Below are 57,330 nucleotides of genomic sequence, written 5' to 3' on the forward strand. Positions count from 1 at the left end.
GTCACTCCCGACAGCTTTTTGAGACAAAGCCACACATCGGTCGGTGAAGCGGGCGAGTTTCGAAGGCACATCGAACTCTGCTCGCTTCACTTCCTCGAAATCCCGCCGTTCAGGCAATATTCTTAGCGTCTAAACACGGCCCGCGCCCTGTATTCAGCATCATCTCAACGACCCACCATCGACTGAATATTTCGACGGAGCCGAACCGACCGCTCCCTATTCCACGATCTCGTCGATCAGTTCGCGCGCGCTCCGCCGGACCGCCTCGTCGCTCTCGATCGACGGCTCCCAGCCGAGGTCGACGAGCCGTTCGATGGAGAGGCGCATCTTCGGCACGTCGCCGGTCCAGCCGCGGTCGCCGCCGGTGTACGCGTACTCGGGGTCGACGCCGAGCTCGTCGGCGACGATGTCGGCGATGTCGGTGACCGACGTGGTCGTTCGCGTCCCGAGGTTGTAGACGTTTAGGTCCTCGTCGGCGCGCTCGACGACGTACTGGATGGCGTCGACGCACTCCGAGACGTGCATGTACGACTTCTCCTGCCGGCCGTCGCCGAGGATCTCCAGACTGGTAGGGTCGTCGTCGAGCTTCTGGATGAAGTCGGGGATCACGTTGCCGCGCTGGTGCGGGCCGACGATGTTCGCGAAGCGGAACACCCACGACTGCACCCCGTACGAGTGGGCGTGCGTGGAGATCAGCGCCTCGTCGGCGAGCTTCGAGGAGCCGTAGATGGAGATCGGTTCGAGGGGACCGTGATCTTCGGGCGTCGGGCGGGGCGCCTCGCCGTACACCGTCGAGGAGGAGGTGAACGCGAGCCGGTCGACGTCGACCTCGTGCATGCGTTCGAGGACGTTGTACGTCATCGCCGTGTTGTCCTCGAACAGCTCCCGGTCGTCGTCGTAGTTCGTGTCGGTGTACGCGGCGAAGTGGAAGACGATATCGAGGTCGCCGGTGACCGCCTCGGCGACGTCACCCGGCTCGGTCAGGTCGGCCTCGACGAAGTCGGCGCCGTCGGGGACCCGGTCACGGTCGCCCTTCGAGAGGTCGTCGGCGACCCGGACGGTCGCGCCGCGGTCGAGGAGCCGGGCCGCGAGGTGGCTCCCGACGAGCCCCGCGCCGCCCGTGACGAGCACGGTCGAGTCATCGAGCATACACGCGAGTCGACGCGGGCCGGTAAGTACGCGTCGGTCGATCCGCGTCGCTCCCGCGAGCCCGCTCTCCGTCCGTGCTCAGAGCCCCTCTCTGCCGCCCTCCTGCGCGAGGATGACGACCATCGAGAGCCCGGAGATGACGAGCAGAATGAGCGTTGGGACGACCGCGTACTGGTACAGGGCGTCCTCCTGCGCGCGCCAGATCTGCGTGACGATCGTCTCGAACCCGGAGGGACGGAGAATGAGCGTCACGGGCAGCTCCTTCATCGTCGTGAGGAAGACGAGGGCGGCGCCGGCGACGATCCCGGACCGCGTGAGCGGGAACGTCACGCGGCGGAACGCCCCCATCGAGGACTCGCCGAGGGTTCGGCCGGCCTCGACGAGCGTGGGGTCGACCCCGAGGATCGCGGTCCGCGTCGAGCCGACCACCTGCGGCAGGAAGCGGACGACGTACGCGAACACGAGCAGCGGGAGGGTCTGGTAGATCCACGGGACGTACCCGGAGCCGAAGTAGACCAGCGCGAGCGCTAACACGATCCCGGGAACGGCGAACCCCACGTACGTGGCCCGCTCGAACAGCGTCGCGAGCGGCGAGTCGTGGTTCGCGGCGAAGTACGCGACGGGGATCGCCGCCAGCGCGGCGGCGACCGCGGCGGCGGCGGCGACCGAGACGCTGTTGACGACCTGGATCGGCTCGAACGCCATCGAGGGGCGCCGGCCGGCCTCCGAGCGCACGAGCCACAACAGGAGGATCCAGAGCGGGACGAGGAGCGCGACCCCGGCCACCGACGCGGGCAACAGCGTCGCCGGCCACCGCCACCGGCCGAGGCTCACCGGTCGGTCGGTGGTGCCCGCGTCGTCGCCGTGGGCGTCCCGGTCCGACCGGACCAGCCACTCCAACGCGAGCACGACGAGCACGACCCCGAGCAGTTGGAGGGAGAGCAGCGCGGCGTAGTCCCGGCCGAACGCGTTGTACTCGACGTATATCTGCCGGGTGAACACCGGCAGCCGCATGATGGAGGGCGTGCCGAAGTCGGAGACCGCGTACAGCGCCGCCAGCAGCGACCCGGCGGCGATCGCCGGCCGGATCACGGGGAGCGTCACCCGGCGGAACGCCCCGATCCGACCGTGGTTCAGCGTGCGGGCCGCCTCGATCAGCGTCGTGTCGAACGAGAGGAGAGCCGCTCGCGTCGTCAGGTAGACGTACGGGTACGTGTACAGGGTGATGACGAGGATCGTCCCCGAGAGCCCGTATATCTCCGGGACGCGCTCGACCCCCAGCGGCGCGAGCACGTCGTGGAACTCGCCTCGGGGGCCGAACGCGGAGACGAACGCGAACGCGCCGACGTAGCTCGGCACGACGAGCGGGAGCGCGGCGGCGACCGACCAGAACCGACGGAAGGGGAGGTCGGTGCGAGCGGTGAGATACGCCAGCGGGACCCCCAACAGGATCGAGAACGCCGTGACGCCGCCCATTAGCAGCAGGCTGTTGAGCAGCACCTCGGCGGTCCCGGCGCTGAACAGGAGGTCCATCGCCCGCGCTCGCTCGACGGTGACGGCCTCGATCACCAGCCACGCGAGCGGGAACATCATCGTCGCGGCGATCGCCGCGGACAGGAGGGTCAGTCCCGGCGGGAGGCGGCCGTCGCCGTCGGTCAGGAAATCGCGGATCCGGCGTGTCAGGCTCATGGTCCGGGAGACGGGGTGCGTTATCGGAGGGACGTGGCACCGACCGTTAGCAGTTCCGGTTCGGTCGTCGATCGGGTCCGACGGATATAATAGTTTAGGGAGGCCTAAACCGAATATGGAACTGACGCGTCGCGACGCGGTGGCCGCGCTGGCCGCCGTCGGCGCGACCGGGGGGGTCGCCCTCGCGGCCCGGCGGACGAGCGACGGTCCCGGAGCCGGGGGGGACGCGGCCGACGGCGGCGAGGGGGGCGACAGCCTCCCCGACGAGGCCGTCGTCCGGGCGTCGATGACCGCGGTCGCGACGGTCCTCTATCCGAGCGAGATCGACGGCGTCGAGGCGTTCGTCGGTGGCTTCCTCGACGGGCGCCTCGACGGGTCGACCCACGCGGAGGGGGTTCGAGCCGCGGTCGGCGAACTCGACGCGGCCGCCCGCTCGTGGCACGGCGCGCCGGTCGCGGATCTCACCGAGCGCGACCGCGACAGGCTCCTCCGAGAGGTCGGCGCCGACACGGCGGCGGAGGACCCGGACGGGACGCTCGCGGAGCGGGTGCGCTACTACGTCGTCAACGAACTGCTCTTGGGGCTGTACGCCTCGCCGACGGGCGGGGAGTTGGTCGGACTGGAGAACCCGCAGGGACACCCCGGCGGGACCGAGAGCTACCGGCGGGGACCGCGATGAGCGCGGGCGACGCCCGAGGGGGAGGGACCGATCGCGAGGCGGTCCGCGACATCGACCGATCCCCCGTCGCGAACGCGGACGTCTGCGTCGTCGGCGCCGGTCCCGCGGGCGCGCTCGTCGCCGACCGGCTGGCCGCGGACCGCGAGATCGTGGTCCTCGACGCGGGGCCCCGATTCGACCCCGCGGACCGACTCGCGCGGCAGGAGCGGGCGATCCGCCCGAGCTACGACCGGCCCGACGTGTGGGGCGGCGGCGGCGAGCGCGACGCCTACAGCAACGCCGGCGAGCGGTTCTACCCGTTGAACCACGCCCGCGTCAAGGGGGTCGGCGGGTCGACGCTCCACTGGCAGGGGATGGTGATGCGGCTCCACGAGGACGACTTCGCCTCCGAGACGGCGCGCGGCGTCGGCGCGGACTGGCCGATCGACTACGCCGACCTCCGGCCGTACTACGCCGAGGCCGAGCGCGAGCTGGGCGTCGCCGGCGCCTCGGACAACCCCTACGCGCCGCCGCGCGAGGAGCCGCACCCGATGCCGGCGTTCGAGCCCTCCTACAGCGACTCGCTGTTCGCGGAGGCGTGCGAGGAGCTGGGGATCGACATGCACTCGGTGCCGAACGCGCGCAACTCGGAGCCGTACGACGACCGCTCCGCCTGCGTCGGCTACGGCACCTGCCAGCCCGTCTGCCCGGCGGGCGCGAAGTACGACGCGACCGTCCACGCCGAGCGCGCGGAGGAGCGGGGCGCGACCGTGATCGACCGCGCGCCCGTCCAGCGGCTGGAGCACGACGCCGACCGCGTCACGGCCGCGGTGTACGCGACGCCAGACGGCGAGGAGCACAGGCAGGCGGCCGACGCGTTCGTCGTCGCCTGCGGCGGCGTGGAGACGCCGCGGCTCCTCCTCCTCTCGGAGTCCGACGACTACCCCGACGGCCTGGCGAACTCCAGCGGGACGGTCGGGAAGTTCTTCATGGACCACCTGTTCGCGGGCGTCGGCGGCACCCTCGACGAGCCGACGCGCCAGAACCACGTCGGGTTCTACACCAGCGCCTGCGACCAGTTCTACGACGAGGCCGACGCGCAGACCGCCCCGTTCAAGCTGGAGTTCTTCAACTACGCCGGGCCCTCGCCCGTCGAGATGGCGCTGACCGGCGACGACTGGGGGGACGCCCTCTTAGAGCGGCTCCGCGACGGCTACGGCACTCACGTGGCGATGGGCGGACTCGTCGAGCAGCTCCCCCGGTCGGACAGCTACGTGACGCTCGATTCCGACCGCACCGACGGTCACGGCAACCCGGTCCCGGAGATCCACTGGCGCGTCGGCGACCGGGCGCTCCGGACCGTCGAGCGCGCCAACGAGATCCAGCGGTCGGTCCTCGAGGAGCTGGGCGCGGAGATCGAGTGGGTCGCCGGCCCCGACGCGACCGGCCCCGCCTACCATCACATGGGCACGACCCGCATGAGCGACGACCCCGAGGCGGGCGTCGTCGACGCCGACTGCCGAACCCACGACCTGGACAACTGCTGGATCGCGTCCAGCTCGGTGTTCCCCACGGGCGGCGCGATGAACCCCACGCTCACGATCGCCGCGCTGGCGCTGCGCGTCGCCGACGACGTCGAGCGCCGGTTCTGACTCTGTTTTAGGCAAACCTAAAAGCTCAAGTGGGTGGGGCGACCCGTACGAGGTAATGAGCGGATCACTCAGCGCGAACGGGTCGGCCGCCGAGGTCGACGAGACGGGGGACGATGCGGCGACAGACGGCGATGCGACCCCCGACGGCGACGCGGCGACCGCCGACGGCGACGCGACCTCCAACGGCGACACGGCGACCGCCGCCGACGACGCCGAGCACTACACCTTCGACGACGTCAGCGTCGTGATGGGGACGTACAACGAAGAGGAGGCGATCGCGACGGTCCTCGACGACATCGACGAGGTCACCGGCGGACGCGCCGAGGTTGTCTGCGTCGACGGCTCCTCGGATCGGACCCCGGAGATCGCCCGCGAGCACGGCGCGACGGTGATCGAGCAGGAGCCGCAGGGGTACGGCGTCGCCGTCCGCGAGGCGATCCTCGCGCCCGACCGTCCGGTCGTCGTCACGACCGACTGCGACGACACCTACCCGATGGAGGCGCTCCCGGAGTTCCTCGAGGCGATCAACGACGGCGCCGACGTCGTCAGCGGCGACCGGCTCTACCACGGCGCGAAGGCGATGCCGGCGTTCAATCGCCTCGGCAACCACGCGTTCGCGCTCCTCGCGTCGGTCCTGATGGGCGAGCGCGTCCGCGACACCACCACCGGGATGCGCGCGTACCGCCGCGACGTCGTCGAGGGCATCGAGTGGACCGAGAACACCGGCCTCTCCGCCGAGCTCCTCATCCGCCCGCTGATGCGCGGCCGCGACGTGCGCGAGCGCCCGATCGACTACGCCGAGCGCCTCGGCGAGACGAAGCTCGACCCGATCGAGGGCGGCGCCGCCATCGCCAAGTCGATCGTGACGGTGTGCGTCGAAGAGCGGCTGCGGCGGCTCTGAGGCCGCGCAGAGCGTCGCGGACGCCGGACTGCGGTCCGGACGGACGCTGTGGGCACAGCGGACCGCCGCCGGCGGCGTTTTCGAAACCGCGAGCGACGGCCACGAATTATAAGCGGTCAGCTCACGTTGCCTCGCTCGCCTCGGCGTCCGTCTCGAAGGCAACCCACTCGGCGTGGGCGTCCGGGTCGTCGGGCAGATACGTCTCCTCCGATCCGCACGCGACCGCGAGCCGGCAGACGGAGCGCTCCGGGGGCCAGATCGCCTCGACCGTCCCCTCGTCCGTCGCCCGGACCGTCGCCTCCTGCCGGTAGGTGAACGTCGAGCCCGCGGGGTCGACGAGCGTCACCGTCACGATCACCTCGTCGCCCGCGGGGTCGATCGGGGCGGTCGCGTTCGGCGCGCCGGCCAACCGCGCGCCGGCGGGCGTCAGCGACCAGTCGACCGTCAGCGAGCCGTCGGGATCGCGCACGCCGTACTCGGCGTCCCCGTCGCCGCGCGCGGTCTCCAGTCGAACGACCGCGCGCTGGACGCGGTCGGGCACGCCGACGGTCGTCTCCGCGCCGACCCGCGATCCCTCCCGGACGTCGAGCGGTTCGAGCTTCGGGGTGACGTGCCGGGTCGGGTCCGGCGTCCACTCGCCCCGGTACGCGTAGCGGTGGAACTCGCGGTCGGGGTACGCGTCGATCACCGCGAAGTCCTCGACCGGGTCGCGGTCGAGCGCGTACACGACCGGCCCGTCCAGCCCGGGCTCGTTCCGGAGCGCCTGAAACGGGTGGCCGAGCCACTCGCCGTACGGCGTGGGGACGAACACGAGGTCGTCGTCGAACTCGGCCGTCTCGATCGGCGCGTAGGCCGTCTCGTACTTCTCGGCGTGCGACGCGTGCCGGTCGAGCGGCGCCTCGGCCGCGGCCGCCGCGCCGAGCGCCCCGCCGAGGACCGCGATGACGGCGAGCGCGGCGACGACCGCCCGCGCGGTTCCCGGCGTGACGCGGGACGCGAGCCGCGCGCGGAGCCGGGAGAGCCCCCGCCCGCCGGCGACGACGGCGACGCCGGCGAAGAGCGACAGCGGGACGAGGAGGTCGAAGTGGTAGAACGGCCCGAAGCCGGCGACCAGCCCGTCCGTCGGATCCGAGAGCGTCGCGAGGAGGTTGTTCGTCCCCCAGAAGAAGAGGTTGCCGACGACGACGGAGCCGGCGACGCCGGCGACCAAGACTCCGGCGGTGCGCTCGAATCGAGCGTCGCCACCGGACCCGAGCGCGCCCCGCCCCGACAGCCACCCGCGCGCCGCCAGTCCGCCGCCGGCGAGCGCGAGCAGCGTCCCGAGCGGCCCGGCGACGACCCACCGCGTGGCGAGGTACCACAGCGCATATCCGTTCGATCGAAGCGCCAGTTCGGGCGTGTACTCCTCGCTGTGGCCGAGGATCCGGCGCTCGCCGAATCCGGGGCCGTCCATCGGCGCGAACGCCTCGTAGGGGAAGGTCAGCGGGGAGCCGGTCATCCGGAGGTTGTACGCGAGGGTGACCCCGACGAACAGCGTCCCGAACAGGGCGGTGAGGCCGTGGCGACGGACCGTGCCGGGGAGCCGGAGCGACGGACTCCCGACGTCCCGGACCGCGACGACCTCTCGGGTCGCGACGACCGCCCTGACCGCGGCGACGGTCCGGACGAGCGCGTGCAGGATGAACGGCGCCGCGAACAGCACCGCCGTGTACGGCCGGGCGAAGAAGGCGAGCCCGATCGCGACGCCCGCGAGCCCCGCGAGCGGGAGCGACCGGTCGCGGACGCTCCGGAGGTACGCGACCGCGAACAGTAGGTTCAGGAACGTCGTCGGCGCGTACGGGAGGAACACCGAGGAGGTGACGAGCGCCAGCGGCGAGGCGACGAAGCAGACGGCGGCGGCGAGACCCACCCGCCGCTCGAATATCGTCGACCCGAGCAGGTACACGAGCGCCGCGTTACCGGCGGCGACCGCCGCGAGCGTCACCCGCGGCTCGCCGAACAGCGCCATCGAGACGGCGTACATCGCGGCGGGGACGGGGTTGTACTTCGGGTAGAGCCGCCCGCCGTCCTCGATGAAGAACCACGGCTGGACGGCGTCGGCCAGCGCGCCGGCGTGGATCTCGAGCTGGCCGGAGAGCAGCAGCGCGGCCTGCGTGAGGTACACTGCCTCGTCGTGGTTGACGGAGTGGTAGCGGAACAGCGTCGCGGCGACGAGGAAGGTGACCGCCCCCGTCGCGGCGGTGAGGAGGGCGGCCGCCAGCGTCAGGCGGTCCGCCTCGGCCAGCCGGACGCGGGCGCCGCTCGCGAGGCGGCGGGCGAGCCGGCGGGGACGGCGGAGGGCCGGAGGAGAGGCCACGGGCGGCGGCGCGGACCTACACCTCGACGCCGGCCTCGCGCATGAGGTCGATCGTCGGTTCGAGGTCGGACAGCTGCGTCAGGTCGATGTCGGGGACGTCGAGCTCGTCGATCGAGGGGAGGTCCCCGATCGGCTCCACGTCGGGGATGAGGGGGTACTCGAACGTCGTCCGGGCGAAGTAGTCCTGCGCCTCGGCCGACAGCAGGTGGCGGACGAAGTTCTGGGCGAGGGTCGCGTCGCTCGCCGTGTCGATGACCGCGGCGCCGGCGACGTTGAACACCGCGCCGGCGTCGCCGCTCGTGAACGCGGTGCCGATCGACGCGTCGGGGTTGCCGTCGAGGACGCGCTGAATGTAGTAGTGGTTCGTGAACGCCGCGTCGATCTCGCCGTCGGCGATCGCCTGACAGGCGGCGAACTCGTCGGGGTAGCTGCTGATGCCTGACTCGACGACAGACTCCAGCCAGTCGAGCGTCGCCTCCTCGCCCTCGATGAGCCGCATCGCGGTGACGAAGGCCTGACAGGAGCCGTACGAGGGCGCCCAGCCGAGGGTGCCGGCGAACTCCTCCGGGTAGGCCATGACGTCGTCGGGGAGGTCCCCCTCGGAGAACTCCTCGGTGTTGTACGGAACGGTGCGGGCGCGACCGGACGTGCCGATCCACTGCTCGGTGCGGAACTCCGATCGGATCATATCGGTGATCTCCGAGGGAAGCGCCTGCGTGCGTCCCTCGTCGGCCAGCGCGCCGAGCGACCCGGCGTTCACCGAGTAGAACACGTCGGCCGGCGACCCGTCGCCCTCGTTGGCGATCTGGTTGACGAGGTCGGTGGAGCCGCCGTACCTGACGGTCAGGTCGAAGCCGTCGTACTGGTCGTCGATGTACTCGACGAGCTCGCCGACGAGGAACTCCCCGCGGCCGGAGTAGACCGTGAGCTCGCCCTCCAGGTCGGGCATCTCGGCGATGGGGGTGCCGCCGGGGGCCCCGCGCCCCGCGCGGCCGGAGCCGATCTGTCCGATCGACCCCTCGGCGTCGCCGTCGCCGTCACCGTCGCCGTCGTCGCCGCCCATGCAACCCGCGATCCCGGCCGCGCCGAGGGCGCCCGTCGCCGCGAGGAACCGCCGGCGGTCCACGTCGTCTGAGAAGTGCTGAGTCATGTGTTTTAGGCTAACCTAAATCGACTTAGTGGTGTCGGTTCAGTCGTCCGCGACCGCCGGCGCCCGGCGGATCGCGTCGAGGCAGTCGAGCCAGTCGCGCATGTGTTCGCCGACGTGGGTGAAGAACGCACCGTTCCGGTACTCCTCGAACTCGCCGTCGGCCAGTCGGTCGGCCATCGCGGCGTACACGGCGGCGTAGTCGCCGGCGTCCGCCCCCGCGTCGTCGATGAGCTCCCAGAGGTGCTCGTTCAGCTCCAGCCCGGCGACCTCGTTGTGGAGGTCGTCGAACGTCGAGCGGGCGGCCTTGTTGTGCTCGCAGAGGGGCCGGCCGTTGTAGATCCGCTTGCCGAGCACGTCGCAGGCGCGCTTGAGGAACACGCCGCTCCAGATGTCGTCGAAGCGGCCCACGTCCCACTCGTTGTCGTCCATCGGGAGCTGGTAGAACGCGGGGATCACCTCGCGGCGGAACGCGAGGTTCATCGAGCAGACGGTGAGGTAGTTGCCGCGCGCGGCGACGAAGTCCCCGCCGAAGTCGTCGGCGGTCGTCCGGGTCTGCGCCTGGCCCTCCAAGTCGCCGTCCATCAGGATCCGGACCGCGTCGAGGTCGGGGACGTTCGTCCACAGTCCCTGCGAGGCGACGACCTCGCCCGCCTCGATCTCGGCCGTGCCCGTTTCGACCGTCTCGTCCATCGCCGAGTACGGGTAGCCGCGGGGGTAGAGCCCGTGCTCGTCGGCGTTCTGATAGAGGACGTTCACCCAGCTCTCGTCGGAGCCGACGGACTCGATCGAACCCTCGAACGCGAGGTTCTCCATGTGGCGCCCGAAGTAGTCCTCGTCGTCGTGCGGGAGCGTGTCGTCGTCGATGAACAGGCCGTACTCGAAGGCGTCGTCGGCCCACATGTAGAGCAGTCCGAAGCTCGTCTCGGCGTGGCTGGCGGCCGGGACGACGTAGCCGTACTCCGCGACGCCGTTGGCCTCGTACCACTCCTCGCGGCGGCTGCCGTCGAACACTTCGCCGGAGACGTCGAGGTCGTCCAGCATCGCGCGCATCTCGTCGACGTCGCAGAAGTCCTCTGTGACGAGCACGAAGTGGAGCCGGGAGACGTCGAACCCGTGCTCTCGGGCGTTCGCGACGTACTCGCGGAGGCACTCGTACTCTCGGATCGTAGGGACGATCACGCAGATGTCCCCGCTCGCGGCGGCTGAGCGGCGTTTTTCCATACACCGAGGTTTTTAGGCTAACCTAAAAATCTGGCGGTCCGGCGCTCGGCGACTCTCCCTCGTCGGCCGCTTCCGGTCCGTCAGCGGGGATTCCCCCGTCGGCCTTCGCCGGGGGAGCCGGCTCGTCGCCCGTCGTCGGCCCGGCCGTCGGCGAGAGGCCGAGCGCGAGCACCGCGACTCCGCCGCCGGCGAGCGTGACGGCGTTCTTCAGCGCGTGGTCGAGGATCGCCGCCGCGAGCGCCGTCTCGACGGGCAGCCCGGTCGCGCTCACGACGAGGCCGGTGAACGCCGCCTCGTACAGCCCGATCCCGCCCTGCGAGAGCGGGAGCACCTTCGCGAGGTTGCCGACGCTGACCGCGAGCGTCCCGACGACGAGCAGCGTCGGCGCCGGGACGATCCCACCGAGCCCGCCCACGAGCGCGGCGAGCACGAGCACCGCCGTGAGAACGTCGAGCGCCCAGATCCCGAGGCTCCAGAGGAACACCGCACCGAGGCGCCGGGGATCGGCGGCGACGACGCGGACGGACGCGCCGAACCGGACGGCGGCGTCGACGGCCCCCGCGAGTCGCGATCCGGATACGCGGTCGCGGAGCGCGCGGCCGAACCGCCGGTCGCTCCGGGCGACCGCGACGGTCGCGACCGAGAGCACCGCGGCGACGACCGCGATACCGGCCGCGGCCGCGAGCGCGGTCGACGGCGCGACGGCGCCGACGGACGCTCCCGACCCGGGCGACCGACCGGTCAGAAACAGGAGCGCGAGCGCGACGCCGCCCAGGGCGCCGATCGCCACGAGGTCGAACGCGCGCTCGACGGCCAGCGAGGCGACGCCGGTCGGGTACGGCACGTCCCGGCGCTCCTTGAGCAGGTACGCGCGGACGCCGTCCCCGGCCCGCGCCGGAACGGCGAGGTTCGCGGTCTGGCTGGCGAACACGGTCGCCGTGAGGAAGCCGGTCCGGCAGCGCCGGCCCATCACCGCGAGCACGTCGCCGTACCGCCGCCCCCTGAGCGGCCACGAGAGCAGGTAGACGCCGAGCGCGGCGGCGAGGAGCGTCGTGTCCGCCGCCGTCACCGCGTCGACCACCGCGTCCGCGTCGAGGCTCCGAGCGATGATCGCCGCGCTGAGCCCGACGACGAAGAGCGTCCCGACGAGGGTGAGTCGCTTCCGCGAGAGCTCGGCGCGGAGCCGCGCCCGGAGGCCGGCCTCGGTCACGGGCGCGACCCCCGGCGTCGGGCCGTTCGGAACCGACCGGCTCTCTCACCGGTCCGCGGGCGTTCGAGGCGCCGTTCGACGGTCATGCGTTGATTTAGGTTGCCCTAAAACATATAACGCTGACGGTTCGGCGACCGTGTGCGACCGCCGCCACGGGACGGACCGGACCGCGTTCCCGCGAACTGCCGACTGCCGAAAAGCGCTTTTGTGCGTCTATCAAAATATCACACATGTCCGACTCCGTCCGAATGTGGCTCGTCGAGCGGACGTACTCCGACGACGAGCAGAACATGGTGATCCTCACTTACGCCACGCCCGACGGCAAACGCTACTTCCGGAAGGAGCGCGCCCTCACCTCCTTCACCGACGTCCGGGACACCACCGCCGCGGTCGACGCCGACCCGGAGAACGTCGGGAGCGTCGACGACCCCGCCGAACGCGAGCGGTACGCGGCCGAGGCCGACCGCATGGCGGCGGCTCACGCTCCGGACGACGTGATCTGACCGACGCGATCCGACCGACGCGGCCGCGCTTAAGTCGGTCCGGCGCGAAGTCCCGTCGATGCGGGCCACCTTGGAAACCCTCGCGGCCGCCGCGCTCGTCGGAGTCGTGCAGGGCGCACTGCGCCTCGTCGGCCTCGCCGGGCTCCTCGCGCTGTCGACCCCGCTCTCGCTGGCGCCCTGGACGGTCGTCACCAGCGTATACGCGCACGGGTCGGTCGGCCACCTGCTGGCGAACGGCCTCGCGCTGCTCCTCGTCGGCCCCCTCGTCGAGCGCCGGACGACGCGACTGCGGTTCCACGCGTTCGTGGTGACGACCGGAGCGGTCGCCGGGATCGCGCAGGTGATGCTCGGCGGGCTGATCGGTCCGCCGACCGCCGTGTTGGGGCTGAGCGGCGCCGTCTTCGCGCTCGGCGGCTACCTTCTCGCCGGCAACGTCGTGACCGCGACGCTGTTCGACCGACTGCGGCTCCCGCCGCGCGCGCAGTTCGCGCTGTTCGGGCTCGCCGCCGTCGCGCTCACCGCGACGACCGCGGCGCCCGGCGTCGCGCTGATCGCTCACGCCGTCGGCGCGTTCTGCGGCCTCCTCTCGGGACGAGCCGGACTGCTGGACGTTCGGTGACGCGAGTGGAGAGGAGACCGCGGCGCCGTCGCTGGCGGCGGTAGAAAATGCGGAGAGAGCGAAATACGCCCTAGCGCTTAGTCTTCGAGAACGATCTCGATGCTGACGTCGTTCGGCACTTGGACGCGCATGAGCTGGCGGAGCGCGCGTTCGTCGGCGTCGATGTCGATCAGACGCTTGTGGACGCGCATCTCCCAGTGCTCCCACGTCGCCGTCCCCTCACCGTCCGGGGACTTTCGCGACGGGATCTCGAGCGTCTTCGTCGGCAGCGGGATCGGGCCCGACAGGGCGACCCCCGTCGAGTCCGCGATCTCGCGGACGTCGTCGCAGATGTCGTCGAGGTCCTCGGGGCTCGTGCCGGCGAGGCGGACGCGTGCCTGCTGCATCGATTATCGCTCGTTGACTTCGAGCACCTTGCCGGCCGCGATGGTCTGACCCATGTCGCGGATGGCGAAGCTGCCGAGTTCCGGGATCTCGCCGGACGGCTCGATGCTGAGCGGCTTTTGCGGGCGCACGGTGACGACCGCGGCGTCGCCGGACTTGATGAAGTCCGGGTTCTCCTCGGCGACCTCACCGGACGACGGGTCGATCTTCTGGTCGATCGACTCGATCGTACAGGCGACCTGCGCCGTGTGGGCGTGGAAGACGGGCGTGTACCCGGCCGTGATGACCGACGGGTGCTGCATGACGACGACCTGCGCCTTGAACGTCTCGGCGACGCTCGGCGGGTCGTCGGCGGGGCCACAGACGTCGCCGCGACGGATGTCGTCCTTGCCGATGCCGCGGACGTTGAACCCGACGTTGTCGCCGGGCTCGGCCTTGGGCACCTCTTCGTGGTGCATCTCGACCGTCTTCACCTCGCCGCCCACGTCGGACGGCTGGAAGGAGACGTTGTCGCCGGTGTTGAGGATCCCGGTCTCGACGCGTCCCACGGGGACGGTCCCGATACCAGAGATGGTGTACACGTCCTGGATGGGGAGTCGGAGCGGCGCGTCCGTCGGCGGCTCGGACTCCGGCAGGTCGTTGAGCGACTCCAGCAGGGTGGGGCCGTCGTACCAGGGAGTGTTCTCGGAGTCCTCGGAGACGTTGTCGCCCTCGAACGCGGAGATCGGCACGAATGTCGTGTCGTCGGTCGCGAAGCGGACCTGGTTGAGCAGGTTCTTGACCTCCTCGATGACCTCGTTGTAGGTGGACTCCTGGTAGTCGACCAGGTCCATCTTGTTGACGCCGATGATGAGCTCGTTGATGCCCAGCGTGCGGGCCAGGAACACGTGCTCTCGGGTCTGGGGCGCGACGCCGTCGTCGGCCGCGACGACGAGCACCGCGTTGTCGGCCTGCGAGGCGCCCGTGATCATGTTCTTCACGAAGTCACGGTGGCCCGGGCAGTCGACGATGGTGAAGTAGTAGTTGTCCGTGTCGAACTCCTGGTGGGCGATGTCGATCGTGACGCCGCGCTCGCGCTCCTCGGCGAGGTTGTCCATCACGTAGGCGAACTCGAAGCCGCCCTTGCCCTTCTCTTCGGCTTCCTCGCGGTGCTGCTCGATTACGTGCTCGGGGACGCTCCCCGTCTCGAAGAGGAGGCGACCCACGAGCGTGCTCTTGCCGTGGTCGACGTGGCCGATAATGGCCAGGTTCTGGTGCGGTTTGTCACTCATGGGGTAATCACGCGCTAAGGCGCTCTGTGAGTAAGTTTCGGTTGATTCCACTAAAACGGTTTCGATACGGTTCACAGACCATCGCGACGCAGTCAGGCGATTCTCGACAACGCGGGGCACGTCAGCGGGACACACGGTAGGGGTCCCGGTCACGCGGTTCGACTGCGAGAGGGTCGGCCGTCCCCCGAAACGGGGTGAAAATCGCTACTCCAGTCGCCCGACGTCCCCGAGCACCGCGCTGGCGGTCTCCGGGCCGCCGGCGCCGCGTCCCGAGATGTTGAGCCGACCCGCGTGCGAGGTCTCGATCTGGACGATGTTCTGGGTGCCCGAGACCGCGAGCGTCCCGTTCTCGGGGACGAGCCGCGGGGCGACCCGGACCGTCTCGCCGGTCGCCTCGCCGATGAGCCGGACCGTCCGGCCGTCCTCGGCAGCGAGCCGGAGCGCCGAGCCGGGGACGTCGCGGATCCCGGAGACGTCGGCGTCCTCGAGCGTGAACTCGCGAGCGTCGGCCGGGTCGTCGGCCGCGCCGAACGAGAGCACGTTCGCGAGGATGACGCACTTCAGCGCCGCGTCGGTCCCGTCGACGTCGAAGGAGGGGTCCGCCTCGGCGACGCCGAGGTCCTGCGCCTCCGCGAGCACGTGCTCGTAGTCGAGCCCCTCGGCGGCCATCCGCGTGAGGATGAAGTTCGCGGTCCCGTTGAGCACGCCGCGCACCGCCGTGACGTGGCCGGGCTCGATGTCCTCGACGGTCGAGACCGCCGGAATCGCGCCGCCGACTGTGGCCTCGAACCGGATCTCGCCCGCGCTGTCGGCGACGGCCGCCCGCAGGTCGCCGAAGCGCTCCGCGACCGGGCCCTTGTTCGCGAGCACGGCGTGGCGGTCGCGCTCCAAGGCGCGAGTCACGTGCGAGAAGCCGGGCTCGGCGTCGCCCAGCGTCGTCGGCGTCGCCTCGACGAGGACGTCGTAGTCGGCCGCCAGCGCGTCCGCGGGGTCGGCGTCGCCGACGATCCCCCGCTCCGCCTTCCGGGCCACCACGGCGTCGGGGTCGACGCCGGCGTCCCGGCCGCCCGTCCCGTCCGCGACGACCGCCGTCGAGGAGTCCGCGACGGCGACGACCTCGTGGCCGTACTCGCTCGCGAGGTCGACGACGGAGCGCCCGACCGCGCCCGCGCCGATGACGGCGAGTCTCACGCCTCCACCCCCGTGAGCGGCTCGACCAGGCGCAGCTCCTTCTCCTCGGCCAGCTCCCGGACCGCCGCGAGCGCGGCCTCCGTCTCGCCGGCGCGGGCCTCCAAGCGGAGCCGAGCGCTCGACGCCTCCTCGGTCCCCTGCGGCGCCGCGAGCGACACGTCGGCGACCGACGCCGACGCGCAGGCCTCGATCCGGGAGAGCGTGTCGGAGAGGTCGGTGTCGATGAGGTGGCCGAACAGGAGCAGCGTCACCTCCTCGGCGTACCGCTCCGTCCCCGCCTGCATCACGTTCACGCCCTCGCTCCGGAGCGCCTCGACGATCCCCTCGAAGCGCTCTTGCGTCGCCTCGAAGTCAACCTCGACCGGGATTCGGCCCCGGGGCGTCTTGTTCCCCCGCTCGTGGTAGATCGAGAGGAGGTTCCCGCCGTTGTCGGCGATCGGCCGGAGGGCGGCGAGCAGCTGTCCGGGCTCGTCGACGAGTTCGAGCCGCACCGTGTGCGTCGACGGCGTCGCCGAGGCGTGCCCCCCGTCGGGGCTGGCGTCGTCGTCCGCCGCCTCCTCGGGAGCGCCGTCGCGGTCGTCGCTCACGCCGCCACCTCCGTGCGGCGCGCCGAGGCGGGTGGAGCAATTACTCCTGCGATCGCGATCCGGCACGGTCCTGTCGGCGACGCGGAGCGGTCGCTTGGTGGCTCCGTCGCGATGCGCCGAGCGGGAGTCGTGCCCGTCTGCATACCCGAAAGGAGTCGGGGGATCGGGTATAAGCCTTCGGCGATGGCAGGCGTTGCCTCGCCCGCCTCCGTGTGAACGAACCGCACGGGGGCGGCGGGGACGGTTCGACGGGGAGAGACGTGTTCGGTCGAGATCCGCGGGTACGGTGGGCGTTTCAGTCTCGAAACAGGCAAAAGACATTTTCGGACAGCAGCGGTACCGTCCGCGCTGATGCCCTCCACCGACGGAGAATCGGGTCCGACCGCCACCGACAGGCGACCGGTTCTGAAGTACGTCGCGCTCGCGATGGCGGGATTGATCGGGGCGGATCTGGCGATGGAAACGACCGGATCGCCGGACGAATCGCCCTCGTGGGGCCCTCCCGTCGAGGGCGGGCACGGAGACTGGGCGATCATCGACGAGGACACCGATCGATTCGCCGGCGAGGGCGTCGACGCGACCCTCGTACTGACGGTGCAGGGGCCGAACGACGGCTCCGACCAGTTCCACGACGACGACGGGCTCCGCATCGTCAGCTACGAGGCGACCGTGGACGACGACAGTCGGGACTGGAACTACGCCCTCGGACGACCGCGCCTCTCGCTCCGTCTCAGACTGAACGGGGACGGTTCGGGAACGGCCTTCTTCTCGAACGCCAACGCCTACGGGGACACGACGGACGGGGACGTGTCCGGACGCACCGAGATCCGCCACGCGTTCGAGCCGGGGAGCGGCCGAGGAGCCGTGAATCCGATCCTGAACTACTCGGGGCCCGCCGACGGCGACGGGACCGGAGCGACCGCGACGATGGAGTCGAACGTTACCGTTCCGGTACGGAAAACGTGGCTACGGGGGATCGGCGGTCGGATCGAGGTCGGGACCCTCCGGTGCGAGATAACCGAGACGGTCACCTTCGTCGGGTGACTGCGGCCGCGAGAATCCGATCCGGATTCGGCGAGACGGCTCTCTCGGTCGCGAGGAGACGCCGCAAAATCGAAGAAGACCGCCAAACCGAAGAAGACCCCTTAACCGAAGAAAACCGCGACCGCGGGCCGACCGACGCTTAGAAGTAGTCGATCGACTGCGGCAGTTCCAGCTTCATCCCCTTGCGCTCGCGGATCTCCATTATCTTCTCGCGCTGGAGGTTGTCGACGAGGACGCGGAAGCCCGCGTTCTCGGTGTTCCACGAGGCGCGGCCCTCGGTGGCCGAGCGGATGTCGGAGGAGAAGCCGATCATCTCCTCGACGGGCGCGATGCCCTCGACGACCATCAGGTCGCCCTCCTGGTACATGTCGTCGACGCGGCCGCGGCGGCCCTGGATCTCGCCGGACGCCGCGCCCATGTGCTCCGAGGGGACGTCGATCCGGACGTCCTGAATCGGCTCGAGCAGGCGGACCTCGCCGTCGATCAGCGCGCGGTGGACCGCGTCACGGACGGCGGGGATGACCTGCGCGGGCCCGCGGTGGATGGTGTCCTCGTGGAGCTTCGCGTCGTGCAGGCGGAACAGCGACCCCTGGACCGGCTCGGCGGCGAGCGGGCCGTCGTCGAGCGCCTCCTGGAGACCCTCTAAGACGAGCTCCATCGTCTCGTTGAGGTGCTGAATCCCCTTCGTGTCGTCGATGAGGATGTTCGTCCGGTGGATGTCCTCGACGTTCTGGGAGGTGTCCTTGTCCATGCCGGCCTCCTGCAGCGCCTCGCGGCGCTCCAGTTCGGGCATGTCCATCGAGACCTCGCCGAGCTGGATGGCGTCGACGATGTCTTGATCCATCGGCTGGACGGTGATGTAGAACTTGTTGTGGCGGTTCGGCGAGACCCCCTCGACCTCGCGGGACGCCTCTTGGGGCTGCTCGCGGAAGACGACGATCGGCTCGCCGGTGATGACCGGGATCCCCTGGTTGTCGCGGATCCGCTGGGTGATCACTTCGAGGTGGAGCTCGCCCTGCCCGCTGATGAGGTGCTCGCCCGTGTCCTCGTTGATCTCGATCTGGATCGTCGGGTCCTCCTTCGCGACCTGCTGGAGCGTCTCGATGAGCTTCGGCAGGTCGTCCATGTTCTGCGCCTCGACGGACTTCGTGATGACCGGCTCGGAGATGTGCTCGATCGACTCGAACGGCGTCATCTCGACGGAGGAGACCGTGGAGCCGGCGATGGCGTCTCGCAGCCCGGTGACGGACGCGATGTTACCGGCCGGGACGTGCTCCACCTCCTCGCGCTCCGACCCCATGAAGAGGCCGACGCTCTGGATGCGGTTCTTGCCCGCGGTGCCGGAGACGTACAGCTCCTGGCCCTTCTCCAGCGTGCCGGAGAAGACGCGGCCCGTCGCGATCTCGCCCGCGTGCGGGTCCATCGAGATGTCGGTGACCATGAAGACGACCTCGCCGTCCTCGTCGACCATCCGCATCGTGTCGGCCAGCTCAGAGTCGGCGTCACCGCGCCAGATGCGCGGGACACGACGGGGCTGTGCGTCGACCGGGTTCGGGAAGTGCTCACAGACCATGTCGAGCACGACGTTCGACAGCGGCGTGCGCTCGTGGAGCTCGTCGCGTTTGTCGGCCTTCTCAAGGTCCATGATGTCGCCGAAGTCCATACCGGTCCGCTGCATCGACGGCATCGAGACGCCCCACTTGTACAGCGCGGAGCCGAAGCCGACGGTGCCGCCCTCGACGGAGACGGTCCAGTCCTCGGGGATGTCGTCCATGTTCTCGGCCATCCCGCGAATGAGCTCGTTGACGTCGGCGATGACGGACATCAGCCGCTCCTGCATCTCCTGGGGCCCCTCTTGGAGCTCGGAGATGAGGCGGTCGACCTTGTTGATGAACAGCGCCGGCTTCACGCCCTCGCGAAGCGCCTGCCGGAGCACCGTCTCGGTCTGGGGCATCGCGCCCTCGACGGCGTCGACGACGACCAGTGCGCCGTCGACCGCGCGCATCGCGCGGGTGACGTCGCCCCCGAAGTCGACGTGGCCGGGCGTGTCGATGAGGTTGACGAGGTGGTTCGTGTCCTCGTACTCGTGCGTCATCGAGACGTTCGCCGCGTCGATGGTGATACCGCGCTCCTGCTCGTCCTCCTTCGTGTCCATCGCGAGCTGTTCGCCCGCGGTGTCCTGGGAGATCATGCCGGCGCCGGCCAGCAGATTGTCGGAGAGGGTCGTCTTGCCGTGGTCGACGTGGGCGGCGATGGCGATGTTCCGGATGTTCTCCGGGCTGTCCATCAGCCGCTCGCACTCTTGAACGATCTTCTTGCGTCGGCCCATTATACCGTTCGTTACCGACAGCAGGGTCAAAAGGGTAGTGTTTCTCCGCGGCCGTTTCGGCGGTAGTCACCCCCGATCGCACCCGATCGCCGGCGATTTCGTGTCGATCGCTCGCATGGTTCGGGCGTGACGGAAGCCGACGACCGCCGTGCGGCCGCGACCGCCTCCACGCGGATTTAAGTGCCCGGTGAGGAACCGGGGCGTATGAACGAGACGCTCTCGCGGCTCGCCGACACCGGCGTCGTCGCGGTGCTGCGCGGAGTCGAGGCCGACCAGCTCATCGGGATCACGGAGGCGCTCCGCGAGGGCGGGGTCACCGCCGTCGAGATCACCGCGGACACGCCCGGCGTCGCCGAGAAGCTCCGCGAAGTGACGGGGTCGTTCGGCGACGAGGTGGTCGTCGGTACCGGTACCGTCCTGGACAGCGAGACCGCCCGGACCACGCTGATGGCCGGCGCGGAGTTCGTCGTCTCGCCGAGCCTCCACGAGGACGTGATCGAGACCTGCAACCGCTACGGCGCCGTGACGGCGCCCGGCGTGATGACCCCGACGGAGGCGATCCGCGGCTACGAGGCCGGCGCCGACTTCGTGAAGGTGTTCCCCGCGAAGACCGTCGGCCCGTCCCACCTCGGAGCGATGAAGGGCCCGCTCGGCCAGATCCCGATGATGCCGACCGGCGGCGTCAGCCCGGACAACGCCGGCGACTACGTCGAGGCCGGCGCGTTCGCGGTCGGCGCCGGCGGCGCCCTCGTCGACTACGACGCGGCCGAGCGCGGCGACTACGACGAGATCACCGAGACCGCCCGAGAGTTCACGCAAGTCGTCGAGGAGGCGCGGAGCGACGGCTGAGGAGCGGACCGGTTCCTCGGTCCAGTTCAGTGACATGCCATACCATGCCTGCCGAACAAGTGTGCGGAGACGCAAATACAGATGACTTCCACCCCGCCCGCTCGGCGAGAGGCACACTCACTTGGAAGTCACCCGAGAACCCTGCCGATGTCATCCCCCGGTCCGCCGCCGGGAGCCCCCCTTCCCGGCGGGACCGGACGCGTGCCGTTGCGTCCCGCGCTGCGGCGGCACGCGTGCCGCGGCCGCGACCGTCACATGAAGTCCGCGATACCGGACTGCTTGTTCGTGTCGTCTTCGAAGATCGATTCGAGCGACTCCTCTAACACCTTCAGTCGCTGTTTCGTGTAGGGCCGGCAGCCGAACCGGTCGGCGACCTCGATGGCGGTGTCGACGTACTTGTTCACCGACCCCTGGTGGACGGTGAGGTTCACGCGCCCGCCGCACTCGCGGCAGTCGCCCGAGAGGGGCATCCGACGGTACTTCTCGCCGCAGTCGAGACACCGCGTCTCCTGCCGCGAGAACGCGCGGAGGTTCCCGATGATGTCCGGCAGGAAGTGGTACTCGATGACCCGCTCGGCCACGTCGGTCTCGTCGACCGCGCGGATCTTCCGAGCGAGCGCCAGCTGCGCGTCCATCTTCTCCATCATGTCGCCGAGCGTCTTGTACGCCGACAGGTCCGGCCCCATCGCGATGTCCGTCGTGTCGTGAGTGTGGTCGAACCCGTGGTACTCCTCGTCGGTCCCGAGCGTGTCCTCGCCGAGCTGGATCCGATCCTCCAGCTCCTCCGGGTCCGTCAGCTCGAGCGTCGCCTCGTAGAACTCGCGCGGGTACTCGCGCACGATGTCCATGTTGTGCGCCTCGTCGTCGATCTCGGAGGGGTCGATCCGCGAGGACATCACGAGCGGCGCGTCCATGCGCCCGCCGCGCTGGTCGGGGAGAAACTCTTTCGAGAAGTTGAGAAGTCCGTCCATGAGCAGCATCACGCAATCCTCGTCGCCGTCACATTGATCGACCGACAGATCGTTCGCGACTAACGAGTGCGTGTCCTCGACGGTGAGACAGTAGACGTGGTCGGTGTCGCTCTCGACGGTGTCTATCTCGGCGATGGCTTCGGTACCGTAATCGCCGGCACCGCCATCCGACACCGTCGAAGCGTACGGTTCGACGGATGAGACGTTCTCAGCCAATCGGTCCGCTTTCCGGGAGAGGTGGAACCCGGCGACTTCGGCAAAACGGACGGCGTCACGCGAAGAGACGCTGAGCACGTACGTCTGTGCGTTCAGTCGGGGGTCGTCCTCGTCATAGAACTCCGGGAACTTGTCGTGGAGGCGCACTCGATCCGGTCGATCGACGGTCGCGTGGATACCGAGTCGTCTGAGCAGGCCGAGCAGGTCCTCGCGAAGTTCTTCGCTCACGGTCGTCGCCGTGATCCGAAGCGAGCCCTCGTCGACGCCGCCGTCGCCGCTGAAGTAGCCGCGGAGATACGCGCCGACGATCGACTCGGAAGCGTCGAAAATCGGATCCGGGACGCGTTTGGTGCGCGCGTACACCCCCCCGTCGAGGACGGAGTCGAAGAACGCGCGAAGGAGGCGACCAGAGACCGTCACTTTCGCGTGGTTCTCTTCGTACGGGTCGGTGCCGAACTCCTCGCGCAGGACGTCGAGGAAGAACGCTCTCGCCTCGGTCTCGGTCCCACAGATCGTCGTCTGGTGAATCGTTCCCTTCGGCGTCTCCTGTTCGCGAGCAAATCCCTCGGCGGCGTAGTAGCCGAGCAGCGTCGCCACGCGGTCGTTGAGTTCGACGAACCGATCGATCTCGGTTCGGTCGCGTTTCATGCCGAGCGTCGCGTCCTCTGGGACGAACTCGAGGAGTTCTTCTGTCGAAGCGAAACAGCGCCGGAGATACGACACTGGGAAGCTCTCGCGGTACAGGTAGTTGCTCAGGGTTTTCTTGTTCGTGTCGAACACCTCGGTCATGCTCTGGAGGGGGTAGAACCGTCCGTCCCAGTCGTCCGCGAACGCGTCCTCGAAGAGTTCGTACAACCGGTCTTTATCCAGTCCCTTCACCATGAGCCGGTCCGTCGGAACCGCGTCGGACTCAAGGAACTCGCCGAGCAGATCGAAGCGCCGAGAGCCTCGCTCGCCGCCGTCGCTCCCGACGGAGTCCGGAACGACCACCCTGTCAGACGGAGAGAGGTCCCGCGCCTCCGTGCCGACGATTTCGTCCCGATCGGCGTCGTACACGTGAACCCCGTGATCCGGCGTGACGGTTATGCTTCGGCCGGTCTCTGTTCGAATTCGCACGAGGTGATCCGGGGCCGGGTGTTTGCTGACCGCCTCGATCGGGCGGGAGACCCTGTCACCGTCAGAGGTTAGGGCAGGCGCGTGCAGGTCGCCGTCGACGCCTTCTAGCTTCCCGATCGCCGTCCCGAAGTCGTCGAACTCCACGTCCGACTGCCCGAGATACGCCTCGACGAACTCCGCGACGGTGTCGTAGCGGAGGTGTCCCTTCTCGTCCTCGTACCAGAGCTTCGTCTCCGGATGGAAGCAGTTCCGCCGTTTCGCGGCGTGAAAGTACGGATGAGCGTATCCGACCGCGGCCGAGGTAAATCCGACCACTCTCCCGACAGTAGCCGCACTCGTGTGGGGCGCCATCCCGAAGACGAGCTCGCCGACGAGGTCGTCGCGCTCGTTCACCTCGTAGAAGCGGGGGAGGCCGTAGAACTGCTCGAGGAGGTCGTCGACGAAGTCGGCGGTCCGCAGCATGTGCTCGGCGGCGCCGTCGGAGAGGACGATGTCCTGCACCCGGAGCTCCACGAGCTGGTCGTCGTGGCGCAGCGGCTCGCCGTCGATGTCGGTCTCGTAGCCGATCTCCCGGAGGTGGTCGGCGGTGACGTCCAGCTCCTCGGGCCGGACCGACGTGACCGGGAGGTCGGTCATGTCGTACCGGACGGTGCCGTCCTTGAACGACGTGACGCCGTTCTTCGCGCGGAGGATTCCCTTCTCGATCGGCTCGGGGGTCTTGTTCCGCGAGGTGAGCCCCTGGACCCCCTTCAGGATCTCGAAGGAGGCCTCGCGCTCGCCGACGGTCTCCAGCGCGGAGCGGTACGCGTCGTTTACGTCGACCTCTTGATACGTCGCCGCCCGCACCTCCCACTCGCAGCGCGGGCACTCGACGCGGCCGGCCTCGTCGGGCTCGCAGACGGTCCCGCAGTCGTTGCACTCGTAGTGGGGCTCGGTGTGGACCTCGCAGTCCGGACACCGGGCCTTGTAGGTGTGCTCGCCGCAGTCGGGGCAGACCCGGTCCGACACCTGGAGCTCCAGCCGGCCGCGGTGGCCCGAGTCGTCCATCACGCTCGCGGCCTCGGCGACGTCGCGCTGGGGGCCGCCGGCCTCGTTGATCGGGAACAGCGTGTGGACCGCCGGGGAGAGGTCGCGGCTCTCCGACTTCTCGGGGCGACCCATCCGGTTGCCGATCCGAGTGGGCGCGCGCTCCCGTATCTCGAACGGCGCGACCTCGTTGACGGCTTTCACCGCGTTCTCGCCGCCGTCCCACTCGCGGGCCGCCGCCGAGAGGTCCCCGTCGTCCCACGTCTTCCGGAGGCCGTCGTCGACCCCGAGCGACCGCGCGAGCGGGCGCCACGTCGGGATTCGGAGGGCGTCGGGCGTCGCGGCGTGCTCGACCAGCAGCGCCTCCAACGCTGTCCGCGTCGCCTCCGTGCACTCGATCGCGAGGACGCCCTCGACCACGTCGCCGTCGGCGACCGCCTCGGCGAGGGCCTCGAACGCCGCGACCGACACGTCGTGCCAGAGGTAGGTGTACTCCGGGTGGAGCGGGCAGTCGTACTCGCGCGCCCACTCGAGCGCCTCGTCGGCGTCGGGGCGTTCGAGGTCGACGTGGGGGTCGTCCGCCATCGCCTGTACGTCGGCGCCGGCGTCGGCGAACTCCTTCACCCACCACTCGTACACGTAGGAAGCGGGCGCGAGCGGGTGGTTGTTCTCGACAAACTCCCCGTAGTTGACGAGGTACTCGCCGAGGTCGAGCACCTTCTCGACGCCGTTGCGGACCTCCTTCGCCTCCTCCGGGTCGTCGATGCGTCGGACCTCGCCGTTGGCGAGCCGGACCGTCGGCCCCTCGATGGAGTCGACGGGGACGACCCCGTGGGCCTTGCCCGGGCGCTCCGTCTTGATCTGCGTCCCGGCCGCGAGGAAGTCGTCGACGAGGTGCATCGTCGCCGGGTGGACCCCGCCGGTCGCGAACCCGTGGTTTCTCGCGCGACCGTACCGGAGCCGGAACCCGCCCGCCTCGCTCGGGTGGGTGAACACCGGGCGGCCCGCGATCAGGTCCCGGAGGAACTTCTGGGAGGGTTTCGCCCGGGGCGGACCGTCGGGTTCGTCTCCCGCCGTTTCGACGCCTCCCTCGTCGCTCTCGGCGTCGCTGTCGTCGCCCTCCCCTCCCGATTCGCCGTCCGGGGCCTCCGAACCGTCGTCCGCCGATGCGTCGGCGTCGCTCTCGCCGGAGCCGTCTTTCCCGATCGTCCCGTCGATCAGGTCCTGGAGCCACGGCCAGTCAACCTCGTCGAGGTCGCGGGTGTACCGCTGTATCTTCGGGGCCTTCAGGGCGATCCCCTCGGCGGCGACGAGGCACATCCCGCCGCGCGCCGAGTTCGTGTCGACCCGTTCGAGGTCGCGGAAGCCGGAGACCTCCTCGTCGCTCGTCGCCTCCCCGTCGAGCATGATGGGGATGTGCTCCGCGATGAACTTCGACTCCTTGTCCTTCGGCGTGTACTGGAGCCCGGTCTCCTTGTCGTAGAGGGCGATCTCCTCGGCGTAGCGCTCGACCTCCACGTCGCGCGGCTTGTACTCGTCGATGCCCAGCAGCGACCGGGCGTAGTCGGCGACGAGGACGGAAAGCGCCTGCGCGGTCCCGCCCGCCGACCGGATCGGCCCGGCGTAGTAGACGTTGACGAACTCGGTGCCGTCGTCGTTCTCCAGCAGTTCGACGCGGTCGATCCCCTCGATCGGCGCGGCGACGACGCCCTCGGTGAGGAGAGCGACCGCGGTCCGGACCGCGCCCTCGACTTTCCCGGCGCGGGAGTCGTAGTCGCCGACCGTCCCCTCGACGAAGTCGGTGACGAGTTCCAGCGCCGCCTCCTCGCGGGACATCTCACCTTCCAGCTCGCGGACGCGCTCCGCGACGCCGTCGATGCCGAGGATGTTCTCGACCCGGTCGGCCATGTCGCGAGCGACGGGGATCTCTACCTCGGGCTCCGGGTCGTACCCCTGTCCCTTCGCCGTCTCCGCGAGCGCCAGCGCCTCGTCGAGCCTGTCTTCGATCCGGGCGAAGTACCGCTCGTCGTCGGGCCTCATCGCCGCGAGATCCGCCTCACAGCCATAAGTCGAGGTCGGTGACCGCGTCGTGGGACCGCTCCAGCGGCTCGTCGAACGCCCGCAGGTGACACTCGCCCGCCCAGACCGTCCCGGAGTCGAGGTGCCCGGCGAGCGCCTGTCCGCTCGGCCGCGACAGCACGGCGTGGGTGTGCGCGAACACCTCGCCGTCGAGCAGCGAGACGTTCCCGACGCAGGCGGCGACCTCCAGCGGCTCGTCGAAGGTCACGGACTGGTACTCGGTGTCCTCCTGGTCGTAGAACCAGACGTCCGCGTCCTGCACGGCGCCGAGCGCCGTGAACCAGCCCGCCTCGACGTCTTCCGCGCGGGCGAGGTCCTCGATCTCCTCGCGCCAGTCGGCGCCGGTCTCGAATCGAGCCACGTACTCCGCCGTCGTCTCGACTTCCCGGTGGTGCATAGGAACCGTCCACGATGGCCGGGGGCAAAAAGGCTTCAGTCGCGGTGCGCCTGACCGGTCCTGAGAAAGTTGATATAGCGATATCCGATTTATTCATAAGCGATGGCGCTACGGCGAGCAATGGAGAGGCGAGCCGCTCCGGCGTCGAAATCGCGAGAAGAGGGAGAGTCGAGAGGTACCGGGACCGGCTTCAGAACGGGGCCTGCGGGCCTTCGTCGTCGCCGCCGTCGTCGGTCGTCTCACCGGGGAACGACGGGGACATGCCGTCGCTGCTGGTGCCGCCGAGGTCGCCGTCGGCGCCGGAGTCCATGCCGGTGTCGGCGTGGACCGTCTCGATCTCCGGGATCTCCTTGACCATCCGGGACTTGATCGCCTGGATCGTCATCGGCGAGATACCGCAGCCGGAGCAGGCGCCCCCGAGCTGGATCGTGACCTCGCCGTTCTCGCGGTCGAGGTGGCTGATCGCGGCGCTCCCGCCGTGCATCTGAATCTGCGGGAAGTTGCGCCGCAGGAAGTTCGTGATCCGCTCGCGAAGCTCGTTTTCCGCGTCGGCTGTGTCCGTGCTCATGCCAGCGATTTGGCGGTCGGCGGGCTTATGCCTTTGGTTCGACCGGACTCGAACCGCGAGAACCGACGTCTCGAACGACGAGCCGGCCGCGATCGCTACTCCGGCCGGTCGACCTGAAACGTCCGGTGGAGCTCCGTTTCGATCCGCTCGACGTACTCGTCTAGCGTCTCCTCGAACGTCTCGTCGTCGACGAGGACGCCCTCCATCCGATCGCGCGGGTTCTCGGGGAGTTCGACGTAGAACTCGCCGTCCTCGTAGAACGGCTCGGACTCGTTGAGGATCGTCTGGTCGATCCCGTGGATCAGCTGGGAGTCGCGGCGCTCGTTCATGTGGTTGAACGCGTTCTTGTACGCGCGCTGGAGCTCCTGGAAGTAGTGGGCGTACTTGTCCTCGAACTTCTCGGGATCGAACTCGTCGGCCATACCTGATCGAACGGTACGGCGAGGAAAAAGCCGGTCGATCGCGGTCGGGAACCGACGAACGCCAAGGAGAGACGGCTCAGGTGCCGGAAACGGGTCGGTTCCTGAGAGCGGCGAATCGAGGGTCGATCACGTGGTAAATCTCATGATGCTATATCAAAATAGCACAGAGAGGGATGCCGTTCAATCGGGGTCGGACGTGCCGCGCTGGAAACGGCGTTCGGCCGAGGACGACGGTGCCGCGCTGAAAACGGCGTCCGCGACGGCGACTACCGCAGCCGGCCGAGCAGCCGGTAGTCGCGGTCGGGCTCGTACCGCCGGAACAGCAGGCTGTTCGTCAGCACGCTCACGCTGGAGAGCGCCATCGCCCCCGCGGCCAGCGCGGGCTGAAGCAGGCCGAGCGAGGCCAGCGGAATCATCAGCGTGTTGTAGCCGAGCGCCCACACGAGGTTTTGTTTGATCTTCTGGAGGGTCGCGTCCGAGACGCGGATCGCTTTCACCACGTCGAGCGGGTCGTCGCGCATCAGCGTCACGTCCGCGGCCTCGATCGCCACGTCGGTACCGCTCCCGATGGCGGTGCCGACGTGCGCGACCGCGAGCGCCGGCGCGTCGTTGACGCCGTCGCCGACCATCATCGCCTGCCGGCCCTCGTCTTGGATCGCCTCGACGGCGTCGGACTTGTCCTCGGGCAGGACGCCCGCCCGGACGTTCTCGGGGTCGATACCCACCCGTTCGGCGACGGCGCGGGCGGTGCGCTCGTTGTCGCCGGTGATCATCATCACGTCGATGCCGCGGTCGCGGAGGGCCGCCACGGCGTCGGCGGCGCTCGGCTTGACCGTGTCGGCGTCGGCGACGACGCCGATCAGGTCGCCGCCGCTCGTGCCAGCGGGCACGCGAGCGACGAGCATCGCCGTCTTCCCCTCGCCTTCGAGGCGCTCCATCGTCTCGGCGGCGGACGAGGCGTCGACCCCCTCGTCGGCCAGTAGCTTGCGGTTTCCGACGAGGACCGCCTCGCCCTCGACGGTCGCGCGCACCCCGTGACCGGGGACGTTCTCGAAGTCGTCCGGCTCGGGGACCTCCAGGCCGCGCTCGCGGGCGCCCTCGACGATGGCGCGGGCGAGCGGGTGCTCGCTGCCGCGCTCGGCGATCGCGGCGGTCCGGAGCACCTCGCGTTCCGCGTCGCGGTCGCCGTCGGAGTCCCCGAGGTCGTCGTCGGGGTCGACGTGCCGCGCCGCGCCGCCGTCGGGGACGGGCTCCCCGTCGCGGTCGAACGCGACCACGTCGGTCAGCTCCATCGCGCCCTCGGTGAGCGTCCCGGTCTTGTCGAAGACGACGGTGTCGACGTCCTTGGCGCGTTCGAGCACGTCGCCGCCCTTGAACAGGACGCCGTGGCCGGCGCCGATGGTGGTGCCGACCATCGTCGCGGCGGGCGTCGCCAGCCCGAGCGCGCAGGGACAGGCGATGAGCACCGCGGAGGCGAACACGACGATCGCGAACTCGGAGATCGAGACGGCGCCGCCCGCGACCGCCGGGCCGCCCGCGACGAGCCCCCACAGCGGGAGCGCGTTCACGAACCCGGCAAGCGTCTCGGGGAAGAGGTACCAGACGCCCCCCCACAGCAGGGCGTTGACGATGACCGCCGGGACGAAGTACGCGGAGATCCGGTCGGCGAGGTTCTGGATCTCGGGCTGGCGCGACTGCGCCTCCTTCACCGTTCGGACGATCCCCTGCAGCGCGGTGTCGGCGCCGACCTTGGTCGCCTCGACCACGAGCACGCCGTTCTCGTTGATCGTCGAGCCGATCACCTCGTCGCCCTCGCCCTTCTCGACCGGGACGGACTCGCCGGTCACCATCGACTCGTCGACCGCGCTCTGCCCGTCGACGACGACGCCGTCGGTCGGGACCTTCTCGCCCGGGCGGACCTTCATCCGGTCGCCGACCGCGACCTCGTCGACGGGGACCTCCCGCTCGGTCCCGTCCTCGTCGACGGCTTCGCCGTCTGCATGCGGCGTCTCCGACGCCGCTCTGTCGACGAGGGTGGCCCGATCGGCCTCCATCTCCAGGAGCTTCCGGAGCGCCTCGCCGGCCTGCCCCTTCGAGCGGGCCTCGAGGTAGTTACCGAGCGTGATGAACACGAGGATGAGCGCCGCCGTGTCGAAGTAGAGGCTCCCGGCGACGAGCCCGGCGAGGACCGCGACCGAGTAGGCGTACGCGGTCGTGGAGCCGAGCGCGATCAGCACGTCCATGTTGGCGCGCCCGTTCGTCACCAGCGCCTTGTAGGAGTTCTCGTAGAACGGGCGCCCCAAGACGGCCTGCACCGGCGTCGCGAGCAGGAACTGCACCCAGCCGATCCGGACGCCGAAGACGGTCTCCGGGAACAGCGCCCCGTCGAGCAGGAGGTGGTCCGCCATGAACAGCAGCAGCGGCGCCGCGAGCGCCGCCCCGAAGAGGGTCAGGCGGAGCTGTCTGCTGATCTCCTCCTCGCGGGCCGCGTCGCGGGCGTCCTGCCCGGCGTCGCCGCTCTCGCTCGCTTCCCCTCCGGACGCTCCCGCGTCGCCGTCGGCGCCGCCCTCGCGAACCGGCGAGTACCCCGCCGACTCGATCGCGTCGTAGAGGTCGGAGCGCGAGGCGTCCGCGGGGTTGTACCTGATCTGCGCCTCGTCGGTCGCGTAGTTCACCGTCGCCTCGATCACGCCGGGCGTCGATTCGAGGGCCTCCGCGTTGGCCTCCGCGCAGTTCGCACAGGACATGTCCGCGATCGCCACGGTGACGGTCTCGCTGACCGCGCCGTAGCCGGCCGACTCGATCGCCGCGTAGATCTCGCCGAGCGACGCCTCCTCGGGGTCGTACTCGACGGACCCCTCGTCGGTGGCGTAGTTGGCGTTCGCCGAGACCACCCCGTCGAGGTCCGCGAGGGCGTCCTCGATCGTCGCCGAGCAGTTGGCGCAGGACATGCCCGTGACGTTCAGGTAGGCTGTTCTCGTTGGCATGTCTACTACTACGTGTCCCTCCCTTAGGCGGTTTTCTGCTTCGATATCGGGGGTTTAGCCGGGTCGAAAGATTCGAATCCAAAGCGACCGTTGTGTCCGAGAAATCGGAGAGACGAGAAACCGAAGCGATCGACGATGTTTATTTAAATGGAGTACGATGGCGCGCGCCTCCGAGCGCCCGCAGGGCGCGAGTAGCGAGGGACCGAAGGTCCCTCTGACAGCCGGCGGCTACGCCGCCGGCGAGAGCGCGTGCGAGGGAGTCAGTCGCCGGAGCGAAGCGACGGCGACTGACGAGGCTGGGGAGGCGTGAGGCGCGGTTGCGGTGCGGGTTGGGAATCAAAGGGGCAGCCGTGAGGGAGACGCAGGCGAGGTAAGGACCGCAAGAGCGAGTGAAACGAGTGACTGAGGACCGCAGCGAGCGTGCGTCTCCCTCACGGCTGGGGCTTTGGAGGCGTTCACCGCCGCTCCACCATCAGCAATCACTTATAAACGAGCGACTGGGACGTCGCAGGCGTTCACCGACGATCCGCGGTCACCCGCTCATGCACCCTATCACGCCCCTTCCTCCAGCCGCTGGTATCGCTCTCGGAACCGCGACAGGCAGGACGGGCAACAGAAGTGATAGACGTCGCCGTCGATTCGGGCCGTCTCGCCCTCGCTATCGACGGTGTTGGAACACTCCGCGCAGGTCAGCGCGAACTCCACGCCCTCGATCGACGGCGTCCACTCGAACTCGTCGACCAGCGTGACCGCGTACTCCTCGACGGCGACCCCCTCGAGCAGCCCCTGCACCCACTCCCGGACGTTCCGCCCCTCGACCCGACCGTACACGCGCAGATCGCCCTCGGCCGTGACGAACACGTGCTCGACGGCGTCGGCCTCGCGGACGCGGTCCCGCGCCGCGCCGAGCGCCTCGGGGCGGTTCGGCGGCAGCTCCACGTCGATCAGCACGGGGACGCCGGCCCGCAGTTTCGTGCGGTCGACGTCGACCGTGAACCCCTCGATGACGCCGGTCTCCTGCAGCCGCGTGACGCGGTCCGAGACCGCCGGCCCCGAGAGCCCCACGCGGTCGCCGATCTCGCTGTACGGGCGCCGGGCGTCCTCGGCCAGCAGCGAGAGGATCTCCAAGTCCGTCTCGTCGAGGTCTCTCATGTCGCGAGAGACAGCCTCGCGATACAAGACAGTTACCCGGATTCGCTTCGGATTCCGAAGTCAGAATGAACAGATATCCCCGGTCGCGAAGCGACAAGCGAAAAACGTCTCCCACACGTACGAGCGGGTACCATGAGCCGAACGCTCACCGTCGAAGGGATGTCGTGTGACCACTGCGAGCAGAGCGTCGAGGAAGCGCTGGAGGGCGTCGCCGGCGTCGAAGGAGCGACCGCCGACCGCGAGAGCGCGTCCGCGACGGTCGAGGGCGACGCGGATCCGGACGCGCTCGTGGCCGCGGTGAGCGAGGCGGGCTACGACGCGTCTCCCTGAAACGAACCGCGCGATCGGCGTCCGCTCGGACGCCTCGCTCCTACCGGTTCAGCGTGTGGATCGCCTGTCCGCGGGCGTTCTCCGCGGCCTCCATCACCGCCTCCGCGAGCGTGGGGTGCGTGTGGACCGTCGCCGCCACGTCCTCCAGCGTCGCGCCCATCTCGATGGCGAGCGCGACCTCGGCGACCAGCTCGGAGGCCTCCGGCCCGACGATCTGCCCGCCGAGCACGAAGCCGGTCTCCCCGTCGGCGACGAGCCGGACGAACCCCTCGGTGTGACCCGTCGTCATCGCGCGGCCGGAGGCGTTGAACGGCATCTCGCCGACGACCGGGTCGAACCCCTCCGCCTCGGCCTCGCTCTCGGTCAGTCCCACCGTCCCGATCTCGGGGTCGGTGAAGACGGCCGCGGGGATCGCCTGCTGGTCGAGCGCGGCCGGCTCGCCGGCGATCACCTCGGCGGCGACGATCCCCTCCTTCGAGGCCGCGTGCGCGAGCATCGGCTCGCCCGCCACGTCGCCGACGGCGTGGACGTGGTCGACCGCGCTCCGCGTCCGGTCGTCCGTCTCGATGAACCCGCGGTCGTCCGTCTCGATCCCGGCGTTCTCCGGGTCGAGCCCGTCGGTGACGGGTTGGCGGCCGACCGCGACGAGGATCTTGTCGACGCCGTACCTCGACTCCTCGCCCTCGTCCGTCTCCGTGTGGAGGAGGTAGCCGCCGTCGGCGGCCTCCGACCACTCGCTCGCGCCCTCGCCGAAGCCGAACTCGACGCCGAGCTCCTCGGCGCGCTTGCGGACGATCCGCTTCACGTCGTCCTCGTACGGGTCGAGGATGTCGTCCAGCATCTCGACGACCGTCACGTCGGCGCCGAGCTTCGCGTACGCGGTCGCCAGCTCCATCCCGATGTAGCCGCCGCCGACGATCCCGAGCCGGTCCGGGACCGTGTCGGCGTCGAGCGCGTCGGCGGAGGTCCAGACGTGGTCCTCGGCGAAGTCGAAGCCGGGGATCTGGATCGGGCGGGAGCCCGTGGCGACGACCGCGTGCTCGAACTCGATCGACTCGGAGCCCTGCCCCTCGCCGCCGTGCGCGACGCGGGCCGTGTGCTCGTCGACGAAGGAGGCGGTCCCGGGCACGAGGTTGACGCCGTTCGCCTTACAGAGCTTCTCGACGCCGCTCGTCAGCTGATCGACCACGCCGTCCTTCCACTCGACCATCTTCCCCATGTCGACGGCGGGGTCCGCGTGGACGCCCATGAACTCCGCGTTGCCCGCCTCATGAGCGAGCCCGCTCCCCGTGATCAGCGCCTTCGAGGGGATACAGCCGCGGTTCAGACAGGCGCCGCCGTACGCGTCGCGCTCGACGAGCGTCGTGTCGAGCCCCTCCTGTGCGGCGCGGATGGCGGCGACGTAGCCGCCCGGTCCGCCGCCGATCACCAGTACCTCCGTTCCGGTTGCGATGTCTCCGACGACCATTATTGAGTCAACAGCAGCAGCGGGTGTTCAAGGTGTTCCATTACGGTGTTCGCGAACTCGGCCGCCACCGCGCCGTCGACGACGCGGTGGTCGATCGACAGCGACAGCGGTAACGTCGGCGCCGGGACGACCTCGCCGTCGCGGACGACGGGGCGCTCCTCGATGGCGCCGAGCCCGAGGATCGCGGTCTCTGGGTAGTTGATGATCGGCGTGGCGAACTCGCCGCCGATGGCGCCGAAGTTGGTGACGCTGAACGTGCTCCCCTTCATCTCGGCGGGCTTGAGCTTGCGATCGCGGGCGCGGGAGGCGAGGTCTCGAACCTCCGCGGCCAGTTCGAAGATCCCCTTCTCGTCGACGTCGTCGACGACGGGGACCATCAGCCCGGCGTCGGTCGCGACCGCGATTCCGAGGTTGTACTCCTTTTTCAAAACGATCTCTCCGTCGTCCTCGCGCAGTTCGCTGTTGAGATAGGGGTGCTCTTTCAGCCCCGCGACGATCGCCTTCATCACGAACGGCATGTAGGTGAGCTTCACCTCCTCGGCGTCCGCCTTCGGCTTCAGCTCCTCGCGCGCCGCCACGAGGGCGTCGACCTCGGCGGTGTCGTGGTGGGTGACGTGCGGCGCGGTGAACTTCGACCGCTCCATCTGCTCCCCGATGGTGCGGCGCACGCCCCGGTAGGGAACGGTCTCGTCGCCGGCGGACGCGCCCGTCTCGGTCGCGGCGGCGGCCCGGTCGGCGGCGGTATCGCTCGCGGCGGGCTCCGCGCCCGCGTCGACGTCGACCGGTTCGGGCGTGGGTTCCGGTTCGGCCGTCTCCGACTCCGGGGCGTCCGCGTACGCCTGCACGTCCTCGCCCGTGACGAACGCCTCGCCGTCGCGGGTCTCGTCGGTCGGCACATCGTCGATGTCGACGTCGAGGTCGCGGGCGAGCTTCCGGGTCGCCGGCGTCGCGAGCGTCGTGTCGCGACCGGCCGGCTCGGGCGCCGACCCGGCATCGGCGGTCACCGAGGGCTCGGCGGTGCCCCCCTCGCCGCGCTTGCGCACGGCGGACTTCCGGTCGCCGGAGTCGACATCTGTCGGGGTCGGCGCGGGCCGCGGTTCGGGCGCGTCGCCGCCGCCGCTCGCGGCGTCTTCGTCGGCTGCCTCGGCGTGCGCTCTCACGTCGGCCTCGGTGACGCGGCCGCCGGGACCGCTCCCGTCGACGGCCGCGACGTCGACGCCCAGCTCGCGGGCGAGCCGACGGGCCGACGGCGGCGCGAACGTCCGGCCGGACGAGGTCGCCGGCGCCGACTCGTCTGCCGCCTCCGACTCGTCTGCCGCTTCCGGTTCGCTCGCGTCGGGGCTCGTCTCGTCGACGGCCCCCTCGTCGGCGGAGCCGGAGTCGTCCGCGTCCGCCTCCGCGCCGTCAACGCGGAACGAGATGATCACGTCGCCGACCGGGACCATCTCCCCCTCCTCGACGAACAGCTCCTCGACGGTCCCGTCGTAGCTCGACGGGACCTCGACGAGCGCCTTGTCGGTCTCGACCTCCGCGACCGGCTGGTCCTCCTCGACGCGGTCGCCGGGGGCGACGAGCCACGACACCAACTCGCCCTCCGCGACGCCCTCGCCGACGTCCGGCAGTCTGAACTCCTCGACCGTCATGCGTCGACCTCCGGGACTGTCATGTGGTGGATCTCCGCGGGAGCCATCTTAAAACTCGACCGCCTCCAGAATGCCGTCCTCGATCCGCGCCGCGGTCGGGAGGTAGTAGTCCTCCAGCGCGTACAGCGGGTAGGGCACGTCGAATCCGGTGACGCGCTTCACGGGCGCCTCCTGGTACAACAGCGCCTCCTCCTGGATGATCGCCGTGATCTCGCCGGCGAGCCCGCCCGTCTTCGGCGCCTCGTGGACGACGGCCGCGCGACCGGTGCGCTCGAACGCGTCGACGATCGCCTCGCGGTCCAGCGGAGAGACGGTGCGGAGGTCGACGACCTCGCACTCGATCCCCTCCTCGGCGAGGCTCTCGGCGGCCTCCAGCGTCGGGCGCGTCATGGCGCCGTAGGTGAACACCGCCACGTCGTCGCCCTCGCGGCGGGTCGCGGCCTCGCCGAGGGGCACCGTGTACGGCTCCTCGGGCACCTCGTCGCGGAAGGCGCGGTAGATGAGCTTCGGTTCGAGGAAGACGACCGGGTCGGGATCGCGGATCGACGCCGCGAGCAGCCCCTTCGCGTCGTACGGCGTCGAGGGGATGGCGACCTTGAGGCCGGCCTCGTGGGCGTAGAACGCCTCCTTCGACTCCGAGTGGTGCTCCGGCGCGCGGATCCCCCCGCCGTAGGGGGCGCGCAGGGTCATCGGGAGGGTGAACCGGCCCCGGCTCCGGGCGCGGAACCGCGCCATGTGGGAGACGATCTGGTCGAAGCCGGGGTACATGAACCCCGAGAACTGGATCTCCGGGACCGGGCGGAGCCCCATCGCGGCCATGCCGACCGCGCAGCCGACGATGCCCGACTCCGCCAGCGGAGTGTCGACGACGCGGTCGCCGCCGAACTCGTCGTAGAGGCCCTCGGTCGCCCGGAAGACGCCGCCGTTCTTCCCGACGTCCTGCCCGAGCACGAGGACGTCGTCGTCCTCGCGCATCTCGCTGTACAACCCGTCACGTACCGCCTGTACGACGGTGAGGTTCTGTGTGTCGCTCATTTACTCCTCCAGGAACGCTTCGTCGCCGCGCGTCTCCCGCAACGCCGCGAACTCCTCGTACTGCCGCTCCAGCTCGGGCGGGAGCTCCGCGTACGCGTGCTCGAACAGCTCGCTCGGGTCCGGCCGCGCGGCCGCCTCCGCCGCGTCGATCGCGTCGGCGACGCGCTCCTCGATCGCGGCCTCGATCTCCGCGACCCGCTCGTCGTCGAGGATCCCCTCCGAGCGGAGGTACGCCTCCAGCCGCGGGATCGGGTCCTTCGCCTTCCAGCGCTCGACCTCGTCGTCGTCGCGGTAGACGGTGGGGTCGTCGGCGGTCGTGTGCGCGCCGAACCGGTACTGCACCGCCTCGATCAGCGTCGGGCGCGGCCGGTCCGTCTCCGGGTCGCGCGCCTTCTCCAGTGCGGCCGTCGTGACGCTGTACACCGCCAGCGGGTCCATCCCGTCGACCTGCACGCCGTCGATCCCGTACGCCTCCGCCTTCTGCGCCAGCGTCGCGCTCCGGGTCTGCCGCTCGCGGGGTACCGAGATCGCCCACTGGTTGTTGTTACAGAAGAAGACGGTCGGCGTGTCGAACACGCCGGCGAAGTTGACGCCCTCGTGGAAGTCGCCCTCGCTGGTCGCGCCGTCGCCGAAGTAACAGAGGAAGGCCTCGTCGCTCCCGCGGAGCTTCGCGGCCCACGCCGCGCCCGTGGCGTGGGGCACCTGCGACGCGATGGGGACGGCGACCGGGAAGACGTTGACGTCCGCCGGCGCCTTGTTGCCGGACTCGTGGCCCATCCAGTAGAGGAGGGTCTGTTTCAGCGGGAGCCCGTGGACCAGGGCCGCGCCGTGCTCGCGGTACGAGGGAACGATCCAGTCGTCTTCGGCGAGCGCCGTCGCGGAACCGATCTGAGCCCCCTCTTGTCCCGACAGCGGCGGGTACGTCCCCATCCGCCCCTGTCGCTGGAGGCTCACCGCCCGGCCGTCGAAGTGACGCGCGAGCCGCATGTGCCGGTACATCTCGACGAGTTCCCCGTCGTCGAGATCGGGGACGTCGCCGACGACCTCGCCGTCCTCGTCGATCACGCGGACCGGGTCGTCGTACGCCCTGTCGAATACGCTCACCGTGGAACCCACCTGTTCATGTCAGAACGGTTCGCCGCCCGGGTAATATCGTTTTCGTACATAGTTTATTATAATCAGAAATCGGTGGGCGCGCTGAGAAACTGTCCATCAGATTCCCAGAGAACCGGACGTTTTTGAACAAATCTCGTCAGGGCCGGCAATATTTTCGTCGACTCGGCGGTTTCCACGAACAGTAACGGACAAACGGGAAGGTTTTCCGAGAGATCGACGCCGCGGCTCGGCGGGATCGGTCGGGGCGAAGACGGCGGCCGGAGGCGACGCCGCGGCTCGGCGGGATCGATCGGAGCGGAACCGGCGGCCGTCGGGGCGGCAGATCACCCGAGCCGGAAGGAGGGTTCGTCGCGCTCGCCGCGGTCGTCGCGCTCGCCGTCGAGGTCCTCTAGGTGGATCACGTCCTCCCCGTCGTCGTCGAGCTGCTCGCGGAGGTGATTGACGTACCGCTTGTACTCGTCCAGCTGTTCGCGGAGGTGGTCGGCCTCCAGCTCCAGCCGCTCGTGCTCGCGGATGAAGCTCTTCGGGACCTCGACGCGCGGGGGGAACGACTCGCCGGGCTCGCCCGCGCTCTTGAGCTCCGCCTCCGGGACGGCGCGGACCTGTCCGTCGTGGGCAACGAGCGTGTCCACGTAGTCCCGGAACACCGCCGACAGCGAGATGTCCCGCTCCTCGGCGATGTCTCGGAGCGCCTCGAACGCGTCCTCGTTGACGCGGAACGAGATCGTCTTGTTCTTGTTGCCCATTGCCGGAACGGTGGTCGCGCTATCTACTTAAGCGTTTGTCAGACGGTGCCACGAAAAGGGGAAATAGCGGGCGTTACGGACCTAAAGCGCCCGATCGGTCCGTCTGGGCGGTCGGCCGCCGCCGGTCAGGGCTCCGGCGTTCCGGCCGGATCCGTCGCGTCGCCGGCGGTGTCGCCGTCGGCGCGGTCCTCGTCCGCGGCGTCGCCGGCGAGTTCGTCGCCCTCGTCGAGGTCCTCCAGCGCCGACAGCGCGGCGGCCTTGTACGTCTGGGGGTCGAGGTCGTACTCCTCGCGGGCCATCCGCGCGTACTCGTTCCCGTCGTCGTCGAACGCGGCGACGCGCTCGATCGTCCGCGTGGCCGTCTCGGCGACCCAGCGGTCGCGGGTGGCGGCGTCGACCTCGGTGATCGACTCGGGGCGGACGGAGACCCGGACGGTGCCGTCGTCGGTCTCGTACGTCCGGGGTTTCCCCACGACTGCGACGTAGGCGGGCGGCTCCAGGTCGCGGAGCTTGGAGGCGGCCTCGGGCTGGTACTGGCCGGCGTACACGAAGAACGTGCCCGTCGGATCGACGATGCGGCCGCGCCAGTACTCGCTGTCCTCGCCGACGTCCTCCTTCTCGGTGAGGGTGCCGACGAAGAAGACGCGGTTCGAGGACTCGCCCGTCGGGAGGAGCGCGTAGACGGGGGCGCGCTCGTCGTCGGACTCGGTGAACGTGTAGCCGGCGTCGTTGAACTCGCTCGCGAACACGCGCCGGGCGACCTCTCGGGTGGGTGCGGATTGACTCATGTTAGATCGACCTCGCTTCGATCAGCGCGCTCTCGACGTCCACGGCACCGGGGTCCTCCATCTCGTCGACCAGGACGTACCGGCCGAAGGTGGGGCCGGTGACGCGGTAGTACCGTCCGAGCACGTCGTCGGCCATCTCCTCGGCGACGACAGTCGTGTCGAGCGCGTCCATCGCCATGTCCTTGGCCTCCTCGAGTCCCATGCCGGTGAGCTTCTCGGTGGCCTCGCGGTCGAAGATGACCTCGGTGACGGTCTCGCCGTCGTCGAGGACGCCCTTGATCCGGAGGTCGAACTCGCCCTCGACCTGGCCGTGCTCGGAGCACCGGCCGTTCTGGAGGACGCGCGTGCAGTCGTCCTCGGGACAGCGCTTGATCAGCCCGGAGCCGGACTGGATGTCGACCAAGGCGCCCTCGACGGTGTCGGCGTTGTCGCCGACCTCGATCTCCTCGTCGATTTCGGTAATTTGGGTCGTCCGGTTGAGCTTCACCGAGTAGCTGCCCTCGTACTCGTCGGTGACGACGTTCGAGAGCTCGTACGCCTGCCCCTCCGTCAGCTCGGGGAGGTCGGAGGTCTCGAAGGCGACGAACTTGATCGTGCCCGACTCGTCGCCGAGGAGCCCGACCTGCGAGATCGAGTCGCTGCGGGGCTCCCAGAGGTCGACGAGCGTCACGCGCAGGTCGACCCACTGCTCGTCCTCGTCGATCTCGTCGACCAAGACGGACTCGCTGCCGCCGCGGCCGAGCTCGTCGCGCTCCATCCCGGCGTCTTCGAGGTAGCTGTTGGTGACGCTCCGGCGCGCCTCGTCGAGGGGGACGCGGTACTCGTTGACGAGGTTCTCCAGCCGCTCCTCGACCTCGTCGGCGTCCACGTCTAAGTGGTCCGAGAACTGTTCCGCTATCGCTTCCGCTTCCTGTCGCAGTTCGCTCATGGGGTGTCTCCGCCTCCGGTCTTGTTTCAATGGGAGGCGTACGGCGATTGGTTCCTCACGGTATTAAAAATCCCGCAACCACGGTGAAAGTGGTCGTCTCCGACGCGCTGACGGGCCGCTTCCGGCGGTTTCGCGGTTTCGACGGCCGGCCGCGTCAGACGCCCGTACGCCACGCGCGGGCTTCGTTTCAAGTGGAACGATACCGCGTGAAGCGTCCGCACGTATCAGGGTCGAATGAAAATAAACGATGGCGGTGGCGCGCCGGTGAGCGCCCGTGAGGGCGCGAACCGAGCGCGAGGGAGTCAGTCGCCGGAGCGAAGCGACGGCGACTGACGAGGCTGGGGAGGCGCGAGGCTGCGGTGCGGTTGCGGTGCGGGGCGGGACTCAAAGGGGCAGCCGTGAGGTGCGCGGAGGCGTTCACGAGAGCTCCGCTCTCGTGAGCCAACCAGAACGCGGAGCGTTCTGATGACGACGCAAGCACCGCAGGAACGAGCGGAGCGAGTGACGAGGAGCGCAGCGAGCGTGCGTGCACCTCACGGCTGGGGCTTCGGACGTGTTCGCTCTAGATCTACAGTCGATTATTTATAAGCGGGAGACTGGGACTTCTAAGGAGTCCACCGCGACGGCGACGATTTACGAACCCCTCACGACGGGTCCGCCGCCCGCGGACCGATCAACCTCGCATTCGCCAACGGACCTATATCCGACGCGCCGGTACGGTCCCTATGGACGACCGACTCGAACGCGTCATCCGCCAGCAGCTCCGCAAGGCGGGCAAGCAGTTCGAGGAGGCGCGGCGGGCGTACACCGAGGGAAAGGACGACCCCGACGACGACACCGCGGGGGCGGAGCGGTACGACCTCCCGACCGACGAGGACGGACGGGCGCGGATCGTCTGTCGGCGGCACGCCGAGCGGCGGGCGGTCGCCGTCGACGCCGAGGGGCGCCCCTCGTGTTTCGACGCGGGCCACCCCGACTGCGAGGGCTGCGCGGAGGACGTGCGCGACGGCTTCGTCGAGACCTGGTGAGGCCGGTCGCGGCCGGTGCGAGGGAGGGCGAACCGCGCCGGCCCCCACCCGAAGGCGTTTTTATGCGGACGCCCTCGAAGCGGCCATGAAGCGAGCGACGGTGGTCGTCGGACTCCTCGTCGTCGTCGCGGTCGGGTTGGCGCTCTCCGGCGCCTTCGCCGGACCGCCCGCGGGGGAACCGTCGGCGACGGTCCCGGAGGAGTCGCTCATCGCGGTCGACGGCGACTACCGGCTGTGGCCGTACACGAGCCGGAGCGCGTCGGTCGAGGGGCGGACGCTCGCGATCAACGTCGTGGTGCACGCCGACGCGGAGACGACGCGCGCGGCGATCGAGGGGGGAACCGAGGCCGACTGGGAGGAGACCGAGGGGATCGAGTCGGAGACGACCGCCGACGCCGAGCGGGTGCGGGCGTTCGTCGAGCGCGACTGGGCCGACGCCCGCAGCTCGACGCGGTACGGCTACGTCGAGGGACCCGCCGGCGGGGTCTGGCTGACGGAGACGTTCGAGCTCCACGACGGGGCGTACCTCGGCGTTCGCGACCACGTTCGGGCGTACGAGTCCCCGGACGGTGAGTACACCGCGATACAGGCCCACGAGGAGTACTACGACTGGTTCCGGCTCCGCCACACGGTCCCCGGGATCGACGACCCGGCGGTCCGGCTGGAAGACGAGTTCATCCACGGGCGGGTCGACGCCGAGGTGCGCCGGGAGCACCGCGGGATCGAGGGCGGGTGGAGCGACGGCTGGCTGTCGGTGATCGAGCTGGCGTCACTCGTGACCGTCGCGGGCGCACTGCTCGGGCGCCGGACCCGGGCGGCGGCCGTCGACCTCGCGCGGCGGGCCCGACGGGAGGCGACGAAACACGCCGACTCCGCGGTGCTCGGGGCCGCTCTCGGCGCCGTCGTCGTCGGCGTGCGGGCCGCCGGCGTCGGGCTGGAACTCGCGTATCCGAGCGTTCCCCCGAAGGCGATCGCCGGCCCGCTGTACCTCGTCCTCGCGGGCGGGGTGCCGGCGCTCGTAGTCGCGCGGTCGCGTGAGTGCGACCCGGCGGCGGTCGCGCTCGCCGTCGCCGCCGGGCTCGGGACCGGGTTCGTGCTCGACTTCGCCGCGCTCGGCGTCGCGGTGCCGCCCGCCCTCGTCGTCCACCGGATCGCGCTGCTTGCGGCGGTCGGGGTGGTCGCCGTCGGGCGCGCGGCGGACGATCGACCCGTCCTCGTCGCGGGCCTCCTCGCGTGGGCGGTCGGACTGGCGCTCCCGCTCGCGGACGTGATCTGAAGCGATCGAGGTCTGAAGCGATCGAGGTCTGAGGCGATCGAGGCCGAAATCGGGGCTGACTCCCCGAATCGGCCGGTCGGTGCGGTACGAGGCCACCACAGAAGAGATATAGGCGGGCGACGAAAGAGTGAGGGACGAATGAACCGCCACGTCAGCCGGCGGGAGGCGCTCGCGGGGATCGGTCTGGGGGCTCTGAGCGCCGGCTGTCTCGGTCGAACCCGCAACATCGCGGGGCGCAACAGGCCCTCCCAGCTCACGCTGCAGATCGACACGGCGCCGGCCGACAGGGACCCGAACGCGATCCGGATCGCCAGGCACCTCGCCGAGAACCTGAACGCCGTGGGGGTCGACGCCCGGATCAACACCCTGAGCCGGACCGACCTCTGGCGGAAGGTACTCATCAACCAGGGCTTCGACGTCTACGTCGGGCAGTTCCTGGAGTCGGAGCCGTTCGACCCGGACGCGATGTACGCGTTCACCCATTCGCGGTTCGTCGCCGAGGCCGGCCGCCAGAACCCGTTCGGATTTACCGACATCAACGGCGTCGACGACCAGCTCGAACGCCAGCGACGGGTCGAAGGGCGGGAGCGACGCGACGCGGTGGCCGAGCTCCAGCGCTCGCTCTGCGAGCTGCAGCCGTTCACCGTCGTCGCGTTTCCGGACCCGCTCAGCGCGGTCCGCGAGGATCGGTTCGAGGGGTGGACGAACCGACAGCCGCTGTCGCCCGGCGCGCTCCTGCGACTGGACCGCGCGGAGACGACGGACGGAACGGCTGACGACGGCGACGCCGGGACCGCCGAGAACGCCACCGCGGAGGAGGAGACCGCGGACGAGGAGACCGCCGACGGCGACGCCGTCCTTCGGCTCGTCACGACCGACGATCAGATCACGGAGAACTGGAACCCGATCGCGGCCGAGTACCGACGCGACGGGACCTTCACGTCGCTGCTGTACGACCAACTCGCGCTCGTCGACCGCGGGGAGGTCATCCCCTGGCTCGCGTCGGGCTGGGAACGGGTCGACGAGGAGACGGTCGTCGTCGACCTCCGAGACGCCCGGTGGCACGACGGCGAGCCGGTGACCGCGGGCGACGTGGCGTTCACCTACGAGTTCCTCCGCGACACCTCGATGGGGTCCCTCGATACGGAGGTTCCGACGCCGCGGTTCCGCGGCCGGAGCTCGGTCGTCCGGTCGGCGACGGTCGTCGGCGACGGGCGGGTCGAGCTCGCGATCGACGACGTGAACGACGCGGTCGCGGTCCGGGCGCTCCAGGTCCCGATCCTGCCGGAACACGTCTGGTCGGAGCGGACCGACGTCGCGACGATCGCCGGCTTCGAGTTCGACGTGGAGACGACCGAGGCGGTGGTGTCGAACAACGGGGACCCGGTCGGGAGCGGGCCGATACGGTTCGCCGAGGCGACGGCGGAGGAATCGGTCGTCTTCGATCGGAACCCGGACCACTTCCTCGCCCGCGCGGACTCGACGCGGGACGAGGCCGATCCCGCGGCGGGAGTCCCGGAGCGGTTCCGCGGGAAGCCGGCGTTCGAGCGCCTGCGGATCGAGGTGTCGCCGTCGGACATCGCCGCGGTGGCGGCGGTCGGCGACGGGCTCGCGGACGCGACCGTTTCGAACCTCGGCCCGGACGCGGTGCCTCGGATCGGGCGGGACGCCGACACGCGGCTCGTGACCGGGCTCTCCGGCGGGTTCTACCACGTGGGATACAACGCGCGGCGGGCACCCCTGTCGAACCCGCGCTTCCGGGCCGTGATCGCGTCGCTGATCGACAAGGAGACGCTGATCGACGAGGCGTTCGACGGGTACGCCCGACCGGCGGCGTCGCCGCTCGCGGCCTCCTCCGAGTGGGTGCCGACCGATCTCTCGTGGGACGACAGGGAGACGGATCCCGTGTACCCGTTCGTCGGGGAGTCGGGGTCTATCGACACCGACGAGGCGAAGGAGCTGTTCCGCGACGCGGGGTACCGGTTCGACGAGGGAGGACGCCTGCTGTCCAGGGGGGAATGACCTGGCTCGCGTCGGTCCTCGGCTCGCTCGCGCTGTGGGTGGGCGGCGGGATACTCGTCGCCGCGGCGGTAATAATCGGGCCGAGTCGAATCCGTGGGCTTCGGGACGACGTCGCGTCGCGCCTGTCGGACGCGCGGCGGGAGTTCGCCGCGCTCTGCGCGGTGCTGCTCGCGAGCGCGGTCGGCCGGAGCTCGCTCCAGACGGTCTCGGAGCTGTTCGGGCTGCGACTGACGGGACTGATCTACGCGGTCGAGGGGGACTTCGTTGAGTGGATACAGCAGACGTACGCCACGCCCGAGCTGACGATGTACTTCTCGTCGGTGTACGTGTACGGATACGCGTTCCTGCTCTCGTTCCCCTTCCTCGCGTACATCGCGCTTCCGCGGACGAAGACGCTGCGGCGGCTGCTCGTCGCGTACGCCCTCAACTACGCGATCGGGCTCGCGCTCTACACGGTCGTGTTCGCGCACGGCCCGCGGAATCTGGATGTCGGGACGTCGCTGCTTTTCACGTACAACCCCGAGTTCACGGCGCTGACGAGCGAGGTGAACGAGGCCGCGAACGTCTTTCCCTCGCTTCACACGTCGCTGTCGGTGACCGTCGCGGCGTTCGCCGTCATGACGCGCGATGAGTACCCGCTGTGGACGCCGGTCGCCGTGTGGATCTCGACGTCGGTGGTGATCGCGACGATGTACCTCGGGATACACTGGCTCACCGACGTGATCGGCGGGATCGCGCTCGCGCTCGGCTCCGTCTACCTCTCGTGCCGGATCGTCGGCGAGGAGGAGGAGGCCGACGGCGAGATCAGCGGCGACACCGCCGCCGTCGACGCGTAGCTCAGGCGCCCTCGACGAGCCGTTCGAGCTGTTCCGGCGGCACCGCGCCGCGGGCCGCGTGCCCGTCGAAGGCGAACGTCGGCACGCCGGTGATCCCCCGCTGCCGCGCCGCGTCGAACAGCTCGGTCACGCGCTCGCGGAGGTCGTCGTCGCCGAGCGCGACGTCGACGACCTCGGCGTCGAGCCCCTCGACGTCCTCCGCGATGTCGACGAGCACCTCGCGGTCGCCGATGTCGCGCCCCTCCCGCCACAGCGCCGCGAACACCGCGTCGTCGAAGGCGGGCCACGCCTCGGGGGCGGTCTCTTTCACGTGCACGGAGACGAGCTGGGCGGGCAGCGAGTCGACGTCGGTCGCGATCTCCTGAGCCATGTCGACGCCGTACTGCTCCTGGAGCCGCCGGACGTTCTCGCGGGCCTGCGCGTAGTACTCGTCGCCCTTCCCGTCGTCGACCTCGTGGTCGACGGTGCCGTCGGGGTTCCGCTTGCCGGCACGGAGGTCGAACGGGTGCCAGTCGACCGCGAGCGGCTCCTCGCGCGTCTCCCGGTACTCGGCGAGCGACCGCCGCCCGAGGTAGCAGAACGGGCAGACGTAGTCGGAGTAGACGGTGATCGACTCGGTCGGGTCGTCGGCCGGATCGCCGCCGGCCGCGTCGTCGGAGTGAGCGTTCGACATACCCCCGGTTCGACGGCGAACGGCAAAGGGCGTTCGGCGGCGGCGATCGCCACGACTTAATATTACCAAGTGGTACAACCAGTATATGGCACGCGATCGCGACCCCGTCTCCCCGCCGGTCGCGCTGACGATCGCCGGCAGCGACGCCGGCGGCGGGGCGGGGATCCAGGCGGACCTGAAAGCGATGACGGCCCACGGCGTCTTCGGGACCGCGGTCGTGACGGCCACGACGGCGCAGAACACCCGGGGCGTCGAGGACGTCCACGCCGTTCCGGCCGACCACGTGGCGAGCCAGTACGACGCCGTGATCGAGGACTTCGACGTCGGCGCGGTGAAGACGGGGATGCTGGCCACGGCGCCGATCGTCGAGACCGCGGCCGGGCTGCTCGCCCGCTGTTCGGCCCCGGTCGTCGTCGACCCGGTGATGGTCGCGGCGACCGGCGACCGGCTGCTCTCGCCGGCCGCCGAGGAGGCCTACGAGGGGGTTATCGAGCGCGCGACGCTCGTCACCCCGAACGCCGACGAGGCGGCGGTCCTCGTCGACGAGCCGGTCGAGACGCCGGCGGACGCCGAGGCGGCCGGGCGGGAGCTCGTCGCCCGCGGGGCCGGCGCCGCGCTCGTGAAGGGCGGACACCTGAGCGGTGACGGCGATCGGGTCGTCGACACGCTCGTGATCGGCGGCCGAGGGGAGGGTGACGAGGCGGGCGACGGCGACGAGGCGGGCGACGACGAGGCGGGGACCGACCCGACCGTCGTCCGCATCGAGAACCCCCGCGTGGCGACCGACGCGACGCACGGCTCCGGCTGCGCGCTGTCGAGCGCGATCGCGGCCCGGCTGGCGCGCGGCGAACCCCTGCGCGGGGCCGTCGCGGACGCGGTCGACGAGATGGGAACGGCGATCCGCCGCGGCTACGACGTGGGCGACGGGCCGGGCGCGGTGAACCCGACGGCGTTCGACGACGGTCGGTGAGTCGAACGCGCCGTCGACGGTCGACCGGAGGCGCTCAGATGAAGTTGAGCGGGAGCATCAGCACGACGCCGAGCGCGATCCCGCCCGCGAGCACGGGCTTCCCGCCGCGGGGGAGCGCCGCGCCGGTCTCGAGCGCCTCCGGGATGAACTCGGTGGCGACGAGGTAGATCATCGCGCCGGCGGCGAAGCCGAAGCCGTACGGGAGGAACTCGCGGGCGTACCGGACGAACGCGAAGGCGAGGACCGCGCCGATCGGTTGCGGGAGGCTGGAGAACACCGACCACCAGACCATCTTCCACTTCGAGACGCCCATCGCCCGCAGCGGGATCGAGATCGCGGTCCCCTCGGGGACGTTGTGGATCGAGATCGCGACCGTCATGAACACGGCGAGCAGCGGGACGGCGAAGCCGAACAGCGAGGCCCCGCCCGCCAGCCCGAGGTCCGCGAACGAGACGCCGACGGCGACCCCCTCGGGGAAGCTGTGGACGGTCAGCACGCCGAGGATCAACACGAGCTTCTTGAAGTCCGCCTCCTCGTACTCTCGCGGGTCGATGTCGGCGTCCAACAGCACGTCGTGCGCGACGACGACCAGGACGACGCCCGCGGCCAGGCCGATCCCGATCTCGACCGGCGTCCCCTCGGCGAGCCCCTCCCGGACGAGCCCGAACAGCGACGCGGAGAGCATGATCCCCGAGGAGAACCCCCACAGCGCCACGTTCCCTCGGTCGCTGATCGAGTCGAAAAAGAAGAACGGCAGCGCGCCGATCCCGGTCGCGAGGGCCGTGATCAGCCCGGCGACGAATACGAACGCGAACGCGTCGAGCGCGACCATGCGTTTGCGGAGAGCTTCGTCAGTCCGGTACATAACCCCGCCGACGAAACCCGGAGTCCGGGAGCGTTCATCCGATACCGCGAACGAGACCGGCGAGCAGCAGGATCAGGAACAGCGCGAGGAACAACAGCAGCACCCCGAGCTTCGTCCCGGGCGGAGGCCGGCGAGCGCACGCCCCACCGCCGCGTTTCGGTTCGGACCCCCGCAGCCCGATCAGCGAACTCACGCTCACACCCCGGTCGGAGCGAACGCTGCGGCGTCAGAACCGGTCGTTTCAGACCCCTTCTCCGCAGGATCCGGAACGTTCCGCTTGAACGTCGGTTCGTCTCCCGTCGGCGCGGGCTCATCGTCCGTCTTCGGCTCGTCGTCCGTCTTCGGCTCGTCGTCCGGCGCGAGCTCATCGTCCGTCTTCGGCTCGTCGTCCGGCGCGAGCTCATCGTCCGGACCCGATTCGGTCTCGGGCAGCGCAGTTTCGTTGCCCGAATCCGAAACGTTCCCCGAGTTCGAGGAGGTCTCGTTGCCCGGCGGCACCGAGACGGTCTCGTGAGCCGACGCGTTCGCGTTCACCGAGTTCTCCGTCGAGTTGTCCACGGGCACGGTCGTGGTCGACCCGTTCTCCACCGAGAGCGCCGACGTCCCGAGATCGCCGTCCGGCGACGCTTCGATCGGGGCGAACTCCCCGACCGTTTCGAACGTCGTCGTCACGGTCGCGTTCGACGTGAGCACGGCGAGCGTGAGGCCGCCGCCGAAGGCGACTCCCCACACCAGCACCGCGACGGCGACGAGGCCGACGAGGCCGCGGTTCACGGCCATCAGTCCACCTCCCCGGCGCGGTCCGGCTGTGACGGTGGGGTCGTCGACGGCGACTGACGCGCCCCGGACCCGTCCGTCACTGCCACCGATCCCGACGGATCGACCGGGTCAGTCGTTCCGTCGTCGCCCTCCGCTCCGCGCTCGGCCCCCTCCGCTCCGCTCTCGGCGCTCGCCACGTAGTCGTCATCCGCCCCGTCGTCCGCGGTATCGCCGCTCTCCGCGCGGTCGCTCGCCGTGTCGTCGTCCGCCGCCTCAGCGCTCGGTCGGTTCCGGTCGAGGACGCCGCTTGCCGGCACCCACGTCGCGAGCGCGCCGAGCAGCAGCGTCGCCGCCGCGACCGCGACCGCGATGGCCGCGGCGGTGCGGAGCTGGACCGCGACGTAGGTCGCGTACGGCGCGAACACCAGCAACACCGCCGCCGCCCCGCCGACCGCGTCGACGGAGACTCCCGTGGAACCGGTCGCGGCGGTCTCTGCGGGCGTCACGTCGGTTTCGGCGGTCTCGACGCCTGCCGCGTCGGTCCCGGCGGACGCCGCGGTGACGGGCGCCGCGGTCGCGTCCGCGTCGACGACTCCGTCGGCCGTCGCGTCAGGCGAGTCCGGCGCGTCAGGCGAGTCCGGCGCGTCCGACCCCCCGTCCGCCTCCTCGCGGCCGCGAACGATCGACCAGACCTCGGTGACCGCGAGCAGGCCGAACGGGAGCAGCACCAGCGCGACGAATCCGGCCTGCGTGCCCGCGAACTGGATCACGTACCCGATGTACGGGATCGTCAGCGCGACCACGCCGACGAGGTTCCCGGCGGGGACGAGCCCCGGGTCCGGCCCCTCGTTCGCGTCGCCCATCGTCTCGAAGGCGAGGGTCCCGCCCTCGCCGACGACGTCGATCACGCGGTGCGTCACCGGCACCTCGCTCGTGCCGCGCATGAACGTGATCACGTCGCCGTCGACGACCGTCGTCGGGTCGCGATCGGCGACGATCACCACGTCGCCCGGCGCGATGGCGGGCGTCATGCTCGCCGTGAGCACGACGAAGCTCTCGTCGGCGCCGACGATCTCGGGCGCGGCGTACACCGCGAACGGCGCGACGAGCGCGATCAGTAGGGCGATCCCGAGTACGTTCGCCGCGCGTTTCGTCCGTGGTGATGTGAGTAGTTGTGTCATCAGTTCGCCTCCGTGCCGCATATCGGTCTCTCGTCAGTGGTCGTTCCGCCCGCGATCTCGAACTCGTCGTCGGGTCCGAACCGCATCCCGACCGCGAGCAGCTCCGAGCAGCTCACGTGGATCGGGGTCGTCGCTCCGCCCTCGACCCGTATCTCGACCTCCGGACCGAGTCTGTCCGTCTGGCCGCCGCCGTTTCCGTTGCCGTTGTTCCCGCTCCGAGTCACGTCGCTCCCGTCGAGGGTGAACACGTCTCCGTTGGCGACCGTGCCCTCGAAGAGCGTCCCGCCGGTGCCCCCCTTCGTCGAGACGACGGTGACCGACGGCTCGTCGTCGCCGCGGTAGCGGACGTCGAGCGTCGCGAGCGAGGCGTTCTCGTCGTCGCAGACGACGCAGTCGACCGTCTCGTCCTCGTCGGGGTCGTCGCCGTCGCCCGAATCGGAACAGACGAAGACGACGATGTTGCTGATCCCGTGTCGCTTGTCCTTGTCGGGTTTCAGGGGCGCGAACAAGATCTCGTCCGTCTCCGAAGAGGCCGGATCGATCTCGTAGGACTCGGTCTCTTGCCCGCCCTTGATCTCGACCTTACACATGTCCGGTCCGGGGTTCCCGTCGGCGTCTTGGAGGGTGAACTCGACGCCGACCGTCTCGGCGTTGCCCCCCTCGTCTTTCGTCTCGACCGCGGTGATAGCGATCTCGTGACCGTCCGCGCCCGCGGGGAGTTCGATCAGCGAGAGCGTGTCCCCGACCGCGACCGGCGAGTCGCCGAATTCCGCCTTCCCGAACTCGACGCACTCGGGGCAGTTGTCACCCGGCTCCTCACAGACCCGGTCGGCGAAGGGGTTCGACCCCGCCGCGTCCGCCTCGGAGACGTGGCGACACTGCTCGGCGTACAGCCGGAACGAGAGTGAAGTGTTTTGTCCAGACAGCGAATCCGGCGCGTCGACGGGGAGCTCCGCGAAGACCTCGACCTCGATCGGACTTTCGGGATCGAGACAGCCGGTGTCGATCCGTTCGCCGTCGACGAGTTCGGCAGCGACCGTGGCGAACGGGCGGAACCCGCCCGTGATCGAACTCCCGTCCACGCGGACGTCGACTTCGAGGGCGTCCGAAAGGTCGTCGTTGACCGTGGGACACTTCGCCGCGAGCCAGACCCTGGCGGGGTTCGTCCGAACTTCGACATTAAACGAGTCGGAGGCCCTCTTGTCCGGGCCGCGTCCAATTCCCGACACGTCGACTGCGAAGGTCCCGTCGGAGATCGCGGTGTCCACGACCAGCTCGACCTCGCCGGCGCCGAAGGCGTTGCCCGGGAACGTCTCGCGGTCCGAGAGGTACGCGCCGGTCCCGAGGCCGCTCGCCATCCCGACGGCGCCGACGCCGCCGATGCTCGCGAGGAGCCGGCGCCGGCTCAGGCGGCTCGGGCGCCGTCCCGCGTCGTTTCCGGGGGTCATAGTGGCCCCTCACTGGTGTCTCCGGTCGTCTCGTTCTGGTCGAAGGGGTTCCCCTCGGAGCCGCACTCGTCGGCGGCGAACCGCACGTCGAAGTCGACGGCACCGCCCTGTCCGGCGTTACCGTCCTCCCCGTCGAACTCCCAGGTGAAGGTCAGACAGCGGCGCTCCTCGGTCGTGAGACAACCGTTCCCGAGCAGCGTGGGATCGAGTTCGATCCCCGTCGCCACCGGGTCGGCGTTGAGTTCCGCGAGCGTGCCGGCGGCGATCAGCTCGCCGTAGCCGGCGAAGTCGCTCTCGGCGCCCGCGCACGCGCCGACCCCGAGGAGGCCGGTGTCGTACCGGACCTCCAGCCGGATGCGGTCGGCGAGCGCGCGGTCGACCGCGCTCACGTCGGGGCCGTCGAGGGCCGGGCCGATCTTCAGCCACACCCGGACGCCGTCGGGCGCTACGCCCGCGGGGTCCTCCAAGCGGAGGCCCACGCTCGCGGTCCCGGTGTCGTGGGGCAGGGCGTTGTCGACGTCGACGAGACGGATTCCGGCCGCCTCGACGTCGTCTTCGGCGTCCGTCGGGCTCGAATCGACGACCATCCCGTTCTCGGTCCGCCGCCAGCCGACGAGCAGGTCCCACGGCTGGTCGGTCTGCGCGTAGGTGTAGTCCGTATACTCACCCCAGCTGTCTGTTCCCGTTCGCCGTCCGGAGGCGGCCCCGAGGGTCGCGAAGCCGACGGCTCCGACGCCCGCGAGTGCCTCCCGCCGCGTGAGTTTCGATTCCTTTTGTGTCATTATTCGTCGTTGCGGCTCCGAACGGCCGTGTCGTCGATGGTTCTCCTACGCTGACCGCGCTGGTATGTATGCGCGCCCTACCCGGGCGGACCGACGGCCGTACCTGCGCGGTACGGGCCTCATACCGGTCTGATCGCATCGAAGCGAACGGCGGTCGTTCGTCCCGGCCGCGATCGGATCAGGCCGACTGGGGTCCCGCCCCGTCGTTGTGGCGCGCCTGCTCGGTGTAGAAGCCGAGGTCGAAGCCGAGCGTGTCGCCCTGGACCTCGTTGCCCACGTCGAACGGCAGTTCCCATTCGAGCGCGACGCAGTGCATCACGCCGTCGCCCGCGAACGGCTCGCGGTTTGCGTCGGCGGGGTCGTCGTCGAACTCGTCGTACGGCGTCGACCGGTTCCCGTCGAGCGGAATCCCGTCGCCGTCCTCGAGCGCGTCGAGCACGTCCGCGAGGGAGCCGTCCATGATGACCTTCTCCTGTCCGGTCTGCGCCGCGAGGTTCCCGAACACCGATGGGATGTTGAGCGGATCGCTGACGTCGTTGAAGAACGTCGGGTCGCCGCCCGACCCGCCGGCCGGACCCGCCATCGCCTGTAGCGTGGCGGCGCTGCCGTCGACGTTGATCGTGTAGACGTCGGTTTCGACTGAAGGCGGCGACGGGGGAATCTCTCCGCCCGGCCCTAAGCGCGCGCTGGTCGCAGCATCTTCCGGAGAGGCGAACGAAGAGCCACCGGAGCCGTTGAACGACTCACCGTCGGAGAGGACGATGTTGCGCTTTTCCGCGCCACTCCGGCCGCTGTCGGTGAGTTCTTCCTGCGCGACATCGACGCCTGCGCCAATGTACGTCCCGGTCGCGATGTTGCTCGCGTTGGAGAACGGGTCCGGATCCCCCTCGTTGACGTTCGGGTCGTTCGTCGGACCGCTCACGACGTTCGCGAGCTTCTGACGGAGCCCGGTGAGCGCCGCGTCAACGTCGTCGAGGGCGACCGTCAGAGGCTCAAGTAGTCCCACGCGCGGGTTCCCGTCGTTATCGCCGTCGAAGTACGCGACGCCGACCTGAACGTCCGAGCCCTGCGACTGGAGGTAGCTGACGAACTGGCGGGTGCCGAGCTCGACGAGGTCGATCTTCGTCGTCTCGGAGTAGGTGGTCCCGCCGACGGTGATGTCGTCGTCGCTGACGACGCCGCCGTACTGGTCGTACAGCATCGAGCCCGAGAAGTCGAGCGTGAGCATGATGTCGACCGGCTCCGCGCCGTCGTACACGTTGTCGCAGTCCTCGTCGTACCAGAGCGTCGCCTGGATGGCGTCGCCGAGGTCGCCGAGGTTATCGGGGTCGACGATTAGTTCGGGCTCGGTTTCGGTGCCGCCGTCGTCGCTGACGTTGCCCGCCTGCATCCAGATGTAACCGGGGTTGTCACAGAGGTGCAGCGAGAAGGTGATCTCGCCGGAGTCGCCGGGCTTCACGTCGGTGAGCTGGACGAGCTTGTCCATCTCCTCACCAGTGACGGGGTCGATGTTGAACTTCGCCTCCGACAGCGGCGGGATGTTCTCGCAGTCCAGAACGGGGATGTTCGCTCCGTTGCTGTCATCGTCGGTCTCGTCCGGGAAGTCGCTGTACCTGATCTGGCCGGCGTCGTTGTCGGCGGCGATCGACTGCTCGCCGTCGCCGTCGTGGTCGGGGTGCGCGCTGACGAAGTGGCGGCCCTCGCCGAAGTCGTACGTCTGCTGCCAGTCGACCAAGAGGTCGAGCTGGCCGGCGGTGAGCGTGTTGCCGTCGAACGACTCGGTGTCGTTGAAGTACGCCGTGGTGCCTAAGCCCGCGCCCGCCGACGCCAGCCCGACCGCGCCGAGGCCGGCGAGGATCGAGCGCCGCGAGAGTCCGATCGTGTCGATGTTGTCTTTATCTTCCATGAGTGTAATTCCCCGTAGGGAAGTCCCACCGGCGGAGTCGAACCGCCGTTCCGGCCGCCCGCGCGGGTCCGGTGTGGGTGATGGGGGAGCGCCCCCCCCCGCCGCGGCGCGTTCGCCTACGCGTCGATCACCTCGACGTACACCGCGGGGTTCTCGTCCGAGGCGCTCGGGTCGTTGTCCAGGCCCTCGAACGCCACGTCCGCGGTCAGTTCCCAGTCGGCGCTGGCGTCAACGTCCTCGATCAGCAGGGAGACGGTCTCTGCGCCGTCGGCTTCGACCGCGTCGGGGCCGCTCGGGGCGCTCCCGTTGACCCGGACGTTCGAGACGCTCGCGAGGTGGCTCGCGTCGTCGCCGCGCGCGACGATGGAGATCACGTCGCCGGCGGCGTTGCTGACGGCGTAGCTGACGTCAGCGGTGGTACCGTTCGCGATTTCGAGGGTCGCTTCGCCGGTGTCGGCGTCGTACGCGACCGTCAGCTCGCCGTCGAAGCTGCTGCCGCCGAAGTCGTAGTCAGCGGTGTCGGCGTTCGTGTTGTCGTCGCCCACGATCAGCTCGAAGGTGTTGGAGCCGCCGTTGCGCGCCTTGGAGGCCCACAGTACGTCGGCGTCATCGTAGTCTAACTTGCCGAAGCCCTCGACCTCGCGGGAGGTGATGCAGGGGTTGTGCGTCCCGTCGTTGTGACGCGACTGCACCGCGTAGAACTCGAAGTCAAACTCGACGGAGTCGCTCTGGATCTCGTTGCCGACCTCGAAGGGAACCTCCCACTCGAAGCAGACGCACTGCTCGGCGATCACCGGCTCGTTGTCGTCGTCGAAGGGCGCAGCCACGCCCTCGAACGCGGGGCGGTCCGCGATAGGCGCGTCCGCGTCTCCGTCGCCCGACAGCGGTACGCCGTTGTCGAGCGCGCTCATCACGTCCGCGAGCGAGCCGGAGACGATCTCCTCGCCATCATCCTCGTCGCCGTCGGTGCAGTACGAGACGGTCACCTGCATCGCGTCGGCGAGTTCGCCCACGTCAGTGCTTTCGTCGCCCGAATCCATCTCGGGCTCATTCTGCCCGTTCTCGTCGTTTGCGGTCACCTCGCCGCACATCCACATGTACGCGGGGTTGTCGACGATCGAGAAACAGAACTCGCCCTCACCGGAGTCGCCGGGTTTCAGGTCGGAGACCTGAATGCTCAGACCCTCGCCCTCCTGCGTGACGATTTCGCCGTCGTCAAGCTGCCCCACGACGTTGCCGTTGATGAAGCTTCCCGGGGGCGTCGAGTACTGCGCGTAACTGCCCTGATCCTCAGAGTAGTCGACGTGGACGAACAGGTCGAGCGAGCCGGCCGTCAGCGTGTTGCCGTTGAATGACTCCGTGTCGTTGAAGTACGCCGTGGTGCCGAGGCCCGCGCCAGCGGAGGCCACGCCCACCGCACCGAGTCCGACCAGCATCTTGCGCCGCGATAGTCCGATTTTGTCGTCGTTCATTGTGTATCATCCCCGAAGGGAACTCCCGGCGGCGGTCGCGAACCGCCGCGTCGGCCGCCCGAAGGCGCCGAACCGGGAACCGGGCGAGCGTCGCCCGGGGGAGCGGGTGTCCCGCTCGGAGTCGCGTGTCTACTGGGACACGTTTCCGGTGCTGGTGCTGTTCGCCTGCGTCCCGTTGAACGTCACCTGCGGGTCGCCGTTGTGCCGGAACTGCTCGGCGTAGAAGCCGAGGTCGAAGGCCACGGAGTCGGTCTGGACCTCGTTGCCGACCTCGGCCGGCAGGCACCACTCGAAGCCGATACATTGGGTGAGGCCGCCCTCGTAGGGCTGTCGACCCTCGACAGACCGGTTACCGTCGAGCGCGATTCCCGCTTCTAGCTCCGCCATCGCGTCCGCGAGCGAACCCTCGAAGATGATCTCCTCGCCGACCGTGATCGTCTCGGCGACCTGACCGAACACCTGCTCGATCGCGTCGTCGTCGGTGGCGAAGAACACGTAGTCCTCCGGCGGTACGCTGGCGAGGTCTTCGAGGTCATCGAAGCTCGCGTTGCCGACGCCGATCGCGTAGATATCGGTTCCGGCGTCTTTTGCGGCCTGGCCGTCGGTGTTGATATCGCCGTCGCCGAACACGACCATCACGCGTTCGTCGGGGGGGCAGTTCTCGAGTTCGGCCTGTCCTTCGTCCACGCCGGCTTGGGCGTTGGTACCGCCACCGTCGTTCAGTCCGTTAATCGCGTCTTCGACGGCGTCGAACTCGTCCGTCAGCGTCTGAACGGTGTCCGCGCTGCTGTCGAACTCGGTGACCCCAACTAAGTTGTCGGGGTTCGCGTCGAGGACTGTCTGTGCGAGCTGTATGGCACCGCTTTTGGTGTTGTCGAGGCGGCTGCCGCCCATCGACCCGGACGTGTCGATCACGAGCTGAACGCACACCGAATCTCCTGCTTCCTCGGCGTCGGCGTCCAGGACGTTGTTACAGTTCTCGTCGTACCACATCGTCACGTCGATGGCGTCGGCGAGTTGACCCTCGCCGTCGGAGTCGTCCGTATCCAGTCCCATCTCCGCGAGCGCCTCCAGCTCGGGCTCCGAGTACCCGTTCTGGGCGTTCTCGGTGAGCTCGCCGTTCATCCACACCCACGAGGGGTTGTCACAGATGTGGAGGCTGATCGTCACCTCGCCGCAGTCGCCGGGCTTCACGTCATCGAGGACGAAGACCGGAATCTCGTCGCCGTTGACCAGTCCCACGTCGGGCAGACAGAAGTCGCGCGTCTGGACTTCGTCCTCCCAAGCGTCAGGCTCGTCGATGCTCGGGGCCTCGCCGATGAGGTAGACCCCCTCTTCCTCCTCGACGACGTCGAAGTCCGGATACCAGCCGTTGATCTCGTCGATGCGCCCGGTCCCGCCCGCGTACGTTGCGCGGTAGTCCAGCTTCAGGTCGAGCTCGCCCGCGGTGAGCGTGTTGCCCTGGAACGTCTCCGTGTCGTTGAAGTACGCCGTGGTACCGAGTCCCGCGCCCGCGGAGGCCACGCCGACGGCCCCGAGGCCGGCGAGCAGCTTGCGCCGCGAGAGTCCGATTGTGTCGTTTGTGTCTTGGCTCATGCTTTCTCCCCCGACTCGCCCCCCGTCCGCGCTGGGCTGACCGAATCGGTTACTCTCCCCTCCGAGGGATACCCACCTAGTTACGCGCAGCCACGTCACCGTCGAACGATCTGTTCGATTCCGTGGAACGGTCGGTTCGCGCGGTCAAACGCCGCGTTCGATCGGCGGTTCGACGTCCCTACTCTGGGCAAAAACGGCGACATGAACCCCGTACTTCGACCGCGGCGGGCGGTACGGGACGCCTGCCGCACCGGACCCGAAGCCGAGGGCGATCGGAGCGAGGGCGCGGGGCTCGCGGGGACGCGGGCTATCGGTTTCGAGGGCCCGAATCCCGGGTCGAGGTACCACGAAACACGATCCGAATGCGGGTAGCGAGCGCATACATATCCCCTCAACGGAAGATGTAGTGCCAACGACCGATCTCCGTGCCGCGCGGAGCGTCGGACCCTCACTCATGAAACTCAGAACCGACGTCCTTCCGGCAGAACAGGTGTACGCCATTCTCGCGAACGAGCGCCGTCGGCGCGCCCTCGAACAGCTCGGGAGCGTCGGCGGCGTGGTGACGGTTCACGAGCTGTCGACGCTGGTGGCGGGCCGCGAGACGGGCGAGAGCCCGCCGCCGAAGCGGTGCCGCGAGAGCGTGTACACCTCGCTCGTCCAGACGCACCTGCCGAAGCTGGAGGAGGTCGGCGTGGTCGAGTACGACCGGGAGACGCAGACGATCGAGCTCTCGCGGCACGCGCGGGACGTGTCTCTGTACACGGA

General features: G+C 69.6%; 48 protein-coding genes (1 of these 48 only partly in view). 14 read left to right on the forward strand and 34 right to left on the reverse strand.

Features of this window, described 5'->3' with window-relative positions; all coding sequences use genetic code 11:
* Positions 1-216: 216 nt before the first annotated feature.
* Together DJ74_RS14055 and DJ74_RS14060 are read right to left on the reverse strand one after the other, a co-directional pair.
* Positions 217-1,149 carry an NAD-dependent epimerase/dehydratase family protein gene (locus DJ74_RS14055; protein ID WP_094527647.1) on the reverse strand — a complete coding sequence of 311 codons (933 nt, stop codon included), beginning with the start codon at positions 1,147-1,149 and terminating at the stop codon, positions 217-219.
* Between the two features lie 78 nt (positions 1,150-1,227).
* Entirely contained in the window at positions 1,228-2,838 is a 1,611-nt protein-coding gene (locus tag DJ74_RS14060) for an iron ABC transporter permease (protein WP_094525462.1), read from the reverse strand.
* 115 nt (positions 2,839-2,953) lie between these two features.
* Between DJ74_RS14060 and DJ74_RS14065 the strand changes: the two genes are divergently transcribed.
* The 3 genes from DJ74_RS14065 (at position 2,954) to DJ74_RS14075 (ending at position 6,049) form a co-directional block, all read left to right on the forward strand.
* Positions 2,954-3,517, forward strand: a complete 564-nt coding sequence (locus DJ74_RS14065; RefSeq protein WP_094527648.1) for a gluconate 2-dehydrogenase subunit 3 family protein — start codon at positions 2,954-2,956, stop codon at positions 3,515-3,517.
* The gene (locus DJ74_RS14070) at positions 3,514-5,148 is read left to right on the forward strand and encodes a GMC family oxidoreductase (protein ID WP_094527649.1); all 1,635 of its coding nucleotides are present in this window, start codon (positions 3,514-3,516) and stop codon (positions 5,146-5,148) included. Before DJ74_RS14065 ends, DJ74_RS14070 begins: the two co-directional genes overlap by 4 nt.
* 247 nt (positions 5,149-5,395) lie before the next feature.
* The gene (locus DJ74_RS14075) at positions 5,396-6,049 is read left to right on the forward strand and encodes a dolichyl-phosphate hexose transferase (protein WP_249269112.1); all 654 of its coding nucleotides are present in this window, start codon (positions 5,396-5,398) and stop codon (positions 6,047-6,049) included.
* Between the two features lie 121 nt (positions 6,050-6,170).
* On the opposite strand, the gene DJ74_RS14080 is transcribed toward DJ74_RS14075, so the two are convergent.
* The 4 genes from DJ74_RS14080 to DJ74_RS14095 are packed head-to-tail and all read right to left on the reverse strand — an operon-like array spanning position 6,171 to position 11,986.
* The gene (locus DJ74_RS14080) at positions 6,171-8,405 is read right to left on the reverse strand and encodes a glycosyltransferase family 39 protein (protein ID WP_094527650.1); all 2,235 of its coding nucleotides are present in this window, start codon (positions 8,403-8,405) and stop codon (positions 6,171-6,173) included.
* A gap of 16 nt (positions 8,406-8,421) precedes the next feature.
* Entirely contained in the window at positions 8,422-9,555 is a 1,134-nt protein-coding gene (locus tag DJ74_RS14085) for an extracellular solute-binding protein (RefSeq protein ID WP_094527651.1), read from the reverse strand.
* A 39-nt stretch (positions 9,556-9,594) separates the two neighbouring features.
* Positions 9,595-10,776: an alpha-1 4-glucan-protein synthase gene (locus tag DJ74_RS14090; protein ID WP_094527652.1), complete on the reverse strand. Its 1,182-nt coding sequence runs from the start codon at positions 10,774-10,776 to the stop codon at positions 9,595-9,597.
* A 22-nt stretch (positions 10,777-10,798) separates the two neighbouring features.
* Positions 10,799-11,986 (reverse strand): lysylphosphatidylglycerol synthase transmembrane domain-containing protein, encoded by a 1,188-nt coding sequence (locus DJ74_RS14095; RefSeq protein WP_094527653.1) that lies wholly within the window; start codon positions 11,984-11,986, stop codon positions 10,799-10,801.
* Positions 11,987-12,216: 230 nt separating this feature from the next.
* Between DJ74_RS14095 and DJ74_RS14100 the strand changes: the two genes are divergently transcribed.
* On the forward strand, positions 12,217-12,489 hold the full coding sequence (locus DJ74_RS14100) for a hypothetical protein (protein WP_094525454.1): 273 nt from the start codon (positions 12,217-12,219) through the stop codon (positions 12,487-12,489).
* Between the two features lie 58 nt (positions 12,490-12,547).
* Positions 12,548-13,108 (forward strand): rhomboid family intramembrane serine protease, encoded by a 561-nt coding sequence (locus DJ74_RS14105; protein ID WP_094525453.1) that lies wholly within the window; start codon positions 12,548-12,550, stop codon positions 13,106-13,108.
* A gap of 77 nt (positions 13,109-13,185) precedes the next feature.
* On the opposite strand, the gene rpsJ is transcribed toward DJ74_RS14105, so the two are convergent.
* The 4 genes from rpsJ to DJ74_RS14125 form a co-directional block, all read right to left on the reverse strand.
* Positions 13,186-13,494 (reverse strand): 30S ribosomal protein S10, encoded by a 309-nt coding sequence (rpsJ, locus tag DJ74_RS14110; RefSeq protein WP_004048854.1) that lies wholly within the window; start codon positions 13,492-13,494, stop codon positions 13,186-13,188.
* 3 nt (positions 13,495-13,497) lie between these two features.
* A complete protein-coding gene (gene tuf / locus DJ74_RS14115) occupies positions 13,498-14,763 on the reverse strand; it encodes a translation elongation factor EF-1 subunit alpha (RefSeq protein ID WP_094525452.1) in 1,266 nt (421 codons plus the stop codon).
* Between the two features lie 204 nt (positions 14,764-14,967).
* Positions 14,968-15,954, reverse strand: a complete 987-nt coding sequence (locus DJ74_RS14120) for a homoserine dehydrogenase (RefSeq protein WP_094525451.1) — start codon at positions 15,952-15,954, stop codon at positions 14,968-14,970.
* A complete protein-coding gene (locus DJ74_RS14125; RefSeq protein ID WP_094525450.1) occupies positions 15,951-16,541 on the reverse strand; it encodes an ACT domain-containing protein in 591 nt (196 codons plus the stop codon). The genes DJ74_RS14120 and DJ74_RS14125 overlap by 4 nt, the downstream gene beginning before the upstream one ends.
* A 351-nt stretch (positions 16,542-16,892) precedes the next feature.
* Here DJ74_RS14125 and DJ74_RS14130 point away from each other — a divergent pair, with 351 nt between their 5' ends.
* Positions 16,893-17,585 carry a hypothetical protein gene (locus DJ74_RS14130; protein ID WP_094527654.1) on the forward strand — a complete coding sequence of 231 codons (693 nt, stop codon included), beginning with the start codon at positions 16,893-16,895 and terminating at the stop codon, positions 17,583-17,585.
* Between the two features lie 139 nt (positions 17,586-17,724).
* On the opposite strand, the gene DJ74_RS14135 is transcribed toward DJ74_RS14130, so the two are convergent.
* On the reverse strand, positions 17,725-19,914 hold the full coding sequence (locus tag DJ74_RS14135) for an elongation factor EF-2 (RefSeq protein ID WP_094525448.1): 2,190 nt from the start codon (positions 19,912-19,914) through the stop codon (positions 17,725-17,727).
* A 204-nt stretch (positions 19,915-20,118) separates the two neighbouring features.
* Between DJ74_RS14135 and DJ74_RS14140 the strand changes: the two genes are divergently transcribed.
* Positions 20,119-20,763 (forward strand): bifunctional 4-hydroxy-2-oxoglutarate aldolase/2-dehydro-3-deoxy-phosphogluconate aldolase, encoded by a 645-nt coding sequence (locus DJ74_RS14140; RefSeq protein ID WP_094527655.1) that lies wholly within the window; start codon positions 20,119-20,121, stop codon positions 20,761-20,763.
* A 251-nt stretch (positions 20,764-21,014) separates the two neighbouring features.
* Here DJ74_RS14140 and polC read toward each other — a convergent pair whose 3' ends face one another.
* The 6 genes from polC to DJ74_RS14170 all read right to left on the reverse strand — a co-directional run bounded on the left by polC (position 21,015) and on the right by DJ74_RS14170 (position 31,697).
* Positions 21,015-26,132, reverse strand: coding sequence for a DNA polymerase II large subunit (gene polC / locus DJ74_RS14145; RefSeq protein WP_094527656.1), 5,118 nt, complete (start codon positions 26,130-26,132; stop codon positions 21,015-21,017).
* Positions 26,133-26,148: 16 nt separating this feature from the next.
* Positions 26,149-26,568, reverse strand: a complete 420-nt coding sequence (locus DJ74_RS14150; protein ID WP_094525445.1) for a PPC domain-containing DNA-binding protein — start codon at positions 26,566-26,568, stop codon at positions 26,149-26,151.
* A gap of 190 nt (positions 26,569-26,758) precedes the next feature.
* Entirely contained in the window at positions 26,759-27,136 is a 378-nt protein-coding gene (locus DJ74_RS14155) for a NifU family protein (protein ID WP_094525444.1), read from the reverse strand.
* 95 nt (positions 27,137-27,231) lie between these two features.
* On the reverse strand, positions 27,232-27,558 hold the full coding sequence (locus DJ74_RS14160; protein ID WP_094525443.1) for a DUF5783 family protein: 327 nt from the start codon (positions 27,556-27,558) through the stop codon (positions 27,232-27,234).
* Positions 27,559-27,824: 266 nt separating this feature from the next.
* On the reverse strand, positions 27,825-30,545 hold the full coding sequence (locus DJ74_RS14165) for a heavy metal translocating P-type ATPase (RefSeq protein ID WP_094527657.1): 2,721 nt from the start codon (positions 30,543-30,545) through the stop codon (positions 27,825-27,827).
* Positions 30,546-31,097: 552 nt separating this feature from the next.
* On the reverse strand, positions 31,098-31,697 hold the full coding sequence (locus DJ74_RS14170; protein WP_094527658.1) for an AsnC family transcriptional regulator: 600 nt from the start codon (positions 31,695-31,697) through the stop codon (positions 31,098-31,100).
* A gap of 132 nt (positions 31,698-31,829) precedes the next feature.
* Here DJ74_RS14170 and DJ74_RS14175 point away from each other — a divergent pair, with 132 nt between their 5' ends.
* A complete protein-coding gene (locus DJ74_RS14175) occupies positions 31,830-32,027 on the forward strand; it encodes a heavy-metal-associated domain-containing protein (protein WP_094525440.1) in 198 nt (65 codons plus the stop codon).
* A gap of 40 nt (positions 32,028-32,067) precedes the next feature.
* Here the strand turns inward: DJ74_RS14175 and lpdA are convergent, their stop codons facing one another.
* The 7 genes from lpdA to DJ74_RS14210 form a co-directional block, all read right to left on the reverse strand.
* Positions 32,068-33,495, reverse strand: coding sequence for a dihydrolipoyl dehydrogenase (lpdA, locus tag DJ74_RS14180; RefSeq protein ID WP_094527659.1), 1,428 nt, complete (start codon positions 33,493-33,495; stop codon positions 32,068-32,070).
* Positions 33,495-35,138: a 2-oxo acid dehydrogenase subunit E2 gene (locus DJ74_RS14185; protein WP_094527660.1), complete on the reverse strand. Its 1,644-nt coding sequence runs from the start codon at positions 35,136-35,138 to the stop codon at positions 33,495-33,497. The genes lpdA and DJ74_RS14185 overlap by 1 nt, the downstream gene beginning before the upstream one ends.
* Positions 35,139-35,186: 48 nt before the next feature.
* A complete protein-coding gene (locus tag DJ74_RS14190; protein WP_094525437.1) occupies positions 35,187-36,173 on the reverse strand; it encodes an alpha-ketoacid dehydrogenase subunit beta in 987 nt (328 codons plus the stop codon).
* Complete coding sequence (gene pdhA / locus DJ74_RS14195; RefSeq protein ID WP_094527681.1) at positions 36,174-37,277, reverse strand: pyruvate dehydrogenase (acetyl-transferring) E1 component subunit alpha; 1,104 nt, start codon at positions 37,275-37,277, stop codon at positions 36,174-36,176.
* Between the two features lie 335 nt (positions 37,278-37,612).
* Positions 37,613-38,035, reverse strand: coding sequence for a CopG family transcriptional regulator (locus DJ74_RS14200; protein WP_094527661.1), 423 nt, complete (start codon positions 38,033-38,035; stop codon positions 37,613-37,615).
* A 125-nt stretch (positions 38,036-38,160) separates the two neighbouring features.
* Positions 38,161-38,823, reverse strand: coding sequence for an RPA family protein (locus tag DJ74_RS14205; RefSeq protein ID WP_094525435.1), 663 nt, complete (start codon positions 38,821-38,823; stop codon positions 38,161-38,163).
* Position 38,824: 1 nt separating this feature from the next.
* Positions 38,825-39,751, reverse strand: coding sequence for a replication factor A (locus DJ74_RS14210; RefSeq protein ID WP_094527662.1), 927 nt, complete (start codon positions 39,749-39,751; stop codon positions 38,825-38,827).
* Between the two features lie 725 nt (positions 39,752-40,476).
* Here DJ74_RS14210 and DJ74_RS14215 point away from each other — a divergent pair.
* The 4 genes from DJ74_RS14215 (at position 40,477) to DJ74_RS14230 (ending at position 44,913) form a co-directional block, all read left to right on the forward strand.
* Positions 40,477-40,779, forward strand: a complete 303-nt coding sequence (locus tag DJ74_RS14215; RefSeq protein WP_094525433.1) for a hypothetical protein — start codon at positions 40,477-40,479, stop codon at positions 40,777-40,779.
* Positions 40,780-40,864: 85 nt separating this feature from the next.
* Positions 40,865-42,055, forward strand: coding sequence for a hypothetical protein (locus DJ74_RS14220; protein ID WP_094527663.1), 1,191 nt, complete (start codon positions 40,865-40,867; stop codon positions 42,053-42,055).
* Positions 42,056-42,193: 138 nt separating this feature from the next.
* Positions 42,194-44,077 carry an ABC transporter substrate-binding protein gene (locus DJ74_RS14225; RefSeq protein WP_094527664.1) on the forward strand — a complete coding sequence of 628 codons (1,884 nt, stop codon included), beginning with the start codon at positions 42,194-42,196 and terminating at the stop codon, positions 44,075-44,077.
* Entirely contained in the window at positions 44,074-44,913 is an 840-nt protein-coding gene (locus DJ74_RS14230; protein ID WP_094527665.1) for a phosphatase PAP2 family protein, read from the forward strand. Before DJ74_RS14225 ends, DJ74_RS14230 begins: the two co-directional genes overlap by 4 nt.
* Before the next feature lies 1 nt (position 44,914).
* On the opposite strand, the gene DJ74_RS14235 is transcribed toward DJ74_RS14230, so the two are convergent.
* Positions 44,915-45,586, reverse strand: a complete 672-nt coding sequence (locus DJ74_RS14235) for a DsbA family protein (RefSeq protein WP_094527666.1) — start codon at positions 45,584-45,586, stop codon at positions 44,915-44,917.
* 85 nt (positions 45,587-45,671) lie between these two features.
* On the opposite strand from DJ74_RS14235, the gene thiD reads away from it, so the two are divergent.
* A complete protein-coding gene (gene thiD, locus DJ74_RS14240; RefSeq protein WP_094527667.1) occupies positions 45,672-46,556 on the forward strand; it encodes a bifunctional hydroxymethylpyrimidine kinase/phosphomethylpyrimidine kinase in 885 nt (294 codons plus the stop codon).
* Positions 46,557-46,590: 34 nt separating this feature from the next.
* Here the strand turns inward: thiD and DJ74_RS14245 are convergent, their stop codons facing one another.
* From DJ74_RS14245 to DJ74_RS14280, 9 genes are all read right to left on the reverse strand, one after another.
* Positions 46,591-47,388: a ZIP family metal transporter gene (locus DJ74_RS14245; protein ID WP_094525427.1), complete on the reverse strand. Its 798-nt coding sequence runs from the start codon at positions 47,386-47,388 to the stop codon at positions 46,591-46,593.
* A gap of 67 nt (positions 47,389-47,455) precedes the next feature.
* A complete protein-coding gene (locus DJ74_RS19275; RefSeq protein WP_158217299.1) occupies positions 47,456-47,614 on the reverse strand; it encodes a hypothetical protein in 159 nt (52 codons plus the stop codon).
* Positions 47,615-47,616: 2 nt separating this feature from the next.
* Positions 47,617-48,201 carry a hypothetical protein gene (locus tag DJ74_RS14250; RefSeq protein WP_094527668.1) on the reverse strand — a complete coding sequence of 195 codons (585 nt, stop codon included), beginning with the start codon at positions 48,199-48,201 and terminating at the stop codon, positions 47,617-47,619.
* Positions 48,201-49,361, reverse strand: a complete 1,161-nt coding sequence (locus DJ74_RS14255; protein ID WP_094527669.1) for a signal peptidase I — start codon at positions 49,359-49,361, stop codon at positions 48,201-48,203. The genes DJ74_RS14250 and DJ74_RS14255 overlap by 1 nt, the downstream gene beginning before the upstream one ends.
* Positions 49,361-50,809 carry a SipW-dependent-type signal peptide-containing protein gene (locus DJ74_RS14260; RefSeq protein WP_094527670.1) on the reverse strand — a complete coding sequence of 483 codons (1,449 nt, stop codon included), beginning with the start codon at positions 50,807-50,809 and terminating at the stop codon, positions 49,361-49,363. Before DJ74_RS14260 ends, DJ74_RS14255 begins: the two co-directional genes overlap by 1 nt.
* On the reverse strand, positions 50,806-51,591 hold the full coding sequence (locus DJ74_RS14265) for a hypothetical protein (RefSeq protein WP_094527671.1): 786 nt from the start codon (positions 51,589-51,591) through the stop codon (positions 50,806-50,808). Before DJ74_RS14265 ends, DJ74_RS14260 begins: the two co-directional genes overlap by 4 nt.
* Before the next feature lie 178 nt (positions 51,592-51,769).
* Positions 51,770-53,497: a SipW-dependent-type signal peptide and vWA domain-containing protein gene (locus DJ74_RS14270; RefSeq protein WP_094527672.1), complete on the reverse strand. Its 1,728-nt coding sequence runs from the start codon at positions 53,495-53,497 to the stop codon at positions 51,770-51,772.
* Between the two features lie 116 nt (positions 53,498-53,613).
* Positions 53,614-54,969, reverse strand: coding sequence for a SipW-dependent-type signal peptide-containing protein (locus tag DJ74_RS14275; protein WP_094527673.1), 1,356 nt, complete (start codon positions 54,967-54,969; stop codon positions 53,614-53,616).
* 129 nt (positions 54,970-55,098) lie between these two features.
* Entirely contained in the window at positions 55,099-56,565 is a 1,467-nt protein-coding gene (locus tag DJ74_RS14280) for a VWA domain-containing protein (protein WP_094527674.1), read from the reverse strand.
* Between the two features lie 454 nt (positions 56,566-57,019).
* On the opposite strand from DJ74_RS14280, the gene DJ74_RS14285 reads away from it, so the two are divergent.
* A protein-coding gene (locus tag DJ74_RS14285) for a hypothetical protein (RefSeq protein WP_094527675.1) crosses the window boundary here: on the forward strand, positions 57,020-57,330 show its 5' portion. 250 nt of this gene lie beyond the right edge of the window; 311 of the gene's 561 nt are visible here — the first part of the coding sequence; the start codon lies at positions 57,020-57,022; its stop codon lies beyond the right edge, outside the window.

This window comes from Halorubrum sp. Ea8, from assembly GCF_002252925.1.
GTDB lineage: Archaea > Halobacteriota > Halobacteria > Halobacteriales > Haloferacaceae > Halorubrum.

Bases quoted from the DNA above. Each gene is read 5' to 3' on its own strand.
- DJ74_RS14055 (WP_094527647.1), bottom strand. From the start codon at position 1,149: ATGCTCGATGACTCGACCGTGCTCGTCACGGGCGGCGCGGGGCTCGTC.
- DJ74_RS14060 (WP_094525462.1), bottom strand. From the start codon at position 2,838: ATGAGCCTGACACGCCGGATCCGCGATTTCCTGACCGACGGCGACGGC.
- DJ74_RS14065 (WP_094527648.1), top strand. From the start codon at position 2,954: ATGGAACTGACGCGTCGCGACGCGGTGGCCGCGCTGGCCGCCGTCGGC.
- DJ74_RS14070 (WP_094527649.1), top strand. From the start codon at position 3,514: ATGAGCGCGGGCGACGCCCGAGGGGGAGGGACCGATCGCGAGGCGGTC.
- DJ74_RS14075 (WP_249269112.1), top strand. From the start codon at position 5,396: ATGGGGACGTACAACGAAGAGGAGGCGATCGCGACGGTCCTCGACGAC.
- DJ74_RS14085 (WP_094527651.1), bottom strand. From the start codon at position 9,555: ATGACTCAGCACTTCTCAGACGACGTGGACCGCCGGCGGTTCCTCGCG.
- DJ74_RS14090 (WP_094527652.1), bottom strand. From the start codon at position 10,776: ATGGAAAAACGCCGCTCAGCCGCCGCGAGCGGGGACATCTGCGTGATC.
- DJ74_RS14100 (WP_094525454.1), top strand. From the start codon at position 12,217: ATGTCCGACTCCGTCCGAATGTGGCTCGTCGAGCGGACGTACTCCGAC.
- DJ74_RS14105 (WP_094525453.1), top strand. From the start codon at position 12,548: ATGCGGGCCACCTTGGAAACCCTCGCGGCCGCCGCGCTCGTCGGAGTC.
- rpsJ (WP_004048854.1), bottom strand. From the start codon at position 13,494: ATGCAGCAGGCACGCGTCCGCCTCGCCGGCACGAGCCCCGAGGACCTC.
- tuf (WP_094525452.1), bottom strand. From the start codon at position 14,763: ATGAGTGACAAACCGCACCAGAACCTGGCCATTATCGGCCACGTCGAC.
- DJ74_RS14130 (WP_094527654.1), top strand. From the start codon at position 16,893: ATGCCCTCCACCGACGGAGAATCGGGTCCGACCGCCACCGACAGGCGA.
- DJ74_RS14135 (WP_094525448.1), bottom strand. From the start codon at position 19,914: ATGGGCCGACGCAAGAAGATCGTTCAAGAGTGCGAGCGGCTGATGGAC.
- DJ74_RS14140 (WP_094527655.1), top strand. From the start codon at position 20,119: ATGAACGAGACGCTCTCGCGGCTCGCCGACACCGGCGTCGTCGCGGTG.
- polC (WP_094527656.1), bottom strand. From the start codon at position 26,132: ATGAGGCCCGACGACGAGCGGTACTTCGCCCGGATCGAAGACAGGCTC.
- DJ74_RS14150 (WP_094525445.1), bottom strand. From the start codon at position 26,568: ATGCACCACCGGGAAGTCGAGACGACGGCGGAGTACGTGGCTCGATTC.
- DJ74_RS14155 (WP_094525444.1), bottom strand. From the start codon at position 27,136: ATGAGCACGGACACAGCCGACGCGGAAAACGAGCTTCGCGAGCGGATC.
- DJ74_RS14160 (WP_094525443.1), bottom strand. From the start codon at position 27,558: ATGGCCGACGAGTTCGATCCCGAGAAGTTCGAGGACAAGTACGCCCAC.
- DJ74_RS14165 (WP_094527657.1), bottom strand. From the start codon at position 30,545: ATGCCAACGAGAACAGCCTACCTGAACGTCACGGGCATGTCCTGCGCC.
- DJ74_RS14170 (WP_094527658.1), bottom strand. From the start codon at position 31,697: ATGAGAGACCTCGACGAGACGGACTTGGAGATCCTCTCGCTGCTGGCC.
- DJ74_RS14175 (WP_094525440.1), top strand. From the start codon at position 31,830: ATGAGCCGAACGCTCACCGTCGAAGGGATGTCGTGTGACCACTGCGAG.
- lpdA (WP_094527659.1), bottom strand. From the start codon at position 33,495: ATGGTCGTCGGAGACATCGCAACCGGAACGGAGGTACTGGTGATCGGC.
- DJ74_RS14185 (WP_094527660.1), bottom strand. From the start codon at position 35,138: ATGACGGTCGAGGAGTTCAGACTGCCGGACGTCGGCGAGGGCGTCGCG.
- DJ74_RS14190 (WP_094525437.1), bottom strand. From the start codon at position 36,173: ATGAGCGACACACAGAACCTCACCGTCGTACAGGCGGTACGTGACGGG.
- DJ74_RS14200 (WP_094527661.1), bottom strand. From the start codon at position 38,035: ATGGGCAACAAGAACAAGACGATCTCGTTCCGCGTCAACGAGGACGCG.
- DJ74_RS14205 (WP_094525435.1), bottom strand. From the start codon at position 38,823: ATGAGTCAATCCGCACCCACCCGAGAGGTCGCCCGGCGCGTGTTCGCG.
- DJ74_RS14210 (WP_094527662.1), bottom strand. From the start codon at position 39,751: ATGAGCGAACTGCGACAGGAAGCGGAAGCGATAGCGGAACAGTTCTCG.
- DJ74_RS14215 (WP_094525433.1), top strand. From the start codon at position 40,477: ATGGACGACCGACTCGAACGCGTCATCCGCCAGCAGCTCCGCAAGGCG.
- DJ74_RS14220 (WP_094527663.1), top strand. From the start codon at position 40,865: ATGAAGCGAGCGACGGTGGTCGTCGGACTCCTCGTCGTCGTCGCGGTC.
- DJ74_RS14225 (WP_094527664.1), top strand. From the start codon at position 42,194: ATGAACCGCCACGTCAGCCGGCGGGAGGCGCTCGCGGGGATCGGTCTG.
- DJ74_RS14230 (WP_094527665.1), top strand. From the start codon at position 44,074: ATGACCTGGCTCGCGTCGGTCCTCGGCTCGCTCGCGCTGTGGGTGGGC.
- DJ74_RS14235 (WP_094527666.1), bottom strand. From the start codon at position 45,586: ATGTCGAACGCTCACTCCGACGACGCGGCCGGCGGCGATCCGGCCGAC.
- thiD (WP_094527667.1), top strand. From the start codon at position 45,672: ATGGCACGCGATCGCGACCCCGTCTCCCCGCCGGTCGCGCTGACGATC.
- DJ74_RS14245 (WP_094525427.1), bottom strand. From the start codon at position 47,388: ATGGTCGCGCTCGACGCGTTCGCGTTCGTATTCGTCGCCGGGCTGATC.
- DJ74_RS14250 (WP_094527668.1), bottom strand. From the start codon at position 48,201: ATGGCCGTGAACCGCGGCCTCGTCGGCCTCGTCGCCGTCGCGGTGCTG.
- DJ74_RS14255 (WP_094527669.1), bottom strand. From the start codon at position 49,361: ATGACACAACTACTCACATCACCACGGACGAAACGCGCGGCGAACGTA.
- DJ74_RS14260 (WP_094527670.1), bottom strand. From the start codon at position 50,809: ATGACCCCCGGAAACGACGCGGGACGGCGCCCGAGCCGCCTGAGCCGG.
- DJ74_RS14265 (WP_094527671.1), bottom strand. From the start codon at position 51,591: ATGACACAAAAGGAATCGAAACTCACGCGGCGGGAGGCACTCGCGGGC.
- DJ74_RS14270 (WP_094527672.1), bottom strand. From the start codon at position 53,497: ATGGAAGATAAAGACAACATCGACACGATCGGACTCTCGCGGCGCTCG.
- DJ74_RS14275 (WP_094527673.1), bottom strand. From the start codon at position 54,969: ATGAACGACGACAAAATCGGACTATCGCGGCGCAAGATGCTGGTCGGA.
- DJ74_RS14280 (WP_094527674.1), bottom strand. From the start codon at position 56,565: ATGAGCCAAGACACAAACGACACAATCGGACTCTCGCGGCGCAAGCTG.